The 53,172-nt window shown below is 61.1% G+C and carries 38 protein-coding genes and 2 pseudogenes; 16 read left to right on the plus strand and 24 right to left on the minus strand.

Annotated elements, in window-relative coordinates:
* The first annotated feature begins 97 nt into the window (after positions 1–97).
* A complete protein-coding gene (locus tag ACT53T_RS02540; RefSeq protein WP_476159875.1) occupies positions 98–856 on the plus strand; it encodes a hypothetical protein in 759 nt (252 codons plus the stop codon).
* Between the two features lie 220 nt (positions 857–1,076).
* On the plus strand, positions 1,077–3,146 hold the full coding sequence (locus ACT53T_RS02545; RefSeq protein ID WP_476159913.1) for an ATP-dependent helicase: 2,070 nt from the start codon (positions 1,077–1,079) through the stop codon (positions 3,144–3,146).
* Positions 3,147–3,355: 209 nt separating this feature from the next.
* On the opposite strand, the gene ACT53T_RS02550 is transcribed toward ACT53T_RS02545, so the two are convergent.
* From ACT53T_RS02550 to ACT53T_RS02615, 14 genes are all read right to left on the minus strand, one after another.
* The gene (locus tag ACT53T_RS02550; protein WP_476159876.1) at positions 3,356–3,718 is read right to left on the minus strand and encodes a hypothetical protein; all 363 of its coding nucleotides are present in this window, start codon (positions 3,716–3,718) and stop codon (positions 3,356–3,358) included.
* A 126-nt stretch (positions 3,719–3,844) separates the two neighbouring features.
* The gene (locus ACT53T_RS02555; RefSeq protein ID WP_476159877.1) at positions 3,845–4,492 is read right to left on the minus strand and encodes a glycoside hydrolase family 19 protein; all 648 of its coding nucleotides are present in this window, start codon (positions 4,490–4,492) and stop codon (positions 3,845–3,847) included.
* 7 nt (positions 4,493–4,499) lie between these two features.
* Complete coding sequence (locus tag ACT53T_RS02560; protein ID WP_476159878.1) at positions 4,500–5,078, minus strand: hypothetical protein; 579 nt, start codon at positions 5,076–5,078, stop codon at positions 4,500–4,502.
* 152 nt (positions 5,079–5,230) lie between these two features.
* Entirely contained in the window at positions 5,231–5,458 is a 228-nt protein-coding gene (locus ACT53T_RS02565) for a hypothetical protein (protein ID WP_476159880.1), read from the minus strand.
* On the minus strand, positions 5,455–6,066 hold the full coding sequence (locus tag ACT53T_RS02570; RefSeq protein WP_476159881.1) for a hypothetical protein: 612 nt from the start codon (positions 6,064–6,066) through the stop codon (positions 5,455–5,457). The genes ACT53T_RS02565 and ACT53T_RS02570 overlap by 4 nt, the downstream gene beginning before the upstream one ends.
* A gap of 240 nt (positions 6,067–6,306) precedes the next feature.
* A complete protein-coding gene (locus ACT53T_RS02575; protein ID WP_476159883.1) occupies positions 6,307–6,657 on the minus strand; it encodes a hypothetical protein in 351 nt (116 codons plus the stop codon).
* Between the two features lie 9 nt (positions 6,658–6,666).
* Positions 6,667–8,472, minus strand: a complete 1,806-nt coding sequence (locus ACT53T_RS02580; RefSeq protein ID WP_476159884.1) for a GmrSD restriction endonuclease domain-containing protein — start codon at positions 8,470–8,472, stop codon at positions 6,667–6,669.
* A gap of 10 nt (positions 8,473–8,482) precedes the next feature.
* The gene (locus tag ACT53T_RS02585) at positions 8,483–9,790 is read right to left on the minus strand and encodes a restriction endonuclease subunit S (protein WP_476159885.1); all 1,308 of its coding nucleotides are present in this window, start codon (positions 9,788–9,790) and stop codon (positions 8,483–8,485) included.
* Positions 9,787–11,247: a class I SAM-dependent DNA methyltransferase gene (locus tag ACT53T_RS02590; RefSeq protein ID WP_476159887.1), complete on the minus strand. Its 1,461-nt coding sequence runs from the start codon at positions 11,245–11,247 to the stop codon at positions 9,787–9,789. The genes ACT53T_RS02585 and ACT53T_RS02590 overlap by 4 nt, the downstream gene beginning before the upstream one ends.
* Positions 11,244–11,660 carry a PIN domain-containing protein gene (locus tag ACT53T_RS02595; RefSeq protein ID WP_476159888.1) on the minus strand — a complete coding sequence of 139 codons (417 nt, stop codon included), beginning with the start codon at positions 11,658–11,660 and terminating at the stop codon, positions 11,244–11,246. Before ACT53T_RS02595 ends, ACT53T_RS02590 begins: the two co-directional genes overlap by 4 nt.
* 3 nt (positions 11,661–11,663) lie before the next feature.
* The gene (locus ACT53T_RS02600) at positions 11,664–11,918 is read right to left on the minus strand and encodes a type II toxin-antitoxin system Phd/YefM family antitoxin (RefSeq protein WP_476159889.1); all 255 of its coding nucleotides are present in this window, start codon (positions 11,916–11,918) and stop codon (positions 11,664–11,666) included.
* Positions 11,919–11,973: 55 nt separating this feature from the next.
* Positions 11,974–15,360 (minus strand): type I restriction-modification system endonuclease, encoded by a 3,387-nt coding sequence (hsdR, locus tag ACT53T_RS02605; RefSeq protein WP_476159890.1) that lies wholly within the window; start codon positions 15,358–15,360, stop codon positions 11,974–11,976.
* A gap of 333 nt (positions 15,361–15,693) precedes the next feature.
* Positions 15,694–16,454 (minus strand): IS5 family transposase gene (locus ACT53T_RS02610; RefSeq protein ID WP_476159892.1). Its coding sequence is split into 2 segments (ribosomal slippage): positions 15,694–16,121 and positions 16,121–16,454, totalling 762 coding nucleotides; the frame shifts between segments, so codons are not numbered across the junction.
* 157 nt (positions 16,455–16,611) lie between these two features.
* Positions 16,612–22,218: a DUF3320 domain-containing protein gene (locus tag ACT53T_RS02615; RefSeq protein WP_476159893.1), complete on the minus strand. Its 5,607-nt coding sequence runs from the start codon at positions 22,216–22,218 to the stop codon at positions 16,612–16,614.
* A 261-nt stretch (positions 22,219–22,479) separates the two neighbouring features.
* Between ACT53T_RS02615 and ACT53T_RS02620 the strand changes: the two genes are divergently transcribed.
* Both ACT53T_RS02620 and ACT53T_RS02625 read left to right on the plus strand, forming a co-directional pair.
* A complete protein-coding gene (locus ACT53T_RS02620) occupies positions 22,480–22,785 on the plus strand; it encodes a hypothetical protein (RefSeq protein ID WP_476159894.1) in 306 nt (101 codons plus the stop codon).
* A 76-nt stretch (positions 22,786–22,861) separates the two neighbouring features.
* The gene (locus ACT53T_RS02625; protein ID WP_476159895.1) at positions 22,862–24,004 is read left to right on the plus strand and encodes a plasmid recombination protein; all 1,143 of its coding nucleotides are present in this window, start codon (positions 22,862–22,864) and stop codon (positions 24,002–24,004) included.
* A 484-nt stretch (positions 24,005–24,488) separates the two neighbouring features.
* Here the strand turns inward: ACT53T_RS02625 and ACT53T_RS02630 are convergent, their stop codons facing one another.
* Entirely contained in the window at positions 24,489–25,853 is a 1,365-nt protein-coding gene (locus ACT53T_RS02630; protein WP_476159896.1) for a sensor histidine kinase, read from the minus strand.
* Positions 25,850–26,542: a response regulator transcription factor gene (locus ACT53T_RS02635; RefSeq protein WP_400766482.1), complete on the minus strand. Its 693-nt coding sequence runs from the start codon at positions 26,540–26,542 to the stop codon at positions 25,850–25,852. The genes ACT53T_RS02630 and ACT53T_RS02635 overlap by 4 nt, the downstream gene beginning before the upstream one ends.
* Positions 26,543–26,843: 301 nt before the next feature.
* Between ACT53T_RS02635 and ACT53T_RS02640 the strand changes: the two genes are divergently transcribed.
* The 6 genes and pseudogenes from ACT53T_RS02640 (at position 26,844) to ACT53T_RS02665 (ending at position 32,534) form a co-directional block, all read left to right on the plus strand.
* On the plus strand, positions 26,844–27,278 hold the full coding sequence (locus ACT53T_RS02640; RefSeq protein WP_400766480.1) for a hypothetical protein: 435 nt from the start codon (positions 26,844–26,846) through the stop codon (positions 27,276–27,278).
* Positions 27,279–27,361: 83 nt separating this feature from the next.
* Complete coding sequence (locus tag ACT53T_RS02645; RefSeq protein ID WP_476159897.1) at positions 27,362–29,620, plus strand: TonB-dependent siderophore receptor; 2,259 nt, start codon at positions 27,362–27,364, stop codon at positions 29,618–29,620.
* Positions 29,621–29,622: 2 nt separating this feature from the next.
* Positions 29,623–30,885: a PepSY-associated TM helix domain-containing protein gene (locus tag ACT53T_RS02650; RefSeq protein WP_476159898.1), complete on the plus strand. Its 1,263-nt coding sequence runs from the start codon at positions 29,623–29,625 to the stop codon at positions 30,883–30,885.
* A gap of 137 nt (positions 30,886–31,022) precedes the next feature.
* Positions 31,023–31,810 (plus strand): annotated as a pseudogene (locus tag ACT53T_RS02655) (IS256 family transposase); the annotation flags it as partial.
* A gap of 79 nt (positions 31,811–31,889) precedes the next feature.
* Positions 31,890–32,090: pseudogene (locus tag ACT53T_RS02660) on the plus strand (transposase); the annotation flags it as partial.
* Positions 32,091–32,099: 9 nt separating this feature from the next.
* Entirely contained in the window at positions 32,100–32,534 is a 435-nt protein-coding gene (locus tag ACT53T_RS02665; RefSeq protein WP_476159915.1) for a hypothetical protein, read from the plus strand.
* Between the two features lie 73 nt (positions 32,535–32,607).
* On the opposite strand, the gene ACT53T_RS02670 is transcribed toward ACT53T_RS02665, so the two are convergent.
* Positions 32,608–33,801, minus strand: a complete 1,194-nt coding sequence (locus ACT53T_RS02670) for a PepSY-associated TM helix domain-containing protein (RefSeq protein WP_476159899.1) — start codon at positions 33,799–33,801, stop codon at positions 32,608–32,610.
* Positions 33,802–33,857: 56 nt separating this feature from the next.
* Positions 33,858–36,068: a TonB-dependent siderophore receptor gene (locus tag ACT53T_RS02675; RefSeq protein WP_476159900.1), complete on the minus strand. Its 2,211-nt coding sequence runs from the start codon at positions 36,066–36,068 to the stop codon at positions 33,858–33,860.
* A gap of 294 nt (positions 36,069–36,362) precedes the next feature.
* On the opposite strand from ACT53T_RS02675, the gene ACT53T_RS02680 reads away from it, so the two are divergent.
* The 3 genes from ACT53T_RS02680 (at position 36,363) to ACT53T_RS02690 (ending at position 38,807) form a co-directional block, all read left to right on the plus strand.
* Positions 36,363–36,518: a hypothetical protein gene (locus ACT53T_RS02680; protein WP_476159901.1), complete on the plus strand. Its 156-nt coding sequence runs from the start codon at positions 36,363–36,365 to the stop codon at positions 36,516–36,518.
* 220 nt (positions 36,519–36,738) lie between these two features.
* Positions 36,739–37,416: a response regulator transcription factor gene (locus tag ACT53T_RS02685; RefSeq protein WP_026191679.1), complete on the plus strand. Its 678-nt coding sequence runs from the start codon at positions 36,739–36,741 to the stop codon at positions 37,414–37,416.
* On the plus strand, positions 37,413–38,807 hold the full coding sequence (locus ACT53T_RS02690; RefSeq protein WP_476159902.1) for a sensor histidine kinase: 1,395 nt from the start codon (positions 37,413–37,415) through the stop codon (positions 38,805–38,807). Before ACT53T_RS02685 ends, ACT53T_RS02690 begins: the two co-directional genes overlap by 4 nt.
* A 15-nt stretch (positions 38,808–38,822) precedes the next feature.
* Here the strand turns inward: ACT53T_RS02690 and ACT53T_RS02695 are convergent, their stop codons facing one another.
* Positions 38,823–39,212, minus strand: coding sequence for a hypothetical protein (locus ACT53T_RS02695; RefSeq protein ID WP_476159903.1), 390 nt, complete (start codon positions 39,210–39,212; stop codon positions 38,823–38,825).
* Positions 39,213–39,789: 577 nt separating this feature from the next.
* Here ACT53T_RS02695 and ACT53T_RS02700 point away from each other — a divergent pair.
* Together ACT53T_RS02700 and ACT53T_RS02705 are read left to right on the plus strand one after the other, a co-directional pair.
* Positions 39,790–41,166 (plus strand): 3' terminal RNA ribose 2'-O-methyltransferase Hen1, encoded by a 1,377-nt coding sequence (locus ACT53T_RS02700; RefSeq protein ID WP_476159904.1) that lies wholly within the window; start codon positions 39,790–39,792, stop codon positions 41,164–41,166.
* Positions 41,163–43,727: a polynucleotide kinase-phosphatase gene (locus ACT53T_RS02705; RefSeq protein WP_476159906.1), complete on the plus strand. Its 2,565-nt coding sequence runs from the start codon at positions 41,163–41,165 to the stop codon at positions 43,725–43,727. Before ACT53T_RS02700 ends, ACT53T_RS02705 begins: the two co-directional genes overlap by 4 nt.
* A gap of 157 nt (positions 43,728–43,884) precedes the next feature.
* Here the strand turns inward: ACT53T_RS02705 and ACT53T_RS02710 are convergent, their stop codons facing one another.
* From ACT53T_RS02710 to ACT53T_RS02730, 5 genes are all read right to left on the minus strand, one after another.
* On the minus strand, positions 43,885–44,829 hold the full coding sequence (locus ACT53T_RS02710) for an IS630 family transposase (RefSeq protein WP_476159907.1): 945 nt from the start codon (positions 44,827–44,829) through the stop codon (positions 43,885–43,887).
* A 109-nt stretch (positions 44,830–44,938) separates the two neighbouring features.
* Positions 44,939–45,718 carry a glycosyltransferase family protein gene (locus ACT53T_RS02715; protein WP_476159908.1) on the minus strand — a complete coding sequence of 260 codons (780 nt, stop codon included), beginning with the start codon at positions 45,716–45,718 and terminating at the stop codon, positions 44,939–44,941.
* 31 nt (positions 45,719–45,749) lie between these two features.
* Positions 45,750–47,357 carry a hypothetical protein gene (locus tag ACT53T_RS02720; RefSeq protein WP_476159909.1) on the minus strand — a complete coding sequence of 536 codons (1,608 nt, stop codon included), beginning with the start codon at positions 47,355–47,357 and terminating at the stop codon, positions 45,750–45,752.
* 43 nt (positions 47,358–47,400) lie between these two features.
* Positions 47,401–47,790, minus strand: a complete 390-nt coding sequence (locus ACT53T_RS02725; protein ID WP_476159910.1) for an HAD family hydrolase — start codon at positions 47,788–47,790, stop codon at positions 47,401–47,403.
* A gap of 29 nt (positions 47,791–47,819) precedes the next feature.
* Positions 47,820–49,688, minus strand: coding sequence for a hypothetical protein (locus ACT53T_RS02730; protein WP_476159911.1), 1,869 nt, complete (start codon positions 49,686–49,688; stop codon positions 47,820–47,822).
* A 559-nt stretch (positions 49,689–50,247) separates the two neighbouring features.
* On the opposite strand from ACT53T_RS02730, the gene ACT53T_RS02735 reads away from it, so the two are divergent.
* On the plus strand, positions 50,248–53,172 hold a 2,925-nt coding region (locus tag ACT53T_RS02735; RefSeq protein WP_476159912.1), incomplete at its 3' end, for a glycosyltransferase.

The following is a 53,172-nucleotide window of genomic DNA, read 5'->3' on the forward strand; positions in this document are numbered from 1 at the left end:
ACAAATCGCCCACCAAAGCCTCTATTTCGGAGACCTTGAATCACGCCTCACTCGAAATTAATAGGTCCTGAGCCTAGCCCTGTCTGTCTACACGCGGATGTTCGATCATCCCTTCAACGGCATCTACTGCGAGGAAATCTACGCCCTCGAGGAGCACGAGCGTCACATGATTTACCGGCGGGCGCTGGGCTCGGTCGAGATAAAACACAGCATCAGCTTGAAATGGATCTGCGATGAGGTTCTGAAGCTCGACGATCCTACGGATGCCGATCTTTTTGCGCGTTTTACATTGCTGCCGGACAGGACCAACGTATTCCCCCAGGATGAATGGCACACGTTCACGAAAAGCCTCAGATTCTTCGGGCGTCACGGCGCGCTCCTGCCGCCGTCCGACGGTGTCGAGTCCCGCGAGATCTGTCTCAACGAAATCCGGGTGCTGGTCTTTGCCGCGGAATCCGGCCGGCCCGGCGACCTGGCCGCGGCTGGGCGGGCCTGGGCGAATTTGGAGGCGTCGCCCGCGGGCCTCGTGATCGGCTGTCTGTCGGAAGTCCACGCCGCGATGACCGAGCACGGGGGCGACGTGAAGATGCCCTACGAGCCGCTCGACGTTCGGCGGATTTATCCGGTCGAATGCCTGCGGCTTGCTCGCAGGTTCCTGGAAGAGGCGTGCGAGGTAGAGTATTTCCATCAGGCTCCCATGATCGAGTGGGGACCGATCCTGGCTTTCGATACAATCGGCTGCTTGGGAGATCGCGGCGATCTGGACATCCTACGGCGTCTCGGTCGCGGCCACGCCTATTCGGCTTACGCATTGGACGCCCTCAAAGCGCTGGACTGCGCGATGCCGGACCAATGAACGAGACTATGCCCCGCAACGCAGCCGCTAACCAACCCGCCTCGCTCCAGGAGGCGAGTGAAACGAACTCCGACGCCCGACGGGGCCTTATCTCTCCGCGCATCCACTCATGACGCCTACGAAAATCTGTGACGGGCCTTCCCGCTAGACGCGCCGCCATTGCGAACAAAACAAGAATTGTGGTTCAGTCCACCGGCCCGCTCACCCTGCCGATTCGCCCATAACCGCCGTCGCCTATCTCGAAAAGCTCAACGCCGAACAACGCCGCGCCGTCGAGCACGGCCTTGCTGACCGCTCGTCGGCCTCCGCCGGCGGTCCGCTGCTCATCATCGCTGGCGCCGGCTCCGGCAAGACGAACACGCTTGCCCATCGGGTCGCGCATCTCATCGTCCGGGGCGCCGATCCGCAGCGAATGCTGCTGATGACCTTCTCCCGCCGCGCCGCCGCCGAGATGGCGCGTCGGGTCGAGCGCATCTGCGCCGAGGCGCTGGGCGCAAAGGGCGGCGGCGATGTCCTCGCCTGGGCGGGCACGTTTCACGCGATCGGCGCGAGGCTGCTGCGTGAATATGCCGGCGCCATCGGCCTCGATCCCGCCTTCACCATCCATGATCGCGAAGACTCCGCCGATCTGATGAATCTGATCCGCCACGAGCTCGGCTTCTCCAAGACCGAGAGCCGCTTCCCCACCAAGGGCACGTGTCTTTCGATCTACTCCCGCGCCGTGAACGCCGAAATTCCGCTCGAGCAGGCGCTGCTCGGCGCCTTCCCCTGGTGCGCCCGCTGGCATGACGAGCTGCACCGCTTATTCGCCGCCTATGTCGAGGCGAAGCAGGCGCAGAATGTGCTCGATTACGATGATCTCCTGCTCTATTGGGCGCAGATGATGCAGGACGAAGCCCTCGCGGAGGAGATCGGCGGCCGCTTCGATCACATTCTCGTCGACGAATATCAGGACACAAATCGCCTCCAGGCCTCCATCCTGCTCGCCTTGAAGCCCAAGGGCCGGGGGCTCACTGTCGTCGGCGACGATGCGCAATCCATCTATTCCTTCCGCGCCGCCACTGTGCGCAACATTCTGGAATTTCCGAAGAGCTTCACGCCGCCGGCGAAAATCGTCACGCTCGACCGCAATTATCGCTCGACCGAGCCGATCCTCGCCGCGGCCAACGCCGTCATCTTGCTCGCCGCCGAGCGCTACGCCAAGAACCTATGGACCGAGCGCCGCTCTGCGGAGCGGCCGCAGCTCGTCGCCGTGCGCGACGAGAGCGATCAGGCGCGTTTCATCGCCGAGCGCGTGCTGGAGGCGCGCGAAGCCGGCATGACGCTGAAACAGCAGGCGGCGCTGTTCCGCGCCTCGCATCACAGCGCCATGTTGGAGCTGGAGCTCGCGCGCCGCAACATTCCCTTCGTGAAATTCGGCGGGTTGAAGTTCCTCGACAGCGCCCATGTGAAGGATGTGCTCGCTTTGCTGCGCTTCGCTCAGAACCCGCGCGATCGCGTCGCCGGCTTTCGCATTCTGCAAGTCCTGCCCGGCGTCGGCCCCTCGTCCGCGCAGAAGATTCTCGACTTCCTCATCGAGCGCCCGGACCCGCTCGCCTGCCTCTCCGAGGCGCCGACGCCGCCGCGCGCCGGCGAGGAGTGGCGCGGCCTCGTCGCGACGCTGCAAGTGCTCCATGCGAGAGAAGGCTGGCCGGCGGAAATGGAAGCGGCGCGCCGCTGGTATGAGCCGCATCTCGAGCGCCTTCACGAGGACGCGCCGAGCCGCCTCGCCGATCTCGTCCAGCTCGAGCAGATCGCCGCCTGCTATCCCTCGCGGGAGCGCTTTCTCACCGAGCTGACGCTCGACCCGCCGGATGCGACCAGCGACGAGGCCGGCCCGCCGCTGCGCGACGAGGATTATCTCATCCTCTCGACGATCCATTCCGCCAAAGGGCAGGAGTGGAAGTCGGTCTTCGTGCTGAACTGCGTCGACGGCTGCATCCCCTCCGATCTCGCGACGGGAACGGCGGCGGAGATAGAGGAGGAGCGCCGGCTGCTCTATGTCGCGATGACGCGCGCGAAGGACAGTCTGCGGCTGGTGACGCCGCAGCGATTTTTCACCCATGGCCAGCCGGCGCAGGGCGACCGGCATGTCTACGCCGCGCGAACGCGCTTCATTCCGGCGGAAATGCTGGGGCGTTTCGACTGCGTGAGCTGGCCGGCCGCGGCAGCGGTGGTGGCGGGCGAGCGTCTCGCCGGAGGTGGGCTGCGGGCCGATGTGCGGGCGAAAATACGGGGGAAATGGGAGTGAACGATGAAGGCGATGGTACGCGAAACGCTTCAGGGGTTGTCTGCCCGAAGGGAAACCGTCCGCGCCTTTGCGATTGCCGCATTTGATGCCGAAGCGGGCGTTCGGGGAATCGGCATCGTTCGACTAAAAAAGCGACCTCGTCGGGGCTTCAGCTATCGAAAGCCTGACGCGCCATGGATGTTCCGACGAAAGACAAAGTTATTGCTTCGCTAGACGATATAGATTTCTCCGCCAACGCCGCATGGATAGAATATTATCGCCTCGGCGCAACAGTAATCTTGTTCGCGGAGAGAAACCTCGATGCTGAGGCCTTGCTCAAATCGAAAGAGAATGCATACGCCCGGTCGGAAGTCCACAGCGCTCACGACATGGCCGATGCAATCGCATAACCGATTGCGAAATTCATCATCTCCGTCCGATGCTTGCCAAGCCTTTTCTCTGACGGTCGCGCGAGTCAAGACCGTCAAGAGAGGAACATCGAAGGCGAGCTGCCAATAATCCATCACGAAGGTCACCGAGCTGAGCTTTTCTGAGACGACAACCTGCAAGGCGTCCTCTAGACTCTTAGCCATCGCGTTTTCCTATGCTATCAAGGATATCGACGTTGATTGTAAAATCGATACCTAAAATTCAGTTCCACCTCCGAGTGGTGGGAACGGCGGCTCCTGGGGCTTGCGGAAACATGCTCGGCGGCACACTCAGGCGTGAAGGGATGCGAGGGCCTTGGTGTAATAACCTAGCCGTTCGCGCTGCGCATTGTGACCGCCATTGACTGCGAGTGTGAGCTTCAAATTGATGAGTTTGATGCTGTGCTCGTCATCAGGGTCAACTTGGTCCGCGATGCGATTGAGATGCTTCAACTTGGCAAAAAAATACGCGGACGCCAGCATGTCGACGTTCATGTCGATCTCAAGCAAGTCGGGTTTGTCTTTCAACGGCCTGCCTATGCCGACACCAATTTTCTCGTAATTGCTCTTGCCTGTGATTTGGATCGCCCCGCGTCCGCGATATGTGAACCCGTCCTCGGCGGTGGTATTTCCGAGGTCGGCGCGATTGCCGTACCAATACTTGAAGTAATCTTCCTTGGAAGTCGCGGTATGCGCCTTTCGCGCGACGCCGGCCAATCTGAATTTCTCGTGGCTGGTCCATAGCTCATGCGTGTGCCTGAGCTCGTTGCTCTCCACGGCGAGCTGCGACAGGAAGGCCGCAACGCGCTTCGGCGAATTGATCTGATAGGTTAGCATTGCGACGTTGAGCGGCTTCAGAAACCGCACCGGCGCGTGCTTCATGATCTTGTGAAGCGCCATCGAGGAAATCGGCAACACCTGACGCACAGGATGGACCATAACACCCTCATTGCTTCGCCAGAAAAGCGTCGGGAATGACGAATCCCTCCGATTTGCCGCCGGAGACGCCGGCTCGGATGTCGAGCGACTCGAAGAGATCCGGCCCCAGCTTCGACTCGCTGCCGCCCACGCAGGGCAGGTTCACGACCTCGCTATCGCCGCGCGCGACCGCGACGCCGGCGATTTCGCGGCTGTGTCCGCCTTTCCCCCATCGACCGATGGCCGTGAATATGGAATAGCGGAATTGTCCTTTGTTGAATTGAATAAAGGCGCCTCCGCCGCCAGAAAATGTCATCGTATCCGCCAGAGCATCACGCGGTGTTGCCTCGTCCTCCGGGTAGGACAGCTCGACATGCGCTCGGGCCCCGAAGCGATATTGCAGCTTGGAGGCGCGCTCGCCTCGGCTAAGACATATCGAAGCGACCCCTTTGCGGGTTTGGCACGAGAAAACGATCTCCTCATCTCCATCGCATAGGCTGGGAGTCGAGGACGCGGCGTCACCGGCGACGACGATTACGATCGGCGCGGCTGCCATCAGCGGCAAATAAAACATCAAATTCAATAATCGCTCCCAATTCTCGCTCACATTCGAGCAACGATGGTGGAATTTCGCCCCGTCTGCAAGGGCTCGGTCGTGGCCAGGGAGGAGCTGTCGATCGTTTCTGAAGATGTCCGCTCGTGGCGCCTTCCGACCACAGCAGATGGGTCGCGCCGAATAGGCTTTGCATCATGGACAGACTAGCGGGAGTGATCACCCTTCTCCCGCAGCACTCCCTGTGGGAAACGCAGGATCACGCCAGAAACGCGATCCATACCGGTGCGTCTCTCTGCCTCATCGAGGACGGCGACCGCAATAGCGCGCAGGGCGGCCCTCGCAGCGGCGCGGTAGACGTCGGGGCCGAGTCGCTCGCGCACCCGCCAGAGGCGGGCGACGACGTCGTCGAGAAGGTCGCCGTCTTTGCTCATGCGTCCCTCCTGCGCGTTTTCGGGTCGCGGCCGCGGCCTCCGGAGGCCGTGACGAGGGCCGCGACATCCTCGCCGGTAAGAAATCTCCGCGCGAGCAGCGCCTCGGCGATCTGCTCGACATCGGCGCGCCGCCGGCGCATCAGGGCGCGCGATTGCGCATACAGACGGGAGAGGTCGGCCTCGACGAGGTCGCGCAGCTCGCGATCATAAGCGAGCGATGCGGCCACATCGCTTCGATGCAACAGCGTCTCCCCCAGCCCATGCGCGGCGTGGCCCTCGGCGAGCGCGCGCGTCGTCACTGCGAGATCCGCCACCGCGCCGGTCGACGCCGCGCCGAGAATGGCTTCTTCTGCGGCGCGTCCGGCGAGCAGGATCATCACGCCGGCGTCGAGATCGGCCCTGGTCGGGAATTCGGGTCGTCGCCCGACGGCGCGGGTCTCCCCTCCCGATGCACCGCGCGGGATGATCGAGACCGAGACGATCTGCATTCCGGCTTCCCGATAGGCGACGCAGTGACCCGCCTCATGAATGGCGGCGACTCGGCGATCCGCCGGGGTGCGTTCGTCGGGCGGCGCGATGATGCGCAGCAAATCGTCCAGGGCGGCCATGTCGCTTCACCACCGATGCGCAGGTCGACAGCACGCGGGAGAGCGCCGGATCGAAAAGCGGCTCCGGCGGAAACTTCGTCGCGACCGCGCTGAGGACGGCGGCGCGGGCGCTTGGGTGAGCGCGTCGCTGCAACGGACAGGCTCGGGACGCAGGGGCTGATTACAGTTGGCAGGCATGTCTCTTCACTCCTTTTGCTCGAGAGCACGCACTGCTTAGATCACAAAATAGGAATTGACGCACTAAATGGCATGCTTTATAGTTAACAGGTGTTGACTAAGCAACCCATCCCCGCCCTTTCCGCCGCGCAGCTCCGAGCCGCCCGAGGGTGGCTGAACCTCTCGCAGCAGGACCTCGCCGACGCCTGCCTGGTCAATCGCCGGACAATCGCCGAATTCGAACGCGGCGCGACCGTGCCGCACGACAGGACCCTGTTGGATCTCCAGCGGGCGCTCGAGGATCGGGGAATTGAGCTTTTGTTCGAGAATGGGGTTGCGATCGGAATACGACGATCCGCGCGCGCCGCCGTGAAGACCGGCTGACGGGACGACAATAGCGCGATCGCGCCCGTCGATCCGATACCGGGCTTCCAAGAACCGACGCTATCCGTTGAAGAACTTCACGATGGACGCATCGATCGTCTTCCCCATCGCGGCGGCGATGATCGCGCAAAGCGCCTCGCCGCGGGCCTGATAGAAGGCGCGGAAGTCGTCATTGCGCAACGCGCCAGGGTCGATCCGATGGCTGACCAGCAATTGGTTCATGCTATCGTCGTCGAGCCCCACCTGCTTATGATCCTGAAGCTTCCGCAAATATTGGGACGGCGCATGGCCACCGATCATTCTATTCGCCTTATAGGAGATCGGCGTCTTGTTGATGATGCTGTCGTAATCGGCCGGGCGAAGGTTTCGCTCCTCGCACCATTGCTTGGGGAAGATATGATGAATGTCGATCGCGACTTCATCGGCCTCCAGATCGCGAATGCTCGCTTTCCAAAACAGGTCCTTCGACCCTTCACGCTGCACCAGGACATTGAGCCCCTTATAGGCGGCGGAAAGGCGCGAGCGTAGCGTGTTCAGCCGGTTCGGCTGGAAATTGGCCTCGGTCACCGTTCGCGGCTCGGCGCCGCCCTCTATCCAGGCGAATATTTCCTCCACATCATTGGCGATGCGGGTCTCCACGGCGCCGCCATAGAGCTCGCCGAACACGCCGCACCAGAACCAGCGGCTGAGCTTTTCGTAAATCCGCGGCTCCAGCCAACGATCCTGCAAATGGCTCAACACGGCGGCGAGCGGCACGACCTGCGTGCGATAGGGCAGATCGCGGGTCGAGAGAACCAGCTCCTTGCGCAGGAAGCGCGCGGCCAGCCGGAAGCCCGACTCCAACCGATCCGCCCATTCCTGATAAGTGGTCAGCTTCAAATTCAAAATCGCCGTGCGCTTGGCGCTGACGGCGGAGACCGCCTTGCCGGTCTTGCCATTGGCGAGGTCCAGCTTTCGGATTTCGTAAGTGTGCAGCAGCGCGATCGCCTGGAGGAAATCGGTCGGCTCGATCGATGTCAGATTGGCCTCGGCGTGCAGGCGCTTTTGCCGCCCTTCCACCTTGCGCGGCGCGCTGCCGAACCAATCGTCGCGCAGGTTGAAATTATCGGCGGCGAAGGAAGCGGTGACGAGCTCGAAGACGGAGAGCGAGACGCCGCCCGTGTTCACCTTCTCGAAGACGAGGCATACGGCTTCCTTGCTCGTCTCCTTCGTCAATTTAATCATGGGAATTTGATAGGCGCGGAACACGTCCGAAACTTTGGTTCGAAAGTCGAAGAAATCGACGAGCTTGCCAGGGGCGAGTTCGAGAAGCTTTTTCTCCCAGGCGCGCGTATCGAGCAGCTCATTGCAGGGGAAGCAGAAGTTATCGCATTCTTTGGCGCGATCGGAGAGGTCGAGGTCGATCTTTCGATCGAAATCGCTCTTCAGCTTCTTGTCGGCGGGCACGGCGAAGAAGGCGTCCTCGAATGTGTCGTCGGCGAGCGCCTTTTCTATATCGATATAGTAATAACGCTCGATCTCCGCGCCCTTGTCGTTGAAGGTCTTCACCGGGCCGGAGCGCTTCAGCACTTGCGTCAGCGTCGTCAAGCGCTGCTGGCCGTCGAGAATGAGCGATTGCGGCGCCGGAATGGGACCGTCGAAGGAGAGGTTCTCGACCGGCCGCGTCTGGAAGCGCGCTTCGCCGCCCGTCTCCAGCAGCATGATCGCGCCGACCGGAAAGGAGCGCGCGACCGAGACGAGGAGAGAGCGCACATGCTCGTCGTCCCAGACCCAGCCGCGCTGAAAATCGGGCAGCTGAATTCTGCCGGCGACGATGTCCTCGAGGATTTGCGGCAGGCTGATTTTGGTGGAGTCGAAGGTGGTCATATGCGTCGTCTCACAATTGTTTTTTTCTGGTCTTGCGGGCTGGCTGCGCGGCGCGCGCGGCTTTGATCTTCTCGAGGAGCTTTTCCGCCGGCTCGTCGCTCGGGTTCTGCGGGACGAGCTCGCCACGAAAGGCTTTGGCGAGGATCGCCTGATCCAGACGATCGAGCAGCGCGCGCGCCGAAGCCGCCTCGGCGGCGATGTGGTCGATTTTCGCGAAGGCGGCTTCAATGCGGCGGACGATGCGTTCCTGCATAGGTAATGTTGGAACGGGCGTCGAAATGCCCTCGATCATCGATTTAGTGAGCGCTTGTCTCGTAACGCCGTAATTCGCATTGAAAACCCAGCCCTGGATATGTGGCGTTTGGAGGAAAAGCGCCAAAAATTCTGGCGAAATCTCCCGGGTCGGCCGAATGATCGCGACGTGTTGGCTCACACGTGCGCCTTCCATTTCCTCGGGAAGGAGACATACACGGCCAATCGATGCGCCAGTAATATTGAACAAGACATCGCCAAATTTCGTCTCGACGCCTCGCAAAACGTGGGCGGCATCATCGTCGATATAAGCCAGTCCATCTGACTGGAATCCTTCGAAGCGGACGTTTTGCGATCGAATGAAAGGTGTTCCTTCATCCTTATACACGTCGCGGCCGCCATGAGGCGTGGAGCCGCTTCCAATCTTGGACGTCAACTCACGCAGGCATTTCGACGCCACGGCAATCCCTGCAAACTCTTTTTCCAAAATCGCCTGTTTGGCGTGGGCGACGAGGGTGGGGATGCGGTCGAGATCGGCGCGGGCGCGTTTCGCACTCGCGTCCAGCGCATCCAGTTTGGCGACGATGCGGCGTTGTTGCCCACTCGAACATAAAGGAATCGCGGCTTTTTCTAAATCCTCCGCCCGCAAATGCGGTTGAGCTGTGCCCCGACGGCTATTGTCGGTCCACTGCTGAAATGCAGGAGAACGAAGGAACCACTGAACAAATTGTGCCTCATATTGCGGACTCGGACGAACGATGATCATTGCGGAGTTGATTCTCACGACGCGGTATTTGCAGCGCTCATCGTAAATTGCCGTATTCCCGATCGTGCCGCGAATTGTGAGAACGATATCGCCAGCCTCGAGGGTGCCCCCTCCGAGGAGCATGTGCTTTTCTTCAGAGATGAACCGGCAGTCGGAAAAATCGAATTCTCCCTTTCGGACATTCCTCGTGCTTAGGAATAAGCAATGCCCTTCAATCATTTGCACATCATCGCCGGGATAATTTTTCCCTCTGTCCCCGTTAATGAACTGGACAACATTTGATAAAGGCAGAGATTTCATTGCGCCGCCTCGGCGATCCCTTCGCTCTCCTCCAGCTCCTCGCTCAAAACCTCGATCTCCGCGAGCGCGCTTCTGAGATGCCCGAGGATAGCGCTGATCAGCTCCTCCGGCTCGCTCATCGCATCTTCCGGGTCGCTCGACGTGTCGCGCAGCCAGGCGAGGTCGAGATTGTCGCCGCGCGCGGCGATGTCCTCGCGGGAAAAGCAGCGGAAGCGCCCTTCCTCGCCTTCGTCCCGGCGGGCGCCGCGGCCATGCGGATCGTCGCCGAAGGCCTGCTCGAATTCGGCGAAATGCGCCGGCGTCAAAGGGCTCGTCTTGCCGAAGGCGGGCATGTTGGCGCGCAAATCATAGACCCAGACTTGGCTCGTCTGCCCGCTGTCGCCCTCGCCCTTCGAAAAGAAGATCACATTGGTCTTCACGCCCTGCGCGTAGAAGATGCCGGTCGGCAGGCGCAGGATCGTGTGCAGGTCGCAACGATCCATCAACATGCGGCGCAATTCTCGCCCGCGCCCATCCTCGAACAGGACATTATCCGGCACGACGACGGCGGCGCGTCCTCCGGCTTTCAGCTTGCGGATGCAATGCTCGACGAAGGGCAATTGATAGGAGGAGACCGACGCCGTCACGGTGAGATCGTCGCGCGAGGGCCGCCCGCCCGCCGGACCGAAAGGCGGATTGGTGAGGATGAGATCGGCGCTCTCGAGATCGGCGCCGGCCGGCGAGAGCGTGTCGCCGAGCTCGATGCGCAGGCTATCGACGCCATGCAGAAAGAGATTCATCAGCAGCAGGCGATAGACGCCCTCGACATTCTCCATGCCATGGAGGGCGTAGCGGAGCTGGAACTCCTGCTGCTTCGGCGCGAGGGTGAAGAGATCGTCCGTCTCCGCCTTGATGAAGCGATTGGCGGCGATGAGAAAGCCGCCGGTGCCGGCCGCCGGGTCCTGGATCACCTCGCCGGCCTTGGGCTTCATGAGCCGCACGAGCAGGTCGATGAGCACGCGCGGGGTGAAATATTGCCCGGCGCCGCGCTTCGTCTCCTCGGCGTTCTTCTGCAACAGGCCTTCATAAAGATCGCCGAAGGAATCGCGCTCCTCGGTGAACCAATGCAGATCGTCGATGGCGGCGATGAGCTTGTCGAGATTGACCGGCTCGCGGATGAAGGTCGCGGCATTGGCGAAGATCGCCTGCACGGTGCGGTCGCGCTTCTTCTGCGGATCGCCGAGATCGGCCAATATGCGGCGATAGAGCGCGAGCCTCGTGACGCCTTCTTGCGCGACGATATCGCGCCAGCGCGCGCCCTCCGGCAGCTTGTTCTCCTCGAGCTTTCGCTCGGCCAGCATCTTCAGGAACAGCAGATAGGTCAGCTCGGTGACATATTGCTGATAGGTGATGCCGTCCTTGCGCAGGACCGCGCAGAGGCGCCAGAGCTTGTTGACGAGGTCGGACGAGGGATTCATTTTCCGCCTGAAAAGGTGAAGGGATCGAGCAAGGCAATGTCGTAGCGGGCGAAATCCTTGGCGTTTCTGGTGACGACGGTGAGGTCGTGGATTTTCGCCGTGGCGGCGATCAACGCGTCTTCATAGCAGTGATCCGGCCGGGCGTGCATCCAGCGCGCGTGAAGGCGGAAAATCTTGGCGTCGACGGGGACGACCGCGAAAGTCTGCTCGATCTGATCCGCCCAATTTTCGATTTCCTCGGCTTTTTCGCGATCGCGCGCGCGCAGCTTCTCGACGCCCGCCTGGATTTCGCCGAGCGTGAGCGCGGAGAGGCGCAGGCTGGAATCGGGGACGGATTCGAGCCAAGCGAGGACCGCGCCGTGAGGCTTGGCTCGCCGCAGCTCCGAGACGACATTGGTGTCGAGAAGATACATCGATCAAAAGTCCGGCGAAGCCCGATGTTTTCCTCCGCCTCGTTTCGGGAGCGGCAGGTCGTCGCTACGGGCTTGCGGTGCGAGCAGAAGCGTTTTGAGACTGGGCCGGGAGGCGGTCAGCCGGCGCCATTCCTCGACCGGAAGGAGCACTGCGGTTTCCTCGCCGCGCCGCGTGACGACTTGCGGCCCTTCCCGCTCGCAGGCGTTCAAAAGCTCGGAAAATCGGGCTTTGGCTTCCTGCACGGGCCAGGATTTCATGGCGGCTCCTCGCGGACTGGTCATCCGACTAGTCTGATACATTGTCAAAGACATTTCAACCCGCAAAACGGGCGCTCCAAATTGCTTCGTTGAGGTCCGCGAGGACATCCTGCAAGCGGTGGTCGAATTCGGCGTTTACGGTCTCATAGCCACCCTGGGCGGCGAAGGCCGGCTCCGCCAGAATGGCGCGGTCGCCGACGGGCTGCTCCTTCAGGACGCGGCCGATCCGGCGCAGCCATTGTTTCTGCTTCTGCGTCCAGGGCTTCGAGGCTTCGATCTTGGCGAGCGCCGTGTCGACGCGGGCGGCATAGGGGACGAGCGGGTCGCCGAGCGCCGCCTGGCGGACGAAGCCGATGATATGGGCGGCGATATCCGCGTTGCGGGCCCGGCCATAGGCACGGCGCAGGCTCGCTTCCGAAAAGCCGTGCTCGTCCAGCTCGGCGGCGAGCGATTTCAGCTCCTTGCGGGTGAGCTCGCGCGGGCGCTGGGTCGCGGCGATCATGGCCGCGGAGGCGTTCATATTCTCGCGCACGAAGCGCTCGAAGGCGGAGATGAAGTCCTCCGGGCTCGCCGCGCCGGCGAAGACGTCTTCTACGGCGACGAGCTCGTCCGCATGGGTGGAGATGAAGACGCCGCGATCGCGGGCGGCGGGCCGCGCGCCGGCGGCGATCGCCAAGGCGCCCGCCTGGGCCTGGAGCCAGGCCGGAGCCTCATGCGGCGGCGCGGCGCGCAGGCGCGCGAGGAAATCGCGGGGCGGCATGCCGGCCACCCGGGTGAACGCTTGCGTCTGCGCGTCGGTCAGATGCTTGAAGGCGCGCCGGAGCCGCACGAGGATCTCGTCCCGGACGAAGCTGCGATCCTCATCGGTCGGCGCGCGCTGGAGATCGGTGAGCAGCGTCTCCAGCGGAATATTCGGATCGACCACGACGGGGCGCATGTCGGTGACGGTCTGGAGATTGGCGTATATGTCCACCGCATCGAAGATGCGGAAGATGTCCTTGCCGATCGCCGGAGAGAGACGAGTCGCGCGCCCGATCATCTGGTCATAGAGAATGCGGCTGTTGACGCGGCGCACGAAGACGAGATTGCAGATGTCCGGCACATCGACGCCGGTCGTCAGCAGATCGACCGTCACCACGTATTTCGGGCGGGGATCATTGCGGAAGGCGCGGATATGGTCGCCCGGCCGATCGACCTTGCCGGTGATCTTCTGCACGAGGTCGTGCGGCTGCGGGCCATATTCCGTCTCGAGAGCGGCGCGCAGCTCCGCGACGAGCGTGTCGGCGTGATCGTCGCGGGCCGCGAATAACAGGGTCTTGCCGGGCGCCGACGGCGGAATCTCCGCGGCGATGGCTTCGGCGACGACGCGATTGAATTCGATCGAATAGACTTTCTTGTTGAATTCCTGGACCTCGAACTCGACCTGATCCGGCGTCTGGAACAGGTCGATCTGGCCGGTGCGCGGATCGATGATCTCGACATCCTCGCCCGCCGCGAAGGTGATGCCGGCCAAGGCAAGAGCCGTCTTGATGCGGCGCGGCGGGGCGTGGTCGATCAGATAGCCGTCCACCACCGCCTGACGATAGCCGTAGCGATAGACCGGCGCGCCGAAGATCTCCGCCGTATGCAGGGCCGGCGTCGCGGTGAGAGCGATCTTCGTCGCGTCGAAATAGTCCAGCACCCGGCGATATTTCGACAGATAATCGTCGAGCGAGCGGAACTCGAGATCCTCCTCGCGCAGCTCGGCATCGAGCGTGTAGCCGCGATGGGCCTCGTCCACGACGATGCAATCGTAGACGCCTGGCGTCGGCCGCCCGTCCTCGCCGTCCGGCGACAGAACGCGCTTCACCATCGCCTGCACCGTGGCGACATGGACGCGGTCCTCCTTGTCCGGCAGCCGCTTGTCGAGCCCGGCGACATTGTAGCTCTCGGAGAATTTCAGCAGCCCCTCGAGCTCGGTATTGGCGAGCGCTCGAAGCGTCTGCTCGCCGAGCGCATTGCGATCCACCAGAAAGAGAATTCGCCGAAAGCGCTTGTGCTTGAGCAGTCGATACATCAGGGCGATGCAGGTGCGCGTCTTGCCCGTGCCGGTCGCCATGGCGACGAGAATGTCGCGCTGGCCGCGGCCGATCGCCTCCTCGATCGCGACGACGGCCTCCTGCTGAAAGGGATAGAGGCCCGCGTAATCGAAGGGCTCGGCGGCGAGGCTGGCCGCATCGGCGACCTGGGCGAGCTTGTCCTTCAGGTCTTGGGGGCTGAACCAGTCGCTCAGCGGCAATGGGGGGTTAAACTCGCGGCGTGCGTCCCGGAACCAGACGCCCGACAATGTCGGCATTTGCTTGACATAGGAACGGCCATTGGCGGCGAAGAGGAACGGGATCGCGCCCGGCGCCTCTCCGGCGATCTCCGGCGGGAGCCGCTGCGCGTCCCAGAGCTCGACGCCCTCGGCGTAGCGCGCCGTCTGAGCGAGGACCGCCGGGACATTCCTGCTCGCGCGCTTGGCTTCGATCAGGCCGACGCAACGGCCGTCAATGAAAAGGGCGTAGTCGGCGGGTCCGGTCGCCGTCGGCCATTCGGCGATGGCAATGGCGGCGGCGTCGCCGGGGCGGGCGCCCCGCGCGTATCGGAGCGTCGCGGAATCGACAGTCCATCCCGCGGCCGCCAACTTCGAATCGATCAAGACCCGCGTGTCGGCCTCGTCCATTTCGATATTGGCGTCGGCGGTCTCGGCCGCCTGCTGGAGCGAGGCGAGCTGTGCCGGTGCATGGGTCTGCGCTTCCGTTCGGAGCAGGTCGAGCGCGCGTTGCGCATCCTCGCGCGCCGAAGCATCCTCGGTCGCCAGCCGTTCCCATTCGGCCCGCTCCTCGGCCTCGCGTCGGGCGAGCGACTCGGCGTCGAGCCGGGCGCGAGCGGCCTCGTCGGCCTCCCGCCGGGCTCTTTCCGCCTCGCCTTCCGATGCGGCGAGACGGGCGCGTAGGCGCTCGATCTCGCCCGCGAGCTCCGCGGCCGCGTTCCTCGGCGGCTCCGGAGGGCTGAAGGGCGCAATGGTCCTTTTCCGCTCGGCGCCATGAACGCGGACGAGCCAAACGCCGAGCTGATGAGCCAATTTCAGGCCGGTCAAAGCCTGCTGCGGCGTGCCGACGTTCTCGTGCAAGGCCGCGTTGCCGGCCCGCCGGAGGAAATGCAGCACGTCGCCGGCCTGCCGGGGAAGCCGGCCCTCCTGCTGCAAAGTCCGCAGAGTTTCATCGAGATTCGCGCGCCGATCGAGAGCGAGGCCGCTTCTCGCGGCCAGGGATTTGGCCAAGTGCTCCGCGAATTGCCGCAGTTTTCCGAGCGCGGTCGGCGCGTCCTGATGGAACGCCCATTCCGCGAGGGCCCCAAGCCGCGCCAGCTCGGGATCACAGTCCGTCAGGAACAGGAAATTTCGGGAATGCGGCGGCACTGGTGTTTCGGAGTTCGCAATTTTCGACGCTATATCTTGGTCCAATCTATCGAATCCGGCAACTCCACCTCGGGGGTCGTCTCGGCGTCCAGACTCTCGCAAGCCGCATCTCCGTGCGGCGACCTCCTCGCCGCCGCCGCCGCGTGCCTATGGACGGTGCGCGGGCGGCTCAGCGCCCACGTCTACCGCGCCGCCGAGTTCGCCGCTCCGTGCGATCGAGAGCGCTGTCCTCGACGAGGCCGATCATCGAGCCCGACAAAACAATGAAATAGACAGCACGGTCGAATGCGTCCCACGGGTGTCGCCAGCAACCTAGTCCTCTAGGCTCAGGACTCATTGATTGAGATAGAAGGCGACAGCGGCGGCAATGCATACGGCCGAGAAGAAGGCGTGCGCGCATCGATCGTAACGAGTGGCGATGCGCCGCCAGTCTTTGAGCTTGGCGAAGAGGTTCTCGATCTTGTGACGTTGCCGGTAGAGCGCCTTGTCGTAATCGAGTGGCTTCTTACGGCTCTTCGTCGGGGGAATGCAGGATTCGGTCCCACGCTCCGCGAGCGCCTGGCGAAACCAGTCGCTGTCGTAGCCGCGATCGGCGATCAGGGCCGAGGACGGCGGCAGCGCGTCGAGCATCAGCCTCGCGCCTTTGTGATCGCTCATCTGCCCTTCGGTCAGCATCATGACGAGCGGCTTGCCGGCGCCGTCGCAGACGACGTGGAGCTTGGAGTTCAGCCCGCCTTTCGTGCGGCCGATACAGCGGGAAAGAGCCCCTTTTTTAGGAGGCTCGCCGCCGTCCGATGCGCCTTCAAATGAGTGGAGTCGATCATGATCCGCTCCGGTTTCGGCCCTTCTCCTGCGAGCGCGGCGAAGATGCGATCGAAGACGCCGAGCCGGCTCCAGCGGATGAAGCGATTATAGAGCGTCTTGGGCGGCCCATACTCCTTCGGGGCGTCCTTCCATTGCAGGCCGTTCTTGATGACGTAGACGATCCCGCTGACCACGCGGCGGTCGTCCACCCGCGGCACGCCGTGCGCCAAGGGAAAATGAGGGGAAATTCGCGCCATCTGCGTTTCGCTCAGCAAAAACAAATCGCCCACCAAAGCCTCTATTTCGGAGACCTTGAATCACGCCTCACTCGAAATTAATAGGTCCTGAGCCTAGACTCTGTGCCGTATTGTTGGCGTCTCCACATTGCAACCAGGAGTGATCGCTTTCTCGTTGGAAGCATACAGGAGGCGTGAAGCCCGATATGCACTATGTTTCTCGAACCAATTCCTCATTCGACGTTTCATCGCCCACGACACACATGAGAACGCCGGCCTGCATCGTCAGCACTCCTCCTTCGAGCGCATCGTCGATCTGCTTTTGGATGACGTCTCGCACGGCGGCGCTGGTCGATTTGATACCGAGCATCCGGGAGACCGCTTGCACGACCTGATCCGATGTCGCGCCGAAATTGTTGCGCACGACATCGATGACGGCCGCGCGGATTTCGGAGGGCGGCAGCATGTCCGCGCGTCGTAGTGTCTGAGAGATCGCGGCGCTTCGATCTCGAACGCGGATGGGCGAATTCGGAGCCGACAGGAAATCGATTAACTTTTCGATCCGACCGGTCGTAACGGCGACGCCAATCGCCGCTTCGACTGCTTGCTGAATACGATTTCCCGCTCTTTTGAGACCGAAAGCGTCGCGAATACGACTGACGACTTCGTCAGAATGAACGGGACCTTCGATCCGCACCGCCTCTTCGACGAGCGCGATCAGGATACCGATCGGCGCTTCGTGCAATTCACCGGCCCAAGCCGAGGGCCGGCTCAACGCCGCTTCGATATAGGCGTCGCTCGAACTCTGAGACTCTTCGCCAACGGGAACGAGGCCGATCTCTGTGACGTCCTCCCGCTCGATCGTGACGATGTCGACCGGCGCCGCGCGAGTCGCTCTCGTGGTCGTAGCGTCGTGCTCCTCCTTGGCCGTTTGTATTTTGGCGATGATGAGGTCGAGCTGCTCGGTCGGACGTTGGAACCAATCTGCGCTCCAGACTCGATGAATGGTCCAGCCATGACTTTCGAGCACCGATTGCCGCAGCCGATCGCGGTCGCGCGCCGAGCGGGAATCGTGATAAGCGACGCCATCGCACTCGATCCCTAGCAGATAACGGCCAGGCCGATCCTCATCGACGACGGCGAGATCGATGAAGAAGCCTGCGAGTCCGACCTGACGGTGAACCTGATAGCCGCGAGCCTGGAGAGCCTTGGCGACCTGCTCCTCGAACACGCTGTCATGGTCGCGACCGGTGCTCTCCGCCAAGGTCAGCCTCCCTGTCCGCGCATAATGCAGGAACAGGCGAAAGGCGAAGACGCCCTTGCGGGTCGACGCGAAATCCGGCTCGATATCCTCGTCGGTCAATGAGGCGAAGACTTCGCAGCGCTGTTTGGCGCGAGAAATCAGCACATTCAGGCGCCGTTCGCCGCCTTCCGCGCCGAGCGGTCCAAAGCGCATCGGAACACGGCCTCCTGGCGTCGTGGGCCCGTATCCGACCGAGATGAAGATCACGTCGCGCTCGTCGCCTTGCACGTTTTCCAGGTTCTTGACGAAAAACGGTTCCGCATGATGCGCCTGAAAAAACGCCTCCGTCTCCGGCGGCAATATGCGGCGTATGAGCTCCAACTGGTCGAGGATCGCGCGTCGCTGAGCGACCGAAAACGCGACGACGCCGAGTGATAGATTCGAATGCTCGCGCGCGTGAATGGCTATCGCCTGCGCGACGATCTTGGCTTCGATCTGATTGGTGCGGGAGGCGCCGGCCTCGAACAATCCTTGCTCTATGTGATGGAAGCGCAATCCCATGCCGGCTTCGGATGTATAGGGGCTCGGAACGATGAAGAGCTTGCCCTCATAGAACTGGCGGTTGCTGACCGCGATCAGTGACTGATGCCGGCTGCGATAATGCCATCGGAGCATTCGCGTCGGCAGGCCACGGGCCGTGAATAGACCGAGGATGCTCTCTATGTCCACGACCCGGCCGCCGTCATCCTCGTCGTCGTCGTCGACGGCGCCGGTCATTTTCGAGAAAAAGGCTGTCGGGGGCAGCTGCTTCGGATCGCCGACCACGACGACTTGCTTCGCGCGCGCGATGGCGCCGAGCGCGTCGACAGGTTGGATCTGGCTCGCCTCGTCCATCACCAATAGGTCGAAGTCGAACACGCCCGGAACGAGAAACTGGGCCACGGAGAGCGGGCTCATCATGAAGACCGGTTTGAGCGCCTGCACCGCCGGCCCGGCCTTCTCCATGAGCTTGCGGATCGGCATGTGACCGCGCTTCTTCTGAATTTCAGCGCGAAGCGCGCCCAAAGGACCGACGGAGCCGCCGTCCCGAGGGGGAATCTGCTTGTGATGCGCGCGCACGACCTCGAGGCCGGCCATCGCCATCCGCTGACGGTCGAGATCGACGAACTCGCGCACCTTGCGGCCATGCAGAGTTCCGTCGAACCGACCGAGTTCCGGCGCCAGACGCACCTGATCCGCGTGGACGGCTTCGAAATAGGCCATCTCGAACGCTGGGATGACCTCGCCGGCCTTCAACCTGCCATCCTCCAGACGGCCGACGACCTCTGCGCAGCCGAGCGCTCGGCCTCGCTCCGCGCGATCTCGATAGGCGACCCATTTGGACAATTGCTCGCCGCCGGCAGCCCAATCGCCGAGCCGCTGTCGCAGACTTTCGAGCGACACGAGGCCGATGGTCGCCGACCCGAAACCTCTTGGGAGGTCGAAGGACATCGCCGTGAATGCGGCGTCGAGATCGGCGACGAGCGACGACCGGTCTCCTTCGATCGCATCGGCCCGATCGGCGAGCGCTCGCCGATCCTCGATCCGACTCGCCAAGAGCCGAATGTCGCCGTTGCCGTCGATCCAGTCGGCGGCGCTCTTCAGCATGTTCCACTCGGATGTATTGCCGCGCCAAGCCACGCCGAAGGCCGAGCCGCCGAGCGTCTCACCCGACGCCAGCGCCTCGGCGCATGCGCGCCCTTCTGCGATGAGAGCCAGCATATCCAGCCGAACAGCAAGAATGGTGAACGAGGCCTTCTCGAGCGCCGCCACGGCTCGGTCGGCGGAGTGGAATCCTCTCGCTGCATCGAGCATAGGAGCGAGTTCGGCCCTGTCCGCCGTCGGCGCCGCGCCGAACAATAGGGCGCGCTCCGGCAGCTCGTTCCAGAGCGCTTTGACGACCGGCGCCGCCTCGACGAGAAGCTTCGCGGTCCGCTCCATGCAGGATGCGATCATCTCGCGGTCTGGATTAGTCGCCGCGACACGTCGCGGCTCATCGCCCAGCCCCTTCAGTGACCGCATCCATTCGACGAGCGCCGACAATGGCGCCGAAGCGGAACGGTCGCTCCTCCAGTCCGAGGCGAAGACTTTTCGTCCGAAGTCGTCGTCGCTCTCGATCAGCCGCTTGGCGGCTTGCCCCCTGATGAGCGCATCGAGCTGCGCGAGCGTATCCGCCAATGGCTGATCCGGGCTACGGAGGACGGAGCGAGCCAAGGCGTTGGCGTGTCGCCACTCGCCGCTCAGAATCCTGAAGAATCCGTCGCCGTGATAAGCGAGCGTCGTCCGCGCGCCCGACAAATCCATCGTCCAAGCCGCATCCGACAGGCTGGCGCCGATCTCCGCTCGCGCCTGCTCGAGCGAGCGAATGGCGTCGGCGAGATCGGCCGCGCGCTCGACGTTATCGTTCCAAAGATCATTCGCAAAGGCTTCGGCGCTCGCGACCGGCGCCGCTACGACGCGCTCGCCGATCTGCATGAGACGCCGAACATCGGCGAGCGTGAGCGGCGTCGCAAAGGCCATTGTGTCGGCCAGCCCCTTCGCCTCTATGGCGAGGCGCGGGACAATGGCGACCAGAGTCCCAAGGCGCTCGAAAGCCGCCGAAGAGAAGGCGGGCGGCAACAGCGCCAGAATCTCGCGAAGCGGCGCGGTCTCCGTTTCCCACGCCTCGTCATGGAAGACGCTCGCCAAATCGGTTCGGAGGCTCGCATAACGAGCGCCATTCACCAGCAGCGTTTGGATCGCCTCGCGATTGTCGACCCAGGCGGTCGCGCCGAGCGCCGCGCCGGAAAGGTCAGGCGCGGCGGCGATGCGTCGAGCGAGCGCGATGACCGGGGAAAGCTCGTCGAGCGTCGTCGCCGGCGCGCGCTCGAGAATCGATGCGAGGTCGACCTGCGATGCCTCGAGCGCGTGGAGCCGTTCACTGAGCGCCGCGAAACGCGTGGTCAGGCGATCCACTTCCAATGGCGTGACGGCGGCGAGCCCGACGCCGCGCCAGATGTGATCGTCAGGCGTGCCGATCGCCTCGACGCGCTCGACCAGCTCGGAAAGCACCGCATGGCGTTCCGAGAATCCATCAGCCGTCCATTCCGCAGGAGCTTGCAGCTCGATATCATTAGGCCTTTCGCCTGCGAGCCGCAGGCGGACGAGCTGTCCAATCACCTGATAGGGCGTCAACCCGGCCGCGGCATGGGGCTGGTGCATTCTCGCGGCGTGCGCGTTCAACCCGTCTCGCGCTTCCGTCAAACGTGCGCACAATGAGCCTGCATCCGGTCCCCTCGGCGCCCCGAGCTCCCATGTGCGGCGCAGTTCTTCGAGCAAAGCGCGCTTATTGGCCTTGTTGCTATGCAGTTCCAGACAGGCGTCGCCCACGCCGGTGGCGTCGAGCCGGCGCTTCACCACATCCAGAGCCGCCATTTTCTCCGCGACGAACAGCACCGCTTTTCCGTCCGCCACGGCGGAAGCGATGATGTTGGCGATCGTCTGGCTCTTGCCGGTTCCGGGCGGCCCTTGGATCACCATGTCGCGTCCGCGCCGCACTTCGTGAACGGCGAGCGCTTGGCTGCTGTCGCTGTCGACGATGTGCACCATCTCGGCGGGCGGAATGAACGGATCGATCTTGGCGTCCTCGTGGATCATGCCTTCCGAGCCGTCGAAGCCGTCGGTGAGCAGGCTGCGGATCAGCGGCCGATCGCTGATCCGCGCATGATCCGGCCAAATCTCGGGATCGAGATCGCGATACATGAGGAATTTGGCGAAGGAGAAGAAGCCGAGCGCCATGTCGTCATGTTGGACGGCCCAGCCCGCCTTTTCGGCGACCGCCTCCGCCACACCGTCCATATAGGCGATCGGGTCGAAGCTCTCGGACGCCTCGAAATCGGGCAGGCGGATGCTATGTTCCCGGGCGAGGAAGGCCTCAAGCGACAAATTCGACGCGAACTCCTCCGGCCGTGAGCGAAGCTTGAATTTCTCCCCGGCATTGCCGCGCTCGAGAGAAACCGGCACGAGCAGCAAGGGCGCGAAACGCGGGTTCGCCGACTTCGGATCGATCCACTTCAGCGCGCCAAGCGTGAGATAGAGGATGTTGACGCCCTGCTCCTCCTCGAGCGTGCGCGCGTCGTAATAGAGCTCGAGCAGTCGCTTCTGAAGCCCTTTCGGCGTCAGCCGGGTCTGGAGCCGCGTGTCGGAATGTCTGGTGAACACGCCGCGCTCATCCGCTACATCGTCTTCGGGCTGGGCGAGGTCCGATATTTCGTCGCTTTCCCCCTCCGGCTCGCCATCGCTCGCGCGCGCCGCCTTTCCGGCGACGAAGGTGAAGACCTTGCCTTCTCGTATCAGCAGGCGAAAGACTTCGGCGCTCTTCTCATCCACGATTTCGAGCGATCGTCCCGCCTTGGCGGAACGCGGCATGTTGAGCAGCCGATTTCGCGCCGAGAGGTCCAGCAGTTCCATGCGCGCGCGATCGAGCTTTTCGGCGATCGGGAGATTGCTTTGAAATACTGAGACATTTTCGTCTTCGGGATGAACAATGGCGTCCATCGAAATACACGTCCCTCATTCAGGATGAAATGAATTCTATTCAGAGCTCGATCGAGCTCCGACCGCCCTCGCAATGACCGGGCAGGCCGCTGCGCTCTGGCTGGTGACGATATTCGGCAAAACGCGATCAGCCAAGCCAGCCCGCGAGAAAAACTCATAGCGAGTTACCGGTTTTACCAGTTACCAGCTGTCAGCGTTTTTTTCGGCGTCGCCGGCCACTCCTTTACCGGCGTTCGCTCCGATGGTCGATTCGCGACGACCATGCGACCTCGTTCGGTCGTCTATCTTACGCAGCGATCGGACGCGACGATGGTCACGCCCCCGCCGGCGCCTTCCACCTCTGCGGATGCCCCGGAAGGCGACCGACTCCAGCAGGACAACGCCCCGCCGATCATCGCGGATGACAATATCGAGATCGACGGCGAATTGGCGCCCTCGCTGGCCCCGGCCCTCGAGGAGGACGGCGAGCCGCCGTTCGCGATGCGAATGAACAGCGCGGCGCCCGCGATCGAGAGCCCGACACAGAGCAGCGACCCCGAAATCCCCGAGTTCCTGCGCGATGGATAAAAATGGCTCAAAATCCGACGAGATCGCAAATCTCGGCGGGAGGGAGGACCCGATCACCGCACCTCGGAGCTAGGCCGTGCACTTCGCTTCCGTCCGTCTCTCGCGTCTCAAGAATGGCAGGCAGATCCAAGCGGCGAGCGACCATGCCAATCGCCTCGACGACACCTCTAAACTCAGGGTCCGGTCTGATGCCGAAAGCAGCCTGAATTTTGCGTCGAATCCATGGCGCGAGGATGCCGCCGGCGTGCGATTTGACTACTTGGCGGACCTGAGACGCATGCAAGCCGCCACAGGCGCCATCCAACGCGGAGGCACCGCGCCGGTCGGGCATTTGATTTGCGTCGTCAGTGTTGGGTGGCTGATGGAAACAGGCGGCCCGCAGAATCCGCGCAATCGCCTGCTATTCGACGCCGCTGTCGCATGGGTGCAGAAGACTTTCGGAGAGACGTCGCTATTGAGCGCCAGAATGGATCTCGATGAAAAAGGCGCCGGGGTGGTCGACGTATTCGTGGCGCCGATGACGACGAGCAAGACCGGAAAGAAATTCTTGTCTGTCAGTCCTACCCTGACGAAATTACAGGCGCAATACAAGACAAGAAATACATTCGCTGCTCTACAGGATAGTTGGACGGAATTCGTCCGAGCGCGCCTCGACCCCACTATCGAGCGCGGCTGTGAAAAGCAGGCGCGCGGCCCAGACCGTTTGTCGCCGGAAGCCTACGCCGCCAAGGCAGAGACCGAAAAGGCCCGCGCGCTCATCCGCTCGGAGAGCGACGAGCTGGATCGGCTGCGATCGGAGCTGGTGATCGCGGATAATGCACGCATTGCCGCCGAGCAGGCCGTGGCCGAACGCGAGCGGCGATGCGCGGCGACCGAGGCAGCGCTCGAGCAGCGGCGATTAGCGCTAGAGACGGCCGCCGCAAAAAAATTGACAAAAGCCGGCAAAAGGCTCGTCGAGTCTTTCCAGCTCGGCATGCTCGCCTGGCTCGACGGACGGATCACTCTCGTCCAGGTCGATCAGGAAGAGCGATATCGAGTGTCCTTGTTGACGGATGCGGTGAGCGACGCCGACGTCCGAGACATCGAACGATCACTGCGCCCCGCTGTAGAATTGGGCCTCGCGCGCCTGCTCGCGGCATGGCAGCTCGTGACAGACCAATTGGGAGTCGAGGCGGACGAGGTCAAGAACAGGATCGGGCGGCGGTCTGGTCTCCTATGACCTGCGCGGTCTGGCTACCCGTGGCCAAATCGATCGCAGATGCTGGCTGGCAGCGACGCCCGATTTCGAGCTCCCGAAAATTGAACCCTCGACGAGTCGGCTGTTCTGAAAAGGTACAAGGTCCGCGACGGCGCCACCCTGCGAACGTGAAAGTTTGACCCAAGGCGGACTCGTTCCGTCCGCGAGGCCGACGTCCGGTGACGCAGACAACAGACATTCCCATTTCGTCTGATCGGGTCGGCTCCCGCTCCGCCTCTCTCCGGCGTGGGCGACACCGAGCGAATCGGCGTCGATCATCAGGATGCGCGCGTCTCCCGCCGAGTGTGGGGCCTCGCGCGGAAGCCCACGACTTTGCAACGGGCCGGCGACGGGATCGATCGTCCCAGCCGGCCGCCACCCGCACTTGCCGCGTCAACCGCGTTGCTCTCTTCATCTCACCGACGACAGAATTGCGATGCGACCTATGTCGCTAAATCGCGGACATTCATTCCCGCATCAGCGCGATTTTGAACGTCGCGCCGCCGCCGGGAGTGTCTTCGACCCAGATGCGGCCGCCATGAGCGTCCATAATTTCCTTGGCGATCGCGAGGCCCAGACCCGTGCCGGTCGTCGTTTCGTTTTTTCGCCAGAAGGCTTCGAAAACCATTTCGCGAATAGCAGGCGGGACGCCTTCTCCATGATCGATGACCGCGACGACTCCGTGATCGTCGATGCGGACCGAAATTGTTCCGCTCTTCGGCTCGGCGCGCAGCGCATTGTCGATGAGATTGGTCACGACGCAGTCGATCGCGCGCTGATTTCCACGAGCGATCGCCGACGCCGCGCTGCTCTCGAAATCGATGAATCGATTGCAATCCATTGCGAGCGGCAGAAAACTCGAAACGATTTGTCGAACCGATTGCTCGAGATCGATACGTTGGTCGAGCGTGATTTGTCCCTCCGTCAGCCGCGCGGCGACCAGCATTTGTTCGACGATAGACCGAAGCTGACTCGCCTCGCCCAGCAAGTCGCTCTTGAGTGTGGACGCTTTCGCATTCTCCAGGCGCGCGCGCATTATGGCGAGCGGCGTGCGCAACTCATGCGCCGCATTGGCGGTGAAGCGCCGTTGCCGCTCGACCCCCGCGTCCAGGCGCATGAGCGCCTCGTTCATTCCCTCGACCAAAGGCGCTATTTCGATGGGAACGCCGCTCGTCGGCAAACGCTGGCGTAGCGAGTTCATGTCGATGCGGGCGACTTCGCCGGCGACCGCTCGCAAGGGCTTCAGGCCGCGCCTGACGACGATCCAAGCGAGCCCGAACGTCGTCAGCATGGCGACGATCAGATAGGTGCTGACCCAGGCGAGATCATTCTCGAGGGAGAAAAATATGTCCTGCGGCCGAAATTTTTGTCCGTATAGCGCGACCTGCATCAATCCGATCGACGTATCGCGAAACATCAGATGACCAGAGCCGCCGGGCCATTGCTCGTCGCCCATGGTAAAATGCAGATGATCCGCCCTTATCTCGGCGAGGCTCGCCAATTTGGCGACCAATTGCGGGGACGAGCCCGCGAGAGGCTGCATCCGCACCGGATCGAACACGGCGAACAGCAGGCCGGGAACGCGCTCGATTTCGGCTCGTAATTCGCGCGTCGGCTCGATTTTTCCCAGACCGTCTTCTCCGCGAACCAACGACCCGTTCACGAGAGTGGTCACGCGTACCGACGCCATTTCATCGAAAGATGCATTGAAGCCGCCGACCTTGGCGAGTCCGAGGACGAACATCACGATCCAAGCGAACACGAATGCAGGAAGCTGCGCGGCCGTGAGCAGAACGGTGACGCGCAAGGCGAGCGACGGAGCATGCGTCACGCCTCGTCCTCATTCGCTTTCATTTCGCGAATAATGTAGCCGAGCGCGCGCGCCGAATGGATTTCAACGCCGGCTTTCAATTGGGTCAGGCGAACGCGAAGGCGCGACACCTGCGAGGTCAGCGCATGGTCCTGCGTCTCGAGGCCGTTCCCGTAGAGCTGAGCGTTGAGCGCCTCTCTCGAAACGACGCAATTGGCGCGCCGCAGCAATGTCTCGAGCAGGATCAGCTCGCTGCGCGAGAACAGAGCGGGTCGACCGGAGATCGACACTGTGCGTTGGTCGAGATCGAGGGACAGCGCCCCGAGCTCGATCGGCGGCGTCGGTTGGCCCCCGTGTTTTCGAAGATGCGCGCGAATCCGCGCGATCATTTCATCGAGGTTGAACGGCTTGGTCAGATAATCGTCCGCTCCCGCCTCCAATCCGTCGATTTTATCGTCGACGGCGTCGAGCGCGGTCAGCATCAGAATGCGGATCGCCGGTTGTTTCTTTCGCAGTAGCGCAATCAGGGAGATTCCATCGCCGTCCGGCAATCGCCGGTCCAGCAAAGCGAGCGAATAGGCGTGATCTTCGAGCGCGACGACCGCATCCTCTTTCGTGCCGACTCGATCGACGCCATAGCCCGCCCGCTCGATCCTGGACATTACTTGCGACGCCAAGGCCGCATGATCTTCCACCAAAAGTATTCGCATGGGCGCCGCTCCCAGCTTTCGACATTGCGCGGCTCGAGCGCTATGCGTCCGAATTGCGCGTCACGCATTTCATAGCGAAGACGGCGCGGGTGGCAAGCGCCCGGCGGGAGGGCGCCCGCTCTGAAACTGTGGCGCTTTTGCAACAGCTTCCGCCTTTTTTATGTATTTTTCGGCCTGCGAGGTTCCCGCGACACTTCCATCTTAATGCTCGAGCTCACGACCCGCGGCGCCGCCCGGCGAAAGCCGATCGCAACATATGCTATGGCGTTGGCCGAACGGGTCTTTTGGGACGTGGGCAGTCATGATGATCGCACGAGTGGGCCAGCGAGCGGAAAGGCGCCGACTTTCGGCGTTTTCGGCGCGCTCGATCCTCGTCGGCGTTCTGGCGCTCCTCTTCGTCTTCCAGAGTCTCGCCGCGGTCGCCTCTTCGATCACGCATCTCGCGCGGCGCGGCGCGGCGGCTTCAGTCGTCTCTGTCGGTGACGCGCCTTGCGTCGCCGACTCGCATAGGGGCGATGCGCCGCCCGCGCATAGCGGGGATCACGCCCAGTGCTGCGTCCTCTGCGGCGCGCGCGATTTCGACGGCGCTGCGGTCGCCAGCCTGACGCCGGCGAGCGTGGCGTTCACGCCTCGGCGGCTATTCGCCGCCCCCGTTCGGCTGCGTGAGGCGCGGGTTCGCCCACCCACCGGCTGGGCCAGTTCCTGGTCGTCACAGGCGCCGCCATATTTCTCCTGACCGGCTGAATGAGGGCCGAAGGGCCAAATCCACCTCGTCTCGGTTCGCGCGGGCGGTAGATCGCCGCGCATGGAGAAATTCCTATGCTTCGTTCCTTCCTGTTGCGCGGCGCATCCGCCGGCGCACTCTTGGCCTTGTCCTCGATCCATCCCGCTCTGGCGCAGGAATCGTTGCCGGCGATTGACATTGGCGCTGCGGCGGGGCCAGTGCGGCCAACAGCGCAGTCTGCGCGCGCCGAGGCGGAAAAGACCAGCTACCACCCCGAAAGCGCAACGACGGCGCTCAAGACCAATACGTCCATCATGGAGACGCCGGTCTCGGTGCAAGTCGTGCCGCAGCAGGTGCTGCTGGATCAGCAGGCGACGACGCTGGCGCGCGCGGTGGACAATGTCAGCGGCGTTCGCTCATTCGATTCCGGCTATATCGGCGGCAATGATCAATTTCAGATCCGCGGCTTCACGACCCCCTATGTCTATACCGATGGGCTGCGGTTGCAGAGCGGCCTGCCCGGAACGTCGTCACTGATCAATGTCGAGAAGGTCGAGGTTCTCAAGGGGCCGGCCTCCATCCTCTATGGCCGCGCGGACCCGGGCGGCATCGTCAATGTCGTCACCAAGCAGCCCGAGGCGATTCCGCATTACGTCATCCAGCAGCAAATCGGTTCGTATGATTCCTACCGAACGACGCTGGACGCCACCGGTCCTCTGACGAAAGACGATACGCTGCTTTATCGGCTGACCGCGGAGGCGGATCTAGAGCATTCTTTTCACGAGACGAACTATTCGCGAAATTACTTCGTCTCGCCGGTCGTGCGGTGGAATATCGACGCCGCGACGCAAATAACATTCAATCTGCAATATGGCCGTCAAGCCATTCCCTTCGATGTCGGCACATTCGGATTCACCAAATACGATCCGCTCTCATTGGTGTTTGGCGTGGGGCCGGCGGCCTTTCTGCCGCGCGAGCGGTCGTTCAACGATCCGAACTCCTCGATGAATGTCGAGACCGTGAAATACGGTTACAATTTCTCGCATAAATTCTCGGAGGATTGGACGCTGACCAATCGCTTCGAAGGCATCGTCTATCACTCGGACAATTACTTGGTGGTTCCGGTCGGATTCGCCGCCAATTCGCCGACGCAATTGAGCCGCGTCGCGATCGCCAATAGCGGCGTACGAGACAGCGTGAATTTAAATCTCGATCTCACGGGAAGATTTGAAACCTATGGCGTCGAGCATTCGGTGCTGGTCGGCGGCGATTACCTCTCCAATCGGGCGTTCAATCCGTTTTTCGGCGCATCGAAAATTCGGCAGTCGAACATCGACTATCTGTTTCCGATCCATAGCGTCACGCCGACCAATCTGAGCCAATACAATAGCTTCCTTCCCGGCTGGACCTCGATCAACCGAGAAGACTGGTACGGATTCTATGTTCAGGATCAGCTGAAGCTTCCCTACAATCTGTTCGTGTTGGCCGGAGCTCGCTACGATCGCGCCATCACGCATTCGAACGCCTATGACGGAAACGGCGAACAGCTGGGCAATAACTCTCAGCGCGTCACGCCGCGCTTCGGCCTGCTGTGGCGGCCGATCGAGGAAGTGAGCCTCTATGGCAGCTATCTCGAAAACTTCGGCTCCGCCGGCGGTCTCTCCGGTCCCGCCGGGCCGACACAGCAAATTCTGCCTTCGGAGACTGCCCAGCAATGGGAGGTCGGCGTCAAAACCGAGCTGTTCGACAAGCGCGTCATCGCGACTTTGGCCTATTACAATCTCATCAAGCAGCATGTCGGCGTGCCGGACCCTGATCCGACCAGAGCCGCTCTCGGCTACCGCATCGCGACGGGCGAAATTCGCAATAGAGGCGTGGAGCTGGATGTCGCAGGCGAGATCCTGCCGGGCTGGAAGGTGATCGGCGGCTATTCCTATATCGACTCGATCGTCGCCAAGGACGAAGGCGTTATCAGCGATCCACTCGGCAACACGATCAGCTTCAAGGGCTTCACCGGCTTCACGCCGGCCGATGTGTCCCGTCATATGGGCAATCTGTTCACGACCTACGAGCTGCAGGACGGCGATTGGAAGGGCCTGAAATTCGGCGGAGGCGTCAACGCCCGCAGCAAATCCTATGGCGACAGCCTGAACAGCTATCATGTTCCCGGCTACGCCATCTTCAATCTGCTCGCGTCCTACAGCTGGGATCTCTACGGGACCAAGCTGACCGCTCAGCTCAATGTCGAGAATCTGGCCGACACGCGCTATTACCCCACCGGCAACCGAGGCCAGTTCCAGATCGGCGTCGGAACGCCGCGGACATTCAAGGGCTCCATCCGCATGGAGTTTTGACGATGTCTCGCGCCTTCTGGGTGCGGGTTCATCGCTGGGCGGGCTTGGCGATGGCGGGATTTCTCGTCATCGTCGGCGCCACGGGAAGCGTCCTCGCCTTTCGTGACGAGATCGATGTCTGGCTCAATCCGGACCTTCTGACCGTCGCGGCGCGCGACGCCGCGGCGCTCGATCCCCTCGAGCTGAGAGAGCGCGCTGCGGCGTTCTATCCGGGCGCGCGCATCGACGATGCGTCGCTCGAGATCGAGCCCGGCCGCTCCTACATGGCCCGCGTCTGGACGAAAGGGGAAGGCGAATCCGCTGCGCTGATCTTTCTCTATCTCGACCCTTATACGGGAATGAGGCTCGGGACGCGCACATGGGGCGTCGTCTCGCTCGATCGGAGAGATTTGCTCTTTTTCCTCTATCGTCTGCACTACACGCTCGCCCTGCCGGCCTTCACCGGAAGCTTCGGAAGCTATCTACTCGGCGTCGCCGCGCTCATTTGGACGATAGACTGTTTCGTCGCCTTCTACCTCACCTTGCCGCCGCGGCGGCGAGACCGGAGTAACGCGTCTCATGCTGCAAAATCCTTGTGGGATCGGTGGCGACCGGCTTGGCGGATCAAAATCGACGGCGGCGCATATCGCGTCAATTTCGACATTCATCGCGCCTTCGGCCTATGGACCTGGGCGATGCTGCTGGTCTTCGCTTGGTCGGGCGTCGGCTTCAATCTCGACGTGGTCTATCGCCCGACGATGAAGGCGCTGTTCGGCTTCGCCGAGCTTCCCGCCGCTCTGCCGGCGCGGGCCGAACCGCTCGACGCGCCGCTTCTCGACTGGCGCGCGGCTCGCGTCGTCGGGCGCAGGCTGCTCGACGAGCAGGCGCGTCGAGCGGGTTTTTCTATCGAGAGCGAGGCGCTTCTTTCTTTTGACCGCAGCCGCGGCGTCTACGCTCTCGTCGCGCATAGTTCGCCAGAGATCGCAGCGAATGCGCGAGCGATGGTCGTTTTCGACGCCAACTCGGGCTCTCTGCGCGCAGCGACCTGGCCGGGAGACTCCGCTGAGAAAGCGGGAAATTCGATTTATCGATGGCTCGCGCGTCTCCACACCGCTTCCATCTTCGGCATGCCGATGAAAATTCTCGTCTGCGTGATGGGCTTCGCGATCTGCGTGCTTTCCGTCACCGGCGTCTATATCTGGTGGAGGAAAAGGAAAGCGCGGCGCTTCCGCGATGCGCATGGCGGAGCGGCGCGTAAGCCGCTGGAGCCGATGGCCGGCGAGTAGCAGACTCATGTGCCGGATCGAGGTTTGCGACGGCGCCGACCCGGCGATCTTCGTCGCGCCCATCGCCGAGTCCGCCTTCGACGGGACTGTCAGGAATCTTGTGTGCGGGGCCATAGTAGAACCGCAGGAGGCGGGCTATGGCGATCAAGAAGGACACACTGGATCAGTTGCTGTCGGGACGCGCTCCGAAGGCGGTCTTTTCCAAGGACGGCCTGTTCGACGAGCTGAAGAAGGCATTGGCCGAACGGGTTCTGAACGCCGAGATGGACGACCATCTCGAGAGCGAAGCGGCGGCGGGCAAGGCGAACCACCGAAACGGCTATTCGAAGAAGACCGTGCTGACCGAGACGTCGAAGATCGACATCAGGGTCCCGCGGGACCGGGAGGGGAGCTTCGATCCAAGCTGATCGCGCGCTATCAGCGGCGCTTTCCCGGCTTCGACGAGAAAATCGTGTCGATGTATGCGCGCGGCATGACGGTGCGCAAGATCCAGGGCCATTTGCTCGAGCTCTACGTTCTGGAAGTCTCGCCCGATCTGATTTCGACGGTCACCGACGCCGTGCTAGAGGCTGTCGCCGAATGGCAGAACCGGCCGCTCGAGGCGATGTATCCCTTGGTTTTTTTCGACGCCCTGCGCGTCAAAATCCGCGATGAGGGCCTGGTTCGCAACAAAGCCGTCTATGTCGCGCTCGGCGTCACGCCTGACGGAACCAAGGATATTCTGGGGCTTTGGATCGAAACCTCGGAGGGCGCCAAATTCTGGCTTCGGGTGATGAACGAGCTGAAGAACCGCGGCGTCGGCGACATTCTGATCGCCGTGGTCGTCGGCCTGAAGGGCTTTCCGGAGGCGACCAATGCGGTGTTTCCGCAGACGACCGTTCAGATCTGCATCGTGCATCTCATTCGAAACTCGATGGAATTCGCCTCAAACAAGGACCGCAAGGCGATCGCCGCCGCGCTGAAGACGATCTATCGCGCCCCGACCGGAGGCGGCTCGCGAAGCTCTGGAGGCCTTCGACGGCGGCCATTGGGGCAAGAAATCTCCGTCGCTCGCGCAGGGCTGGCGGCGCAATTGGGAGCAGGTCATCCCATTTTTCGTGTTTCCGATCGCGGTGCGGCGGATCATCTACGCGACGAGCGCCATAGAATCCTTGAACGCGAAGCTGCGGCGCGCCGTGCGGACGAGAGGAAATTTTCCGACCGATGACGCCGCGTTGAAGCTCCTCTATCTCGTCTTGCGCCAAGTCGCGGGAGAGTGGAACATGGCGCCTCGCGAATGGTGCGAGGCGAAAAATCAATTCGCCATCATGTTCGACGATCGCTTCGTCGAACATGATGGGAACCCGGCCCCGCACACAGGATTCCTGACAGTCCCCCTTCGACCGCTGTCATCCGATCGCACTCGTTGTCGCCGATTATCGTCGCCCGCCGGGCATAACGAGCCGGCCGGCTGTCATCAGGGAGCAAAGCGCGGCCGCCCCGGCGAAGATCACACCGCCCAAAATCTCGAAAAATGCCTCCGAAGGAACCTGCGACGCTCAACGGCAGAGTTTTTCAACGAAATCCGCGCGACCTCTCCGTTCGCTGAAAGCGAACGAGGAACTCTGACCCTTTGCGGACGCAATGAAGGGCGGCTTTGCGGAGCCTGACCCCAACGTCGGACCACTCTCGAAGCCAGAGGTAGACGGGCCACATGATAGGAGACCCTCGTCGTCCAACGCCCTAGCCGTCGACGAGCGCCGGCTCACTCCGTTTATCGTGGAGTCGACGGGCGCCTCGCTTTTTCCACCAAATGATCGCGCCGGTGACGGAGAGCAGAGCGATCGCCACGCCGGCGACGCAGACGAGAATGCGATAGGGCAGGCCGAACACATTGGCCATATGCAGTTCCACGAGCCATTCGGTCGCGGTGTCGCCGCCCTTGCCGCCGGTTGGAGCCTGGAAGCCATGCACGGCGCCCGTATAGCCGTCGATGGCGATCGTCGTCCCGCCATATTTCTCGCCGACGTCGCGGCTGCTATGAACGCCATAGACATAGAGTCCGGTCTCGCGATCGAGAGAAAAGTTGGTGCGGCGATCGATCGTGAAGCCTTCGCGCGCGGCGCGCTCCGCCATCAGATCGCGGACGATGCGCTCGGCTTCTTCGAAGGGCAGCGGCTCGCGTCGATCCGACGCGGGAGGAGCCTCGCGCTTCCAAATCGGCGGCGCGAAATCGAAGACGAGGCCCATGGCGCCGCGATAGACGACATTGAGATCGAAGCACACACCCGACCAAGCGAGAACGAGCAGCAGCGGATACAGCCACAATCCGCTCGCGCGATGCAGATCGAAATTGAGCCGATAGAAGGAGGCGCCGGGCTTGATGAGCCAAGCGGACTTCCAGCGCGCGAGGAAGCCGCGCCGGCGCAGGAGATTGGCGGGCAGGGTGAGATAGAAGGCGATGAAACAGTCGATCGTCCAGGTGAGAGCGACGACGCCGAGCAGCCACTCGCCCCAAGGGCCGAGCGCCAGAGACCAGTGCAGACGGTCGATGAAAGGCAAGACATCACCGAGGCTTTCCGGCAGGCCCTTCTGCTTCACGCGGCCGAGCGCGTCCCCGCTGACTGGATCGAGATAGAGAGCGTCGATCTCCGGCGCGCCCGGCTTCGTCTCGAAGGAGACGATCGCCGTTCCGGGCGCCGCGAAAAAGATTCGCGTCGGGCGTGCTTGCGGCGTGAGCTCCTCGGCGCGGCGCAGTAGCGCGCTGGCTGAGAGCTCCGCGCCGCCGCTCGGGCCGGGATAGAGGTTCGGCGTCAGCCAGTGATTCAATTCCGGCAGGAAGACGAGAATGCTTCCCGTGATTCCGACGAGGATCAGAAATGCCGCCATGGCGAGTCCCGCCCAGCGATGCAGTAAGACGAAGATTGCACGCATCATGCCGCCTCTTCGAACGATTGGGTGAGAACGCGCCAAGGAGCGAGCGCGCTCGAGGCTTACCATTTGAAAGCGATCTCGCCCATGAATGTGCGAGGCTGACCATATTGCGCGGCGGGGACCCAGCCGCCGGCGTTGGTGAAATATCTCCGATCCGTGAGATTCTTGACGTTGAGCCTCACAGTCACGCCATGTCCGAAAAGCGTCGTCCGATAGGCGCCCATGGCGTCGAATTTGATGTAGCCGGGCATGAACCAGCTATTTGCATTGTCACCCCACCGATTGTCCATGGCGTAGAAGCCGCCGCCGAACTCCCATCCTTCCGCGGCTCCGGGCGCCGTGTCCCATTTGGCCCAAAGATTGGCGACATTCGGGGCGACGCCGTAGTAGCGCTTGCCGACATTGCCGTTGTTATTGTCGTTGGTGATTTTCACGGAGTCGAAGGTATAGGACGCGATCACATTGAGATTATCGGTGATCTGCCCAGAGATATCGAATTCGACGCCGCGGCTCGTGACTTCGCCGACAGGCACGCTAACGCCCGGCCGAAGCGGGTCCGCTTGCAGCACATTCTTTTTTCTGAGATCGAACAGAGCGACCGAGGCCATGACCCTACCATCGAAAAACTGCTTTTTCGCGCCGACTTCCCATTGCAGGCCTCGTTCTGGAGGAATGACGGAGCCGTCGCTCGTATAGCCATTGTTGGTTCCCGAAGATCGGACGTAGCTGCCATAGAGCGACGTCGTTTCGTCAACTTTGAAGACGAGTCCGGCTCTCGGCGAAAGAGGAGTGGTGTCGGCATTGCGCTTCAATGGATAGCCGGTGCAATACGGATAGCACGACGCGAACGGGTCCCCGTAAACAGTCGCGAAATGCTGGTCGGCAGTGTCCCATCGACCTCCGAGGAGAAGGTGAACTCGGTCATCCCAGAACGAAATCTGATCCTGGGCATAGACGCCGAAATTCTTCGATCGCGTCCGCCACGTCACATTCGAGCGCCCGGAGTCGGCGACGAGACGCCATGCTGCCGAGACATTCCCATAGGCGGGCGCGAAGATATTGAGCGGGAGACCGTCATAGCTGCTGGGTGAATTCAGAAGGTCATCTTGATAGCTGAACCAGTCCGCCCCTACGAGCAAATTGTGATCGAACGGTCCTGTTGTCGTCTTGCCGGTGACGTCGAGATTCGCGCTCAGCATCGCTCGCTTGATGTTGCCCATCCACGGCGTCCGATTGATGTTGACGCCGTCGAAGCCGCCGAAACCGAGCCCATTCTGATTCTCGTCATTGTCGACATAATTGAAGCGGTTGACGATTTTCCAGTCTTCGTCGAATTTGTATGTCCAATCGAAGGCGTAGATGGTGCGATGCACGACCGTCGGAAAGTCCGACCATTTGGATGGATCCGCCATGCTGAAGCTTCTCGGCAGAACGAACGGCCGACCGGTTCGCGCGTCGACGGGAATCCAGCTGCCGTCACTCGCGATTTTCTTTTGATAATGCTCGAACTGCACATTGGCTTCGAACCTTTCCGTCGGCCTGAAGGTCAGGAATAGAGCGGCCGCGCCATTGTCTCGATGATCAAAATTTACGAAGGAATCTGCATGGTCGTAGACGGCCATGAGCCGATAGAGCACCGATTTCTCGTCATCGACCGGCCCGGTCGCGTCGGCTACGGTTCTGGAAAGCCCCCAACTGCCGAACTCCTCGCTGACATTCGCTGAAAACGCTTCCTGCGGGCGTTTCGTCACCACATTGACGAGACCCCCGGGCTCGATGCGGCCATAGAGCATAGAGTTCGGCCCTTTCACAATCTCGACACGATCTGTGAACGCCGCTTCGGTCGCGCCGATCAGGCCTTCCATGCGAAGGCCGTTTCGGTTGATTCTTCCATATCCGTTGCTGAAGCCACGAATTAGGAATTGATCGTAAGGATTGCTGCTATTCTCTAATTGAACGCCCGATACGTTTTGAACGATTTCTTGGAGGCTGATGGCCTGCTTGTCCTCGATTACTTCGTGCGGGATGATTTGAACCGACTGCGGCGTATCGAGAAGCTTCGTTTCAGTCTTGGTGGCGGCGGAGCTTGTGGAGCGCGCGTAGCCCGTCTGATTTGTGGATGCTGGCGAGGAGATGGTCGTGCGCGACCCCGCGCTCGACGATCCGATATCGATCGTCGGCAAGGCCTCCTGCGCCGACGCTGCGGTAGTAAGGATGCCGATGCCGAGCGCGTAGGCAGAGACGCCGAGTGAAAGCGTTGTGCGAATCATATTGTCATTGCTCCTGGCGCGGTGCGTCGAGCCCACGCGGATCGAGGGAAGTGCGGCGCGAACGCCACTCGTATCGATTTGTCAGGAGCGGGCGGGCGGCGCCTGCGAGGACCAGGAACTCGCCCATCCACTTTCTGGGGCGAGCGATGGCGCGCGGCGGATGAAAGGCATGCTCGACGCGCTTGCGATGGACCTGTGCAGTGCGGCGACGGCGCCGGGCTCGCGCGGGGGCAGAATAGTGGCGTCGCGGCAGCCACAGCACAGCATGCAGCTCGGGCTGTGATCGGCCTTCGCATGGCCGCTCTCGTTTGCGGCGCAGAATCGCTCGATGGCTCCGCCAGCGGCGATCGTGTGTTCGGACGTGTGTTTGGACACGAGCGCGGCGCCGGCCGCGAAGATTTGGATAAGCAGGACGAAGGCCAGGGCGCCGATGATCGTCGCACGCAGTGACGCGCACCGAATTCGGCTCGTCCTTCGCTCGGTCCTGCGCTTCGTCATCCGCCCCCGCTTCCACATCGATTATGGCGAAAGCTAGAGAGGCGACCTATCATCAGTCTGTCAAAGTCCCACCGTCGCAGCTCTTCTGACGGACTGTGGCTTTACGGCAACAATCCGGCCATGCTACGACCTCGGAGCAGGGCGGGCGATTGAAAAGCTGGAGCGGCGTCCAGTGAAAATCCTGTTGGTGGAAGACGAGCCGGACATGTCGCGGCTCCTGTCCTCCCTGCTCAAAGGCGCGGGCTTCGTGGTCGATCATGCGACGTCGATCCGTGAGGCGGAAGAGGCGACGCGGCAGTTCGTCTACGACCTCAATCTGCTCGACCGGCGCCTGCCGGACGGCGACGGCGCCGAGCTCATTCCACGCATTCGAGCGCTTCGCCCCGGCGCGCGCGTGATGATGCTGACCGCGCTCGACTCGCTGACCAGCAAAGTGGCCGGCCTCGAGGCCGGCGCAGACGATTATCTCACCAAGCCCTTTCAGGGCGAGGAGCTCATCGCCCGCGTGCGCGCTTGTCTGAGGCGTCCTGGGAGCGCCGTTCTGCCGCCCATCCGCGTCGGCGCGCTCTCTTTCGATCCCGAGACACGGGCGCTCACCATCGACGACAAGCCCTTGCCCCTGCGCCGCCGCGAGCTCAATCTGCTCGAGGCGCTGATCCGACGCGCCAATCGCGTGGTGACGCGAGAGGCGCTGCTCAACGAAGTGTTCAGCTCGGAAGACGAGGTGCAGGCCAATGCGATCGACACGCTCGTGTCGCGCTTGCGCCAGCGTCTCTCGTCGCCGGGCGCGAATGTGACGATTTTGACAGCGCGTGGCATCGGCTACATGCTGACCGAGGATTCGGCGTGACGCGGCGCCGGTCGCTCTCGACGCAATTTCTGAAGAGTCTCGTGGCCGCGCAAATATCGGCCTTCGCCTTCGGCTGGGTCGTCTCGCTGTTTCTCGATCACTATGGCGTGCTCGGAGCGAGCGACGATTATCTGCGCTCTTATGCTTATACGCGCACCCAGCAGCTGCTGATCGCCTCCCTCGAGCGCGACGAGAACGGCTATATTCGCATAAGGGAGAGTGCGGCCCTCCGCGCGGAAACGGCGAAGAACCCCGACCTGCGCTATGCCGTGTTCGATTCGGAGCGGCAATGGGCCGCTCCCGGCTCGTCCCCCGCGCTCGCCGCCGATTTTTCGGCCCTGCTGCGCTACAAGCCGAACTGGATGCAGCTTTCGCTCCCGCGAAGCGAGACGCCCGACGATCAAGTAATCGTGCAAAAGAGCGACACGCCTTTCGGACGTCTGCAGATTTTGGTCTATGGACATAAGACGAGCTGGGCCGACATCGTCTCGGCCTTCGTGCAGGAGTCCTGGCGTCACATCTATTATCTCGTCACTCCATTGGCGTTCGGCGTGGTCGTTATGTGGTTCTCTGTGCAGCGCGGCCTCGCGCCGATCCATGAATTCGCCGAGGCGGTGACGCGGATCGATCTCGACTCTCTGCATCAGCGCCTGCCGGACGAAGAATGTCCCGAGGAATTCACGCCTTTGGCGACCGCCCTCAACGAGGCTTTGCAGCGTCTCGACGACGGCGCCATGGTTCTGCGCCGCTTCACCGCCAATGCCGCGCATGAGCTGCGCACGCCGGTCGCCATTTTGAGCGCGCGGCTCGACGCGCCGGAGGAGCCGACGTTGAAGACCGATCTGAAGCGGGATGCGCGGCGCATCCGCAACATCGTCGAGCAATTGCTCGCGGTCTCCCGCATCGGCGCTCACGCCGAGGATGCTTTCGAGCGGTTCGACCTCGTGGAGACGACGCAAGCCATCGTCTCCGACGCGCTTCTCCTAGCCTATCGCAGCAATCGACAGATCGATTTCGTCGCGTCCGCCGCGCCCGTCACGATCAGAGGCGACCGCATGGCGATCGAGTCGATCGTCTCCAATGTCATCGACAATGCCTTGCGGGCGGAACCGTCGGGCGGGGCGATCATGGTCATCGTCGATGACGGGCCTTCGGTATCGGTCGTCGATCATGGCGCCGGCGTCGCGCCCGAGGATCGGGACAGAGTTTTCGAGCCCTTCTGGCGCAAGAGCAGCGACGCGACCGGAAGCGGCCTCGGCCTGGCGATCGGGAAAGAGCTGATGGCGGCCCATGGCGGCCGCATCTGGATCGAGGATACGATCGGCGGAGGCGCGACCTTCAAGATGGCATTTCCGACGCGCATGGCCTCTACGGAGGCTATTGGGCGTTGACAGTGGTCGAAATTGTCACGAATTCGGCGATAGCGCGGCTTCCGCCTCGTTGCGCGCTTGTCGAATGCCGCCTTTAGAGCGCGACGCCAGGGGCCACTTTTTGGCGCCACTCGGCCCTTGGGCGCGGCCAACGAGGAACGCTAGCCTCCTCCATCGAGGCGCGTCGCAGCCGTGGCGCCGCGCCGTTGCTATCCCAATCATTCGGTCGGTGAAGTCGACGAACCATACGAGCTCGCCTTCGTCCTCGATCGCGATCAGATCTTGGCAGCGGATCTGCGCGATCTCGGCCGGACGCATGCCGGTGACGAGAGCGAGGACATAGCCCCAATAGCGAGCGTCCTGAACGAACAGCTCGCCAGGGTTCCAGACGCGCGACAACGACTCGCATCCGGTGAAGAGCGGCAAGTCGACGAGCTTGATCGCCTCCTCCGGCGAGAAGACGTCACGATCGTTCGCGTGGGGATATCCGGCAGAGCGAGGTCGATCTTGGCGAGCTCGCGCCTCGTGACTTCGGAAACGGGTTTGTCGCCGATGACGTAAAGGGACGACGAGGCCAGCCCGCTCGCGCGATCGTCGCCGTGACGCTTCTTCTCGCGCCCGAGGAATTTTTCGAGCGCAACCGAGAGCAGGCCGCGGTCCCGAGTCGAGGCTCAGACTCGCTACCCCGACGCAAGCTATTGATTTCGACTCAGGAATTCCGTTCGGCGGACAAATGGTAGCGGAGGAGGGATTCGCTACCAATAGACACGTAACATGTTGATTCTACCGAAAAACCCTATCCGGCAACTGCGCCGTCCAATGGTGACACTGATACATCATGGTGGCGCCTGGACGCAAGATCGTGGACCATCGGCGTGGTGGTTCAGGCGTCATCGACGTCGAGCGCCGCCCTGCGCTCGCCACTCCGGGCCAAGACAAGTCGAAGCTCGCCTGCTATAGGCTTCCGCGCCGAACACATTGCCGAGCAAGCTCGATATCCGTCATGTATTTGTCCATCGCCACCACGCATGCGCCGGCCACCGATCTCGGATTTCTGCTGATGAAGCATCCCGATCGCGCCCATGACGTCGAGCTGTCCTTTGGACGCGGAACCGTGTTTTTCCCGCAGGCCGACGTGGAGCGCTGCGAGGCGGCGCTGATCCTCGACCTCGATCCGGTCGCTCTCGTGCGCGGCCGCGGTGGCGGCGAAGGGATCGCGGATCAATATGTCAATGATCGACCCTATGCGGCGTCGTCCTTCCTCTCGGTCGCGCTCAACAAGGCCTTTCGCACGGCGATGACCGGCGTCTCGCGCGAGCGGCCGGAACTCGCGGCGACGGCGATCCCGCTCGAGATTGTCGTCGCGCCTTTGCCCGCGCCGCGCGACGGCGATTTGCTGGAGCGCCTCTTCGCGCCGCTCGGCTGGACCGTGGAGGCGCGCCGCATCGAGGGAGCGGATGGCCCCTCGCGTTATGTCGAGCTGCGGCTCGCGGGGACGCTGCGCCTCGCCGATGCGCTCGGCCATCTCTATGTGCTGATCCCGGCGATGGACGCCGACAAGCATTATTGGGTCGGCGACGACGAGGTGGAGAAGCTCGTCGCCAAAGGCGGTTCCTGGCTCGCCGCACACCCCGAGCGCGAGACGATCGCGCGGCGCTTCTTGAAGAACCGCCGCAGCCTCGCGCGCGCCGCCCTCGCGCGTTTCGCGCCGGACACCGAGGCTGAGGAGGGTCCGGAAGACGGAAAGGCGCCGCCGCGCGAGGAGGCGCTGGAGGCGCCGCTGCGTCTGCACGATCGTCGTCTCGACGCCGTCGTCGGCCTGTTGAAGGAGGCGGGCGCGCGCAGCGTCGCCGATCTCGGCTGCGGAGAAGGCCGACTGCTGCAACGTCTCGTCAAGGAGCGCGGCTTCGAGCGGATCATCGGTCTCGACGCCTCCACCCGCGCGCTGGAGCGCGCCAGCGAGCGGCTGAAGCTCGATCGCGCCGGCAGTCCTTCCGTGGAGCGGTTGAGCCTGCTGCATGGCGCGCTCACCTATCGCGATGCGCGCTGGGCCGATGTCGACGCCGTCGCCCTCGTCGAGGTGATCGAGCATTTGGACGCCGATCGCCTGCCGACGCTGGTCGAGATCGTCTTCGGCGCAGCGCGTCCGAAGACCGTGATCGTGACGACGCCGAACGCCGAATATAACGCCCTGTTCGACTCTCTGCCGGCCGGCGCCTTCCGCCATCCCGACCATCGCTTCGAATGGTTGCGCGCGCAATTTCGCGATTGGGCGCAAGCGATCGCCGAAAGCCATGGCTATTCGGTCGCCTTGTCCGGCATAGGCGAGGAGCATCCAGACCTTGGTCCGGTCACGCAGGTTGCGGTGTTCTCGAGATGAATGCGCCTCTCCCGACTCTCCTGGACATTCCCGACTTCTGCCTCGTCGTGCTGATCGGCGCGACGGGCGCGGGCAAATCGAGCTTCGCGTCGCGCTGGTTCAAGCCGACGGAGGTGATCTCCTCGGATCAGTGCCGCGGTCTCGTCTGCGACGACGAGACCGATCAATCGGCCTCGGCCGACGCTTTCGCGCTCGTTGCCGCCATCGCCGAGAAAAGGCTGAAGAACCGCCGCCTCGCGGTGATCGACGCCACCAATGTGCGCGCCGCCGATCGCAAATCCTGGGTCGAGCTCGCGCGGCGCTGGCATGCGCTGCCTGTGGCGATCGTCGTCGATCCGGGCCTCGAAGTCTGCATCGCGCGCAACAAGGCGCGGCCGGATCGCGATTTCGGCCCCGGCGTGCCGCAGCGCATGATTCAGGAGATTCATCGCGGTCTGCGCGGCCTCGCTAATGAGGGGTTTCGGCAGATTTGGAAGCTGTCCTCGGTCGCGGCGATCGAGGCCGCGGTCGTCGAGCGCCGCCCCATGTGGACCGACAAGCGCAACGATGTCGGCCCCTTCGATGTGATCGGCGACGTGCATGGCTGCTTCGAGGAATTGCGGCGGCTGCTCGAAGCGCTCGGCTATGTCGTCGAGGGCGATGGCGACGCCGTCGCCGTGTCGGCGCCGCATGGCCGCAAGCTGGTCTTCGTTGGCGATCTGGTCGATCGCGGTCCGGATGTTCCGGGCGTATTGCGCATCGCCATGGCGGCGCAGGCCGCAGGCGTCGCCTATGTCGTGCAGGGCAATCATGACCGCAAATTGTCGCGCTGGCTCGAAGGCCGAAAGGTTACGGTCGCCCACGGGCTTCAGGAGTCGATCGATCAGCTCGCCGAGGAGCCGGCCGAGTTCCGCGAGCGCGTGAAGACTTTCCTCGCGGATCTCCGCAGCCATTATTGGCTCGACGGAGGCAAGCTCGCCGTCGCCCATGCCGGGCTGAAGGAGGAAATGATTGGTCGTGGCTCGCCCGCGGTCCGAGAGTTCGCTCTGTTTGGCGAGACGACGGGCGAGACAGATGAGTTCGGCCTGCCGGTTCGGCTCGACTGGGCTGCGAATTATCGCGGCCGCTCGGCAATCGTCTATGGCCATACGCCGACGCCGGATGCGGAATGGGTCAACAACACCATTTGCGTCGACACGGGCTGCGTTTTCGGCGGCAAGCTCACGGCGCTGCGCTGGCCGGAGCGGGAGCTGGTCGAGGTTCCTGCCGCGCGCGTCTATTGCGAGCCGGCGCGCCCGCTCGTCGCCGCGCCGGAGACCGCCTTGCAGGCCGAGGCGGATCGGCTCCTCGATCATGCCGATGTGTCGGGACGGCGATGGATCGACACGACGCTGCTGCGGCGCATTCCCATCGCCGAGGAGAATTCCGCTGCGGCGCTCGAAGCGATGAGCCGCTTCGCTCTCGCGCCGCAATGGCTCGTCTATCTCCCGCCGACCATGTCGCCGGTGGAGACGAGCGCGCGCGACGGCTTTCTGGAGCGCCCGGAGGAAGCCTTCGCTTTCTTCCGCGAGCGCGGCCAAAAGGAAGTCGTGCTCGAGGAAAAGCACATGGGCTCGCGCGCCGTCGTCGCCCTCTGCCGCGACGCCGATGTGGCGCGGCGGCGTTTCGGCGTCCTCTCCGGCGAGAGCGGCCAGATCTGGACGCGCTCGGGCCGCGCCTTCTTGGCGGATGGCGTTGAATGCGAGGCGCTGCTCGCACGGCTGCGCACCGCCTGCGACCGCGCCCGCCTCTGGGAGATGCTCGCGACCGACTGGCTCCTGTTCGATACGGAAATCATGCCCTGGTCTGCCAAGGCATCGGCGCTGATCGAGCAGCAATATGCGCCGGTCGCCGCTGCGAGCAGAGCAGGACTTGCCCTCGCCCATGACGCCGCCGCGCGCGCCGCCGCTCGGGGCGTTCCTGTCGAGGCGCTGCGCGATCGGCTCGCGATCCGCGCCGAAAAGGCAGCGCGCTATGGTGACGCCTGGAAGCCCTATGTCTGGCCGGTTCGCTCGCTCGACGATCTGCGCATCGCCCCGTTCCATCTGCTGGCGAGCGAGGACGCCACGCATTTCGACAAGGACCATCTCTGGCACATGTCGATGGCCGAGACATTGGCGGCGACCGGCGTGCAGAATGTGACGACGACTCGCTGGCGTCGCCTCGCTCTGGACGACGCCTCGGCCTGCGAGGAGGCGACGCGCTGGTGGGAGGAGCTGACATCGGCGGGCGGCGAAGGCATGGTGGTGAAGCCGCGAGACTTCATCGCGCGCGGCGCCAAGGGGTCGATCCAGCCGGCGCTGAAGGTGCGCGGCCCGGAATATCTGCGCATCATCTACGGCCCGGAATATGACCTGCCGGAACATCTCGAACGCCTGCGCCAACGCGGCCTCGGCGCCAAAAGGACCAACGCCCTGCGCGAATTCGCGCTCGGCCATGAAGCCCTGACGCGCTTTACCGCCTGCGCGCCCCTGCGCAAGACCCATGAATGCGTTTTCGCTATCCTCGCGTTGGAGAGCGAGCCAATCGATCCGAGGCTCTGATTACGGGCCTTCCAACGCGGGGTGATTACTCTCACCTCGCTTTTTTTATGGGTAATGTTGTCCAAGATGCGCCAGAGTTCCCCTTTCGCCATACCGAACAGGGAAGTCGCGCGATTTGCGGATTTACGCGCGAGATCCGTCTTAGAGCGGAATCCGATCAAGCTGCATCATAGCCGGATGCCGCAAAGTAATTCGCGCATTCGTTCGGCGTGACGCTTCGCAGGGCCTGGGCGACCGCCGCGTCGAGCGCATCGACGGTGCGCGCTGCGATGCGCTGGAGAACCGACTTGATCTTGGAGAAGGACTTTTCGATCGGATTGAAGTCCGGCGAATAGGGCGGAAGATAAAGGAGCTTCGCGCATTTCGCTTCGATCGCCTCGCGCACGCCCACGACCTTGTGGGTGCTCACATTGTCCAGCACCACGATCTCTCCTGCGCAGAGCGTCGGCGCCAGAACCTGCTCGACATAGGCCAGGAACGAGCGGCCATCGAGCGCGCCGTCGATCATCATCGGCGCGTCGATGCGATCGACGCGCAGCGCTGCGATCAGCGTCGTCGTCTCCCATTGTCCGAACGGGACCGACGCCCGGCAACGCTCCCCGCGCGGCGCCCGGCCGAAGCGCCGCGCCATATTCGTCGAGACGCTCGTCTCGTCGATGAAAACGAGCTTTTCCGGGTCGAGATCGAGCTCGCCCTCGAACCATTCCTCTCGCGCCGAGGCGACCTCTTCCCCGTCCTGCTCCGCGGCATGGCCGGTCTTCTTCTTCCGCGTGATCCCATGGCGCGCGAGGAACCGCCACACCGTCCCATAGCCGGCGGCGAGCCCGTGGCGCTCCCTGATCTTGTCGCGCAGCTCCATGATCGTCATGTCGGGCTTGTCCTTTATCTGCGCGAGGATGAAATCCGCCTGCGCCTCGACGCGCCGCGAGCGGCGGTCGCCGCCCATCTTGGCCGGCGCGACCTCGCCGGTGATCTCGACCCGCTTGGCCCAGCGCACGGCGGTCGCCGGACCGATATCGAACCGTGCGGCCGCCTGTCGGCGCGACGTCCCACCCCGGATCGCCTTCATCACCTTCTCGCGAAGATCCATAGACAGCGTCATGATCCCCTCCCAGCCGCTCACGCCGCTCAGCGCTCCGCTTCAGATATGGGAATCCGCCACGCTTTATTGAATCGCAATGCTCGGACGATGCTCTAATGTGACAACGCCCTTACGACGGCGGCATTTGACGCAAGGTCGCGATTGTGTCCAGATCGAGCACCGCACGATATTCTACGGGCGTGCCGCAATGAATGATTTCGAACTTCTCTATAGGAGCGAAACGGATATCGTAACCTTCGGCGATCAGATAATTATAAAGTGGTGCAACATATCGCTCTCCGCCCTGCAACTCCGCAGGGTTGCGCGTTTCGATGCGTCCGTACGCGCGTAGGAACAATTCGGTCGCCCGAAAATGGTATAGGCCGGAGGAACAATAAGGCGATATGCGGCGCTTTTCGGCCACTTCGGCCACGCGGCGCTCTGGATTTCCGTCCGCCAGAGGTTTCACAAACGACCAATGGTCTCCAAGCCCGACGAACGTTTCGAGATAACCGTCGATACGAGAGAGATCTAGATCATTAGGATAAGAAAACCCAGGTCGAAAAGTGTCGATATTGAAGATGGTGAGCGGCTCTTCGGCGCGAATGCCTGCGTGCAAAAGTCCAAGCATCACAGTTTCGGCTTGTCCGGTCGTCGTCGCATCGAGCTCGACAATCCGGACACGCTTTGGCGGTATCCCTATACGCTTACTTCGTGACCGGATAAATTCCCCAGCATCGTAGCAACGTAATGTCACGAAGAGAAAGTCTTCGGCGCCGAAATATTTCGAGAAGCCGACGACCGAGTGCTCGAACATCGAAGCGCCATGCGCCTCGAGCGAAAATTTTGGCTTGTCGTACCCGGCGATACGAAACCGGTTGCTGAGACCGGCCATGGCGAAGAGAAACATATTCAACTCCGCTTTCTTGTCGGACGGGGCTTTAGGATGTCAGCTCACGATGAATGAGCAAACCGTTGGAAAAAAACTTGTTCTGACGCAGAGGCGCTTCCGCGTGCATCGGCAACATTGAAAGGAACAGCAGTCCCTCGATCGCGCGAATCTCTGGACCGAGACAAGACAAGCCGCCCATGGTAAGCGCGCCAAAGTCCTCGCTCAGGGCTTTCAGGTCGTCTCGATCGCTGCGGCTGAATTCATATTCCATAGGCCCGAACTCTCTGAATTTTGTAGATCCCAAAAGGATATGGTCATATTGACCGTGCACTGAATGCGCTAACTTGGCGAGATCATATCTCCAATCGCCCCACAGCGTGGGCTTACCCGTATCGATATGGCCGCGCGGATCGACCACGCGCACGCGTTTGGCGCGGAAGTCATAAAACATATTACCGAAAAAGAGGTCCCCGTGCATGAGCGAGTAGGTTTCCGAACTCGTCGAGGGAATCATCGAAATCAAATCGTCCAGCACGTCCTCGAGACGAGGCGTGCGCACGCCGTTCAATGTGATGCGGTTCGAGAGCGCAATATTTCTCGTGGCCAGAAAGTCCTCGATACGTCTCCTCGACTTCTTCTTCACTAGAGAATCGAAGAGTTCGCGTCGCTCGCTGAACGCCTCGTCCGATTCGGGTCGAATCTGGCGGCAGGCTTCAATGAACTCCAGACATTTCGCGATGATCTGCCGCCAGACATACCGCGGCAGACGACCGAAAACGACGAGCTCGGCAAGTGTTGGCTGGTAAAGATACTCCAAACGATAGCCGATCTCGAATTCGTCCGGCAAATTCTCCCTGACTACGCCCAGGAAATGCGGAGTAAATGCACGCATAGAAGACGGCAGCTGTTCATACCAGGCGATTTCCGCGGTAATCTTGTCTTTTTGCCGGCTTGTCTTGACGACGCTCACGCCGTCGCACGTGAGCGTATTGAATGCGCGGCTAACGAGAATTTCGCGTCTCGACCGCATCATGCGCGACAAACTGCCGAAATCGTACCATCTCTGCGCTTTGACCGCGCGCAGCGGAACCCGCCGGCCGTAACTGTCGACAGCCGAAATAAAATCGGGGCAAGCGTTCAACGCATCTCGAAAAGCGGAGGAGTTCGTGAAACTGAATAGCCCGCTCGCGACCAGCCGTGAACGAGCGCCGTCGCCATAGCTCGTTTCCAGAGACAGACCCTGTTCTGGCTTCGCAGAGTTGACCACATCCGCCCAAGGGTAGAAATCATCCGTTTCATCCACGACGACGACGTCGTCGAGTGTCTCGCTCCCGATATCGACGAGCGTGTCGCCGTGTAGCAAGATCAAGGATCCTCGCACATCCAAAGCTTCCAAAATAAACTGGGTGGCGGTGGCCAAGGAGAGCGAGACCGGAGACCGGACGATCCGTACCCGCAGATCCTCGAGTCGCGTCTCGTCCGATCGTGTCATTTGGAAATCTGCGGGGATCGTGAGGAGAATGGTCGATGTTCGTTCGCGCGCAAATGCCACCTGCCGCACATAAAGCGGCTCCGACCCGATCGGCAAGAAAGCCGGTGGCAGACGTCCAAATTCAGCGGCAATGTCCGATGTAACATAGGCGCCGGAGAGGATCACGAATATCGGTTCCTCTGGTACCGGGACCGATTGGGACTGCATGTCAGCGTTGCTGGGCAAAGCGCACCTCGTCTGCCAACAAGTCCGTTATCTCTTCGAATGACAGACGGAGGAATTCGGAAGGACGGACGGCTCGATCGTCGATGTAAAATCCCTCGCGCCCGCACCAAGGCTTGCCGATCCAAATTTCATCGTAAGGCACGCCGTGCCGTTCCAGCCAATCGGTGACGATAGGCAAGGTCCTTGCGGCGATCTTTCCCATACTGTTCTCGTACGAACGCATGTTACGGCTTGTATGAATGGCGATCTCGAAACCCATTTTGCGGTAATCACGAAGACGCGCGATCATTTCTAGATTTGGCGTAGCGTGACGATAGTCGTCGGTCTCTCCGATCGTGAGTGTGTTGTCGAGATCGACGATCAGCCGTTTCATATTGTAATCTCGCAATCGGCCTGGACGCATCACGAAAGGTTGTGGGGGTGTAACGCGTCTGCCTGGGCCGCGGCTAGCAGCGCCAAAACAGCCTTGCGTCGCGCATCACTGTTTTGATGCTGCAAATCTTCCATGATTGCGTCGACAATAAAATGAGGACAAAGCGTCGACTGCTCGACCAATGGACCCCAGTCAATATCTGCCTTTTTGACATTGATATTTTGACCAGCAAGAATATTTGCTGCATTATAGTGAGGCCCCCATTCGTCGCTCAGACCCCACGTTCTAATGCCCGACAACAACCCGACCTCCTCATATATATTTACGCTTCTTTGTACGCGAGCCGCGGCGCCCATATAGAACTGATCCCCAACACAAAATCCTACACCGAAATGTAAGAAATATCCAATATCTGAATATACAACGTCATTAAATAAGCACTCATTAATATGTTCAAACATTCTATCAATATCAACATGATTTATTACTTTATCTGGCCTCAATCGTATAATTATATCATACGATCGCCCTGCGTCTACAATGCTTTTAATTACAGATGATATCTTATAGTGCATCATTTTTGAGCAATTCCATCCCGTGAACGAGCTGTCCGCTTCGTCTTCGATCACAATATTTTTTGTATTATATGCTTTTTCCAATCTTCCGGCATCTACAATGCTTCTATTGCTTATACATCGAAACAATGTTCTAAGCATTTGCTTTATCTCGGCAATCCCATACAGATCGATTGCTTTGAGATACTCATTGAGAAACCGGCCACTAAATATACGCGCAGCGTGGCCGCCCTCAGGTTCACGACCACCGATACCCTTCCACGTGTGAACAAAATAATCTATCTCCCCTAGTCTTTCTAAATCCTTCCAGCTCTTATGCGCGATTTCATACCCGCGCATCTGGCCGGAGACTCCGATTGCGACACGCAAAGACCGTCGCCTTATCGACGGAGGCACGGACAGCCTAAGGGTTTCCCGCTGATTCAATTGCCGAAACACAGCTTCCTTGGAGAGTTTGTCGAAAACCCGAGACCTGCGATCAAATCTGTGGAAAATATAGTAGTAAAGCAAGTTCATTACATCAGGTCTCGCGACCGCCATATTGGCATCCGCTCGCGTGAGCGCAGCAACGCATAGCCCCTCTAGCGCGCCATAAATATTCTTATATCCACGACGAAAATCATCATTTATATAATCAATGCACTCCAGTTGGAATAGAAATAGCAAGCCATATAGACTATTTGATAATATCCACGGCGTCTCATAGTTGCATGCCCGTAGCACGGAATCTGATGTAAATATAACATGATAGTCCTTGATAAATAGCTCGTCGGCGTGGGCCGCCAGCAGCCTGTTCAATTCGTTTTGATCTAAATTTTCCGCATGAATTAAATAATTGACTGCGATATTCTTTTTTCTGCGCTCTCCGACGCCTGAGCGGTGCTGCTCTATAAACTGACGCATCCATCCACCGATGATCGCCGAGTTTGTAGAGCCCATAGAATGCGGATGATAAAAAATTGAAGCAAACGAATATTGGCTGTAAATATGTTCATTTGCAGACTGCTCGACAAGAGCATCGAACAACAACGGCCGAAGGTCAGTACGAAGCTGGTTCTCAATCAACTGCGACGCAAGCCGCCGTATGATTTTATCTGCCAAAAATAAATCGTCTATCGTGACACTGCGTCCTATCGAAAAGACGCTCTGCATAGCGACACATGCGGCGGCGACAGAGCCTCGCTCGAGAAAATTGGCGCTCAAGGACGCAAGTCGCCCGCCGGATAAACCGCCACTCATGCAGCTCTTTATGAGATCGACGTCGTCACCGCTAAGCCTTAAACCTAGCAGCTCGTCGTCAACAATATCCGGCATCGATTCCATCTCGATCGCCCTAGTTCATATTGCCAAGGCACGAAACGCTCAATACAAATATCCACCAACAATCCAAAAAAGCCAGACCGGCGCCGTCAGCAAGCTATTAATCAAGCTATTGTTTTTGAATAATCATGCAAGCATATTATTACAATATAGTATAATTACGCTATAGACAGCCGCTTTAGGCGTGCTTTATAGCTGATTGGTTAGTTTTCCTGAAAGGCTTGCGCGATGACGCGCGCAAGCGGCACCCAATAGATTTTCGACGGGGATGCTCGCGGCGGGCATCGAAAAGAATTCAATTTACGGATAAGTGTCGCGAGAATTCGACAAGCCGTCATAGTGGGCTCGCGGACGGATAGACGCAAAGTCGAAGAACAGCGATGTAATGCGGCCTCGCCCGCCTCATGACCCAGCGTGGCTCGGGCCTCCCGCCTCGGCGGGATTTCGGACCGCAATTCAAAATTGCGACACCACTGCCGGGGGCTCGACCTCAATGTTCAAACTCGATCGATTATCAGTCGCGATCAGGCCAATCGGAATGGCCCCACATAAGCGATACTCAGTGATTTTCGACTACGACTGGTACACGACAACATATCGAGACGTTCTGGTTCGCGACATCGGGATCAACCGTCCCCTCGCGACCCGCAAGGAGGCATTGGCTCATTACCTGCGGAGTGGATGGAGGTCGGGCCTCAATCCCTCGCCCTATTTCGATCTTGCCTGGTACCTCGAGCACAATCCCAGCTTACGCGAACGGAATATCGAGCCGCTCGGGCATTATTTGACCGAAGGGTGGCGAAAAGGTGCGTCTCCTAGCGCTTACTTCAATCCGCGCTGGTATTTGAGCCAGAATCCAGACGTCGCCCGGGCGGAGGTTGAACCGCTGCAACACTTCCTCGCCTTTGGCTGGCGCGAGGGACGATCCGCGAACGCATATTTCGACCCTCAATGGTATCTGGATCAAAATGCCGACGTTGCGCTCTCGAGAATGGATCCATTCCGGCACTATGTGATGTTCGGATGGCGCGAAGGGCGAGCGCCGAGCATCTATTTCGATCCCGTAGTTTATTACGAGCGAAATGCAAACGCGACTCGCACCGAGCCCTTGCGGCATTATTTAATGCGCGGTTGGCTGGAGGGGCGCGCAATTAGCAAATATTTCGACACGCAATGGTATCTCGACAGTTATCCGGTTGTCCGTAGCCTTCAGACCGAGCCACTCCTGCACTATCTCTCGGTCGGTTGGCGCGATGGATTTTGGCCCAATCCTTGGTTCAGCCCCCGGGAGTATTGCCGTCGACATCCAGAATGTTTGGTCCGCGGTTTCGAGCCTCTGAAGCATCAGCTGACCCGGGAGGCGCACAATCAGGAGGTTATTGATAAGGCGACCGTTGGAGTGAAGAGATCTACTGCGCCGCTCGAGGCTCGTTACTTTTCCCTGTCGCCAGCCCCTCTCGTTTCTATCATAATTCCCAACTTCAATGGAGTTCGTCACCTACACGAGCTCTTTTCGAGTCTTTCCGCACAAACGTACAAAAATTTCGAGGTGATTTTCGTCGACGACAATTCCTCGGACAACTCTGTCGAAATTGCGGCGCAATTTGGCGTGGAACATATTGTCGAGAGCAAGAAGTCGCTCGGCTTCGCCAAGGCGAACAACGTTGCGTTGCCGTTATGCTCGGGCGAGCTGCTCGCGTTGCTCAACAATGATACACGAGTCGACGCAAATTGGCTGGAGTCGATGGTAACGACAATTCGCGGGGATCCGCTGATCGCAGCCGTGGCGCCAAAAATTCGATTTTGGACCAAATTCCAGCTATTGAGGTTCGAAAGCGCATATGCTTTCGAACTGGATCTTCCAAGCTTGCTCGAATCGTTGACCTATAAGAAATACTTTTCTGTCTGGGCTCATACGTCAGAAGAGTCGCTGCGGTCGAAAGTTACGGGATCGAGCAATCACGAAGAATTGATTCTTCACGTCCCCGTTCAGGATAAGCCGATCAATCTGCATCTTCGGGGTCCCGAGGGACAGGCTGTCGAATTGCATGTCGGTTCGAGAACGAAAAGCCTGGTTCTTGTCGCTGGCGGGATCGATAGTGAATACAGTTTCACGGACGTTGACCGCAAATCTTCGTATTATATAATTAACAACGCAGGATCTGCGCTAGACACGACAGGCAATCCCTATGATCGCGGCTATGGCTTCGTTGACGGAGGCGAATTCGATACGCCGTCGGACGTCGAGCTTTTCTGCGGCGGCGCCGTGCTGCTTCGTAGAGATGCGCTGCATGGGCGAGAGCTATTTATTTCCGAATTCGGAGCATATTATGAAGACTCTGAGCTCTCTCGATGGCTCGGGCAGAAAGGATATAGAATCGTCTATAATCCCATGGCCGTCGTCTACCATAAGCATGCTTCGACAACGAACGAGAACTCACTCTTCTGGCTGAAGCAGACCTCACGCAATAAAATCCTCTACGATTATATTTTTGCGGACAAATTCTCAAAGGCGGCTATTTTAGAGCGACACCGCCTTCATCTGAACCATCTCACCCACTGGGCGCAGTCAAGTCTCGACGCAAAAGAGCGTGACCGGCAATACGCATTGATGATCCCGGAAATTCTGCGAGACATCGAACGTATCGTTCCGTTGATCGACAACAAGGAGACGCCGCAGCGCTCTGGATTGCGCATCGGAGTCTACAACAGTTATTGGCGCACACTCGGCGGAGGAGAGGCGCATGCGCTCGATCTGACAGCGGCGCTCAGCCGCTTCGGACAGGTCGAGCTCATCGCGGAGGACGACTTCGATTTGGCCTACATGATGGAGTATTTCGGTCATTCAAAACTCAATGTACGTAAGAGACTGATATCGGCGTTTTCGCCTGAGTTGACGCATGATTACGATATTTTCGTCAATTCTACCTATCAGAGCAGATCGCCTTCTTTCGCTGCCAAGTCGTTTTGTATCGTCTCTTTTCCGATTGGCGAGGCATCAGCGCAATTTCTCTCGAGCTACTACTTTCTGGCAAACTCTAGGTTCACGCTAGATTGGATGAAAACCTATTGGGGGGCCAACAATTTTTCTGGAACTGTATTGTATCCGACTATTCCAAAATCCTATGTAGCCATAGGTTCAGATAAAATGCTCCTGAAGAATAAATCGATATTATCAGTTGGCCGTTTTGTCGCCCGAGGGCATACGAAAAATCAGCTGGAGATCATCGAAGGATTTCGAGCGTTCATCGAACGGTATCCGAGGATTGCAAGAGGCTGGACGCTTAGGCTGATCGGCACAGTCAACGATCCTGAATATCTGGCGCAAGTCTTACGCGCGAGTGAAGGGCTGGACATTAGCGTTACCACGGACGCCGATTTTGGCGCGGTGCGTGAGGCATATCTCGCGGCTAGTGCACTGACTCAGACGGAAGGTGCAGGAACGCGGGCCAGCTTGGCGAAAATCGCCTTAGCCGGCTTTGTCCAG

The sequence above is a fragment of the Methylosinus sp. DMC45 genome (assembly GCF_056313885.1).

Excerpts from the sequence above, each read along its gene's own strand:
- ACT53T_RS02540 (WP_476159875.1), top strand. The coding sequence starts at position 98 with ATGTTCGATCATCCCTTCAACGGCATCTACTGCGAGGAAATCTACGCC.
- ACT53T_RS02550 (WP_476159876.1), bottom strand. The coding sequence starts at position 3,718 with ATGGCTAAGAGTCTAGAGGACGCCTTGCAGGTTGTCGTCTCAGAAAAG.
- ACT53T_RS02555 (WP_476159877.1), bottom strand. The coding sequence starts at position 4,492 with ATGGTCCATCCTGTGCGTCAGGTGTTGCCGATTTCCTCGATGGCGCTT.
- ACT53T_RS02565 (WP_476159880.1), bottom strand. The coding sequence starts at position 5,458 with ATGAGCAAAGACGGCGACCTTCTCGACGACGTCGTCGCCCGCCTCTGG.
- ACT53T_RS02570 (WP_476159881.1), bottom strand. The coding sequence starts at position 6,066 with ATGGCCGCCCTGGACGATTTGCTGCGCATCATCGCGCCGCCCGACGAA.
- ACT53T_RS02580 (WP_476159884.1), bottom strand. The coding sequence starts at position 8,472 with ATGACCACCTTCGACTCCACCAAAATCAGCCTGCCGCAAATCCTCGAG.
- ACT53T_RS02585 (WP_476159885.1), bottom strand. The coding sequence starts at position 9,790 with ATGAAATCTCTGCCTTTATCAAATGTTGTCCAGTTCATTAACGGGGAC.
- ACT53T_RS02590 (WP_476159887.1), bottom strand. The coding sequence starts at position 11,247 with ATGAATCCCTCGTCCGACCTCGTCAACAAGCTCTGGCGCCTCTGCGCG.
- ACT53T_RS02595 (WP_476159888.1), bottom strand. The coding sequence starts at position 11,660 with ATGTATCTTCTCGACACCAATGTCGTCTCGGAGCTGCGGCGAGCCAAG.
- ACT53T_RS02600 (WP_476159889.1), bottom strand. The coding sequence starts at position 11,918 with ATGAAATCCTGGCCCGTGCAGGAAGCCAAAGCCCGATTTTCCGAGCTT.
- ACT53T_RS02615 (WP_476159893.1), bottom strand. The coding sequence starts at position 22,218 with ATGGACGCCATTGTTCATCCCGAAGACGAAAATGTCTCAGTATTTCAA.
- ACT53T_RS02620 (WP_476159894.1), top strand. The coding sequence starts at position 22,480 with ATGCGACCTCGTTCGGTCGTCTATCTTACGCAGCGATCGGACGCGACG.
- ACT53T_RS02635 (WP_400766482.1), bottom strand. The coding sequence starts at position 26,542 with ATGCGAATACTTTTGGTGGAAGATCATGCGGCCTTGGCGTCGCAAGTA.
- ACT53T_RS02640 (WP_400766480.1), top strand. The coding sequence starts at position 26,844 with ATGATGATCGCACGAGTGGGCCAGCGAGCGGAAAGGCGCCGACTTTCG.
- ACT53T_RS02645 (WP_476159897.1), top strand. The coding sequence starts at position 27,362 with ATGCTTCGTTCCTTCCTGTTGCGCGGCGCATCCGCCGGCGCACTCTTG.
- ACT53T_RS02650 (WP_476159898.1), top strand. The coding sequence starts at position 29,623 with ATGTCTCGCGCCTTCTGGGTGCGGGTTCATCGCTGGGCGGGCTTGGCG.
- ACT53T_RS02670 (WP_476159899.1), bottom strand. The coding sequence starts at position 33,801 with ATGATGCGTGCAATCTTCGTCTTACTGCATCGCTGGGCGGGACTCGCC.
- ACT53T_RS02675 (WP_476159900.1), bottom strand. The coding sequence starts at position 36,068 with ATGATTCGCACAACGCTTTCACTCGGCGTCTCTGCCTACGCGCTCGGC.
- ACT53T_RS02680 (WP_476159901.1), top strand. The coding sequence starts at position 36,363 with ATGGCCGCTCTCGTTTGCGGCGCAGAATCGCTCGATGGCTCCGCCAGC.
- ACT53T_RS02700 (WP_476159904.1), top strand. The coding sequence starts at position 39,790 with ATGTATTTGTCCATCGCCACCACGCATGCGCCGGCCACCGATCTCGGA.
- ACT53T_RS02705 (WP_476159906.1), top strand. The coding sequence starts at position 41,163 with ATGAATGCGCCTCTCCCGACTCTCCTGGACATTCCCGACTTCTGCCTC.
- ACT53T_RS02710 (WP_476159907.1), bottom strand. The coding sequence starts at position 44,829 with ATGACGCTGTCTATGGATCTTCGCGAGAAGGTGATGAAGGCGATCCGG.
- ACT53T_RS02715 (WP_476159908.1), bottom strand. The coding sequence starts at position 45,718 with ATGTTTCTCTTCGCCATGGCCGGTCTCAGCAACCGGTTTCGTATCGCC.
- ACT53T_RS02725 (WP_476159910.1), bottom strand. The coding sequence starts at position 47,790 with ATGAAACGGCTGATCGTCGATCTCGACAACACACTCACGATCGGAGAG.
- ACT53T_RS02730 (WP_476159911.1), bottom strand. The coding sequence starts at position 49,688 with ATGGAATCGATGCCGGATATTGTTGACGACGAGCTGCTAGGTTTAAGG.